49 protein-coding genes (1 of these 49 cut by a window edge) are annotated in these 57,450 nt (G+C 74.7%); 34 read left to right on the plus strand and 15 right to left on the minus strand.

Annotated features, from left to right (window positions below; translation table 11 throughout):
* Positions 1-290, minus strand: partial view of an ATP-binding protein gene (locus KZX45_RS00245; RefSeq protein WP_248255717.1) — the 5' portion only. Its footprint begins 1,141 nt before the window's first position; only the first 290 of its 1,431 coding nucleotides appear in the window; its start codon is at positions 288-290; its stop codon lies beyond the left edge, outside the window.
* A gap of 184 nt (positions 291-474) precedes the next feature.
* Here KZX45_RS00245 and KZX45_RS00250 point away from each other — a divergent pair, with 184 nt between their 5' ends.
* Complete coding sequence (locus KZX45_RS00250) at positions 475-1,818, plus strand: M20/M25/M40 family metallo-hydrolase (protein ID WP_248255718.1); 1,344 nt, start codon at positions 475-477, stop codon at positions 1,816-1,818.
* A gap of 2 nt (positions 1,819-1,820) precedes the next feature.
* Here KZX45_RS00250 and KZX45_RS00255 read toward each other — a convergent pair whose 3' ends face one another.
* Complete coding sequence (locus KZX45_RS00255) at positions 1,821-2,060, minus strand: DUF5703 family protein (protein ID WP_248255719.1); 240 nt, start codon at positions 2,058-2,060, stop codon at positions 1,821-1,823.
* Between the two features lie 104 nt (positions 2,061-2,164).
* On the opposite strand from KZX45_RS00255, the gene KZX45_RS00260 reads away from it, so the two are divergent.
* Complete coding sequence (locus KZX45_RS00260) at positions 2,165-2,431, plus strand: DNA primase (RefSeq protein ID WP_248255720.1); 267 nt, start codon at positions 2,165-2,167, stop codon at positions 2,429-2,431.
* On the opposite strand, the gene KZX45_RS00265 is transcribed toward KZX45_RS00260, so the two are convergent.
* Complete coding sequence (locus tag KZX45_RS00265; protein WP_248255721.1) at positions 2,356-3,873, minus strand: serine hydrolase; 1,518 nt, start codon at positions 3,871-3,873, stop codon at positions 2,356-2,358. The genes KZX45_RS00260 and KZX45_RS00265 overlap by 76 nt on opposite strands.
* On the minus strand, positions 3,851-5,335 hold the full coding sequence (locus tag KZX45_RS00270) for a serine hydrolase (protein ID WP_248255722.1): 1,485 nt from the start codon (positions 5,333-5,335) through the stop codon (positions 3,851-3,853). Before KZX45_RS00270 ends, KZX45_RS00265 begins: the two co-directional genes overlap by 23 nt.
* A 142-nt stretch (positions 5,336-5,477) precedes the next feature.
* On the opposite strand from KZX45_RS00270, the gene KZX45_RS00275 reads away from it, so the two are divergent.
* Both KZX45_RS00275 and KZX45_RS00280 read left to right on the plus strand, forming a co-directional pair.
* The gene (locus tag KZX45_RS00275; RefSeq protein WP_248255723.1) at positions 5,478-6,137 is read left to right on the plus strand and encodes a wax ester/triacylglycerol synthase domain-containing protein; all 660 of its coding nucleotides are present in this window, start codon (positions 5,478-5,480) and stop codon (positions 6,135-6,137) included.
* Positions 6,053-6,784 carry a WS/DGAT domain-containing protein gene (locus KZX45_RS00280; RefSeq protein WP_248255724.1) on the plus strand — a complete coding sequence of 244 codons (732 nt, stop codon included), beginning with the start codon at positions 6,053-6,055 and terminating at the stop codon, positions 6,782-6,784. The genes KZX45_RS00275 and KZX45_RS00280 overlap by 85 nt, the downstream gene beginning before the upstream one ends.
* Here the strand turns inward: KZX45_RS00280 and KZX45_RS00285 are convergent.
* Positions 6,747-7,724: an aldo/keto reductase gene (locus KZX45_RS00285; RefSeq protein ID WP_248255725.1), complete on the minus strand. Its 978-nt coding sequence runs from the start codon at positions 7,722-7,724 to the stop codon at positions 6,747-6,749. The genes KZX45_RS00280 and KZX45_RS00285 overlap by 38 nt on opposite strands.
* 161 nt (positions 7,725-7,885) lie before the next feature.
* On the opposite strand from KZX45_RS00285, the gene KZX45_RS00290 reads away from it, so the two are divergent.
* The 4 genes from KZX45_RS00290 (at position 7,886) to KZX45_RS00305 (ending at position 12,605) form a co-directional block, all read left to right on the plus strand.
* Positions 7,886-8,770: an undecaprenyl-diphosphate phosphatase gene (locus KZX45_RS00290; RefSeq protein WP_248255726.1), complete on the plus strand. Its 885-nt coding sequence runs from the start codon at positions 7,886-7,888 to the stop codon at positions 8,768-8,770.
* Positions 8,771-8,934: 164 nt separating this feature from the next.
* On the plus strand, positions 8,935-10,206 hold the full coding sequence (gene mshC / locus KZX45_RS00295) for a cysteine--1-D-myo-inosityl 2-amino-2-deoxy-alpha-D-glucopyranoside ligase (RefSeq protein WP_248255727.1): 1,272 nt from the start codon (positions 8,935-8,937) through the stop codon (positions 10,204-10,206).
* Positions 10,207-10,353: 147 nt separating this feature from the next.
* Positions 10,354-11,094, plus strand: a complete 741-nt coding sequence (locus tag KZX45_RS00300; protein WP_248256269.1) for an alpha/beta fold hydrolase — start codon at positions 10,354-10,356, stop codon at positions 11,092-11,094.
* Positions 11,091-12,605, plus strand: coding sequence for a SpoIIE family protein phosphatase (locus KZX45_RS00305; protein ID WP_248255728.1), 1,515 nt, complete (start codon positions 11,091-11,093; stop codon positions 12,603-12,605). The genes KZX45_RS00300 and KZX45_RS00305 overlap by 4 nt, the downstream gene beginning before the upstream one ends.
* 15 nt (positions 12,606-12,620) lie before the next feature.
* Here KZX45_RS00305 and KZX45_RS00310 read toward each other — a convergent pair whose 3' ends face one another.
* From KZX45_RS00310 to KZX45_RS20420, 3 genes are all read right to left on the minus strand, one after another.
* Entirely contained in the window at positions 12,621-12,851 is a 231-nt protein-coding gene (locus KZX45_RS00310; protein WP_248255729.1) for a sulfurtransferase TusA family protein, read from the minus strand.
* A gap of 47 nt (positions 12,852-12,898) precedes the next feature.
* Positions 12,899-13,957 carry a YeeE/YedE family protein gene (locus tag KZX45_RS00315; RefSeq protein ID WP_248255730.1) on the minus strand — a complete coding sequence of 353 codons (1,059 nt, stop codon included), beginning with the start codon at positions 13,955-13,957 and terminating at the stop codon, positions 12,899-12,901.
* A 129-nt stretch (positions 13,958-14,086) separates the two neighbouring features.
* On the minus strand, positions 14,087-14,176 hold the full coding sequence (locus KZX45_RS20420; RefSeq protein ID WP_374112503.1) for a putative leader peptide: 90 nt from the start codon (positions 14,174-14,176) through the stop codon (positions 14,087-14,089).
* A 372-nt stretch (positions 14,177-14,548) separates the two neighbouring features.
* Between KZX45_RS20420 and KZX45_RS00320 the strand changes: the two genes are divergently transcribed.
* Positions 14,549-15,538: a Gfo/Idh/MocA family protein gene (locus tag KZX45_RS00320; RefSeq protein WP_248255731.1), complete on the plus strand. Its 990-nt coding sequence runs from the start codon at positions 14,549-14,551 to the stop codon at positions 15,536-15,538.
* Positions 15,539-15,616: 78 nt separating this feature from the next.
* On the opposite strand, the gene KZX45_RS00325 is transcribed toward KZX45_RS00320, so the two are convergent.
* Complete coding sequence (locus KZX45_RS00325) at positions 15,617-16,555, minus strand: PAC2 family protein (RefSeq protein WP_248255732.1); 939 nt, start codon at positions 16,553-16,555, stop codon at positions 15,617-15,619.
* Positions 16,556-16,593: 38 nt separating this feature from the next.
* On the opposite strand from KZX45_RS00325, the gene KZX45_RS00330 reads away from it, so the two are divergent.
* Positions 16,594-17,295 carry an HAD family phosphatase gene (locus KZX45_RS00330; protein ID WP_248256270.1) on the plus strand — a complete coding sequence of 234 codons (702 nt, stop codon included), beginning with the start codon at positions 16,594-16,596 and terminating at the stop codon, positions 17,293-17,295.
* Positions 17,296-17,429: 134 nt separating this feature from the next.
* The gene (locus KZX45_RS00335) at positions 17,430-18,170 is read left to right on the plus strand and encodes a GAP family protein (RefSeq protein WP_248255733.1); all 741 of its coding nucleotides are present in this window, start codon (positions 17,430-17,432) and stop codon (positions 18,168-18,170) included.
* A gap of 9 nt (positions 18,171-18,179) precedes the next feature.
* Here the strand turns inward: KZX45_RS00335 and KZX45_RS00340 are convergent, their stop codons facing one another.
* Positions 18,180-19,253, minus strand: a complete 1,074-nt coding sequence (locus tag KZX45_RS00340; RefSeq protein WP_282453104.1) for a PD-(D/E)XK nuclease family protein — start codon at positions 19,251-19,253, stop codon at positions 18,180-18,182.
* A gap of 151 nt (positions 19,254-19,404) precedes the next feature.
* On the opposite strand from KZX45_RS00340, the gene KZX45_RS00345 reads away from it, so the two are divergent.
* The 8 genes from KZX45_RS00345 to KZX45_RS20140 all read left to right on the plus strand — a co-directional run bounded on the left by KZX45_RS00345 (position 19,405) and on the right by KZX45_RS20140 (position 28,781).
* Positions 19,405-20,547 (plus strand): site-2 protease family protein, encoded by a 1,143-nt coding sequence (locus KZX45_RS00345; RefSeq protein ID WP_248255734.1) that lies wholly within the window; start codon positions 19,405-19,407, stop codon positions 20,545-20,547.
* 116 nt (positions 20,548-20,663) lie between these two features.
* On the plus strand, positions 20,664-21,752 hold the full coding sequence (locus tag KZX45_RS00350; protein WP_374112523.1) for a tRNA (adenine-N1)-methyltransferase: 1,089 nt from the start codon (positions 20,664-20,666) through the stop codon (positions 21,750-21,752).
* A gap of 107 nt (positions 21,753-21,859) precedes the next feature.
* Positions 21,860-23,590 carry a proteasome ATPase gene (arc, locus tag KZX45_RS00355; protein WP_248255735.1) on the plus strand — a complete coding sequence of 577 codons (1,731 nt, stop codon included), beginning with the start codon at positions 21,860-21,862 and terminating at the stop codon, positions 23,588-23,590.
* A 16-nt stretch (positions 23,591-23,606) separates the two neighbouring features.
* A complete protein-coding gene (dop, locus tag KZX45_RS00360; protein ID WP_248255736.1) occupies positions 23,607-25,244 on the plus strand; it encodes a depupylase/deamidase Dop in 1,638 nt (545 codons plus the stop codon).
* A gap of 43 nt (positions 25,245-25,287) precedes the next feature.
* Complete coding sequence (locus KZX45_RS00365; RefSeq protein ID WP_248255737.1) at positions 25,288-25,968, plus strand: SDR family NAD(P)-dependent oxidoreductase; 681 nt, start codon at positions 25,288-25,290, stop codon at positions 25,966-25,968.
* 89 nt (positions 25,969-26,057) lie between these two features.
* Positions 26,058-26,249: a ubiquitin-like protein Pup gene (locus KZX45_RS00370; RefSeq protein WP_248255738.1), complete on the plus strand. Its 192-nt coding sequence runs from the start codon at positions 26,058-26,060 to the stop codon at positions 26,247-26,249.
* On the plus strand, positions 26,246-27,745 hold the full coding sequence (gene pafA / locus KZX45_RS00375) for a Pup--protein ligase (protein ID WP_248255739.1): 1,500 nt from the start codon (positions 26,246-26,248) through the stop codon (positions 27,743-27,745). The genes KZX45_RS00370 and pafA overlap by 4 nt, the downstream gene beginning before the upstream one ends.
* A 67-nt stretch (positions 27,746-27,812) precedes the next feature.
* Complete coding sequence (locus KZX45_RS20140) at positions 27,813-28,781, plus strand: FKBP-type peptidyl-prolyl cis-trans isomerase (protein ID WP_248255740.1); 969 nt, start codon at positions 27,813-27,815, stop codon at positions 28,779-28,781.
* Between the two features lie 82 nt (positions 28,782-28,863).
* On the opposite strand, the gene KZX45_RS00385 is transcribed toward KZX45_RS20140, so the two are convergent.
* Entirely contained in the window at positions 28,864-29,493 is a 630-nt protein-coding gene (locus tag KZX45_RS00385; RefSeq protein WP_248255741.1) for a hypothetical protein, read from the minus strand.
* 75 nt (positions 29,494-29,568) lie between these two features.
* Between KZX45_RS00385 and hisF the strand changes: the two genes are divergently transcribed.
* Both hisF and KZX45_RS00395 read left to right on the plus strand, forming a co-directional pair.
* Positions 29,569-30,339 (plus strand): imidazole glycerol phosphate synthase subunit HisF, encoded by a 771-nt coding sequence (gene hisF / locus KZX45_RS00390; RefSeq protein ID WP_248255742.1) that lies wholly within the window; start codon positions 29,569-29,571, stop codon positions 30,337-30,339.
* 81 nt (positions 30,340-30,420) lie between these two features.
* On the plus strand, positions 30,421-30,885 hold the full coding sequence (locus KZX45_RS00395) for a hypothetical protein (protein ID WP_248255743.1): 465 nt from the start codon (positions 30,421-30,423) through the stop codon (positions 30,883-30,885).
* A gap of 28 nt (positions 30,886-30,913) precedes the next feature.
* Here KZX45_RS00395 and KZX45_RS00400 read toward each other — a convergent pair whose 3' ends face one another.
* Positions 30,914-33,343 carry a UvrD-helicase domain-containing protein gene (locus KZX45_RS00400; RefSeq protein ID WP_248255744.1) on the minus strand — a complete coding sequence of 810 codons (2,430 nt, stop codon included), beginning with the start codon at positions 33,341-33,343 and terminating at the stop codon, positions 30,914-30,916.
* 151 nt (positions 33,344-33,494) lie between these two features.
* On the opposite strand from KZX45_RS00400, the gene KZX45_RS00405 reads away from it, so the two are divergent.
* Positions 33,495-35,435, plus strand: coding sequence for a hypothetical protein (locus KZX45_RS00405; RefSeq protein ID WP_248255745.1), 1,941 nt, complete (start codon positions 33,495-33,497; stop codon positions 35,433-35,435).
* Between the two features lie 28 nt (positions 35,436-35,463).
* Here KZX45_RS00405 and KZX45_RS00410 read toward each other — a convergent pair whose 3' ends face one another.
* Entirely contained in the window at positions 35,464-37,641 is a 2,178-nt protein-coding gene (locus tag KZX45_RS00410; RefSeq protein WP_248255746.1) for a S8 family serine peptidase, read from the minus strand.
* A 144-nt stretch (positions 37,642-37,785) separates the two neighbouring features.
* Entirely contained in the window at positions 37,786-38,418 is a 633-nt protein-coding gene (locus KZX45_RS00415; RefSeq protein ID WP_248255747.1) for a TIGR03085 family metal-binding protein, read from the minus strand.
* 161 nt (positions 38,419-38,579) lie between these two features.
* Here KZX45_RS00415 and KZX45_RS00420 point away from each other — a divergent pair, with 161 nt between their 5' ends.
* From KZX45_RS00420 to lgt, 10 genes are all read left to right on the plus strand, one after another.
* Positions 38,580-40,526, plus strand: a complete 1,947-nt coding sequence (locus tag KZX45_RS00420) for an ABC transporter ATP-binding protein (protein WP_248255748.1) — start codon at positions 38,580-38,582, stop codon at positions 40,524-40,526.
* On the plus strand, positions 40,523-42,346 hold the full coding sequence (locus KZX45_RS00425) for an ABC transporter ATP-binding protein (protein ID WP_248255749.1): 1,824 nt from the start codon (positions 40,523-40,525) through the stop codon (positions 42,344-42,346). Before KZX45_RS00420 ends, KZX45_RS00425 begins: the two co-directional genes overlap by 4 nt.
* Positions 42,347-42,523: 177 nt before the next feature.
* Positions 42,524-42,895 (plus strand): phosphoribosyl-AMP cyclohydrolase, encoded by a 372-nt coding sequence (hisI, locus tag KZX45_RS00430; protein ID WP_248255750.1) that lies wholly within the window; start codon positions 42,524-42,526, stop codon positions 42,893-42,895.
* Positions 42,896-43,029: 134 nt separating this feature from the next.
* On the plus strand, positions 43,030-44,637 hold the full coding sequence (locus tag KZX45_RS00435; RefSeq protein ID WP_248256273.1) for an anthranilate synthase component I: 1,608 nt from the start codon (positions 43,030-43,032) through the stop codon (positions 44,635-44,637).
* Positions 44,634-45,260, plus strand: a complete 627-nt coding sequence (locus KZX45_RS00440) for a Trp biosynthesis-associated membrane protein (RefSeq protein WP_248255751.1) — start codon at positions 44,634-44,636, stop codon at positions 45,258-45,260. Before KZX45_RS00435 ends, KZX45_RS00440 begins: the two co-directional genes overlap by 4 nt.
* A 64-nt stretch (positions 45,261-45,324) precedes the next feature.
* Positions 45,325-45,609, plus strand: a complete 285-nt coding sequence (locus KZX45_RS00445) for an HGxxPAAW family protein (RefSeq protein WP_248255752.1) — start codon at positions 45,325-45,327, stop codon at positions 45,607-45,609.
* Between the two features lie 132 nt (positions 45,610-45,741).
* A complete protein-coding gene (gene trpC / locus KZX45_RS00450; protein ID WP_248255753.1) occupies positions 45,742-46,557 on the plus strand; it encodes an indole-3-glycerol phosphate synthase TrpC in 816 nt (271 codons plus the stop codon).
* Positions 46,554-47,897, plus strand: a complete 1,344-nt coding sequence (gene trpB, locus KZX45_RS00455; RefSeq protein WP_248255754.1) for a tryptophan synthase subunit beta — start codon at positions 46,554-46,556, stop codon at positions 47,895-47,897. Before trpC ends, trpB begins: the two co-directional genes overlap by 4 nt.
* Entirely contained in the window at positions 47,894-48,742 is an 849-nt protein-coding gene (gene trpA / locus KZX45_RS00460) for a tryptophan synthase subunit alpha (RefSeq protein WP_248255755.1), read from the plus strand. The genes trpB and trpA overlap by 4 nt, the downstream gene beginning before the upstream one ends.
* A gap of 66 nt (positions 48,743-48,808) precedes the next feature.
* Positions 48,809-49,840 carry a prolipoprotein diacylglyceryl transferase gene (gene lgt, locus KZX45_RS00465; protein WP_374112504.1) on the plus strand — a complete coding sequence of 344 codons (1,032 nt, stop codon included), beginning with the start codon at positions 48,809-48,811 and terminating at the stop codon, positions 49,838-49,840.
* A 12-nt stretch (positions 49,841-49,852) separates the two neighbouring features.
* Here the strand turns inward: lgt and KZX45_RS00470 are convergent, their stop codons facing one another.
* Positions 49,853-50,932, minus strand: a complete 1,080-nt coding sequence (locus KZX45_RS00470) for a hypothetical protein (RefSeq protein ID WP_248255756.1) — start codon at positions 50,930-50,932, stop codon at positions 49,853-49,855.
* A 390-nt stretch (positions 50,933-51,322) separates the two neighbouring features.
* Here KZX45_RS00470 and gltB point away from each other — a divergent pair, with 390 nt between their 5' ends.
* Positions 51,323-55,900: a glutamate synthase large subunit gene (gene gltB / locus KZX45_RS00475; RefSeq protein WP_248255757.1), complete on the plus strand. Its 4,578-nt coding sequence runs from the start codon at positions 51,323-51,325 to the stop codon at positions 55,898-55,900.
* Positions 55,893-57,377 carry a glutamate synthase subunit beta gene (locus KZX45_RS00480; protein WP_248255758.1) on the plus strand — a complete coding sequence of 495 codons (1,485 nt, stop codon included), beginning with the start codon at positions 55,893-55,895 and terminating at the stop codon, positions 57,375-57,377. Before gltB ends, KZX45_RS00480 begins: the two co-directional genes overlap by 8 nt.
* The last annotated feature ends 73 nt before the right edge of the window (positions 57,378-57,450 follow it).

The raw sequence follows: 57,450 nt of genomic DNA on the forward strand, positions 1-57,450 counted from the left end.
GCGAGGGCGAGAAGGAACAGCCCCTGTGCGAGCAGGAGGTCCTGCAGCCTGTTCGTGCGGACGAATCGCCCGTGCAGCAGGTACGCCAGCAGTAGGGCCACGCAGCCGTCGACCGTGTCCAGCACAAGGTGGAGGGACGGGCTGTGGTAGCCGAACACCAGGTATGGCGTGCCGAGGATGAAGGCGGTGACGACCAGGCCGACGCCCCAGCCGCCGGCTGTGAGCACACCACTGGGCAGCGCCTGGAAGACATGCCCTCGGCGGCGTCGGGCGGTCCCCGCTGACCCCATGCCCTGGAGTGTAGGGGGCAGAGGGGTCCGTATCCGGTGGTTGGCGACGGCGGTCGGCGCGAACCGTTCTTACCCCGTTCGGCGACCGGATCGAGTGTGCCCGCGGACGGCGTGTCAGGGACTTGAACGCACCTCGTCAGCAGGGGAACGACGGCGGCGCCGACCACCTGGGTAGCCTGCGCCTATGACCACCCAGCCCGCCGCGTCCGCCGACACCTCCGCCGTGCGCCCCGAGGACGAGGTGGTGCGCCTCTGCCGCGACCTCATCCGCATCGACACGTCCAACTACGGGGACGGCTCCGGGCCGGGGGAGCGGGCCGCCGCCGAGCTGGTCATGGAGCTGCTCACCGAGGTCGGCTGGGACCCCGAGCTTATCGAGTCTGCCCCCGGGCGGGCCAGCGTGGTCCTGCGCATCCCGGGCACCGACCCCACCCGCCCGGCCCTCGTGCTGCACGGCCACACCGACGTCGTCCCCGCCGCGGCGGACGACTGGTCCGTGGACCCGTTCGGCGCCGAGGAGCGCGACGGCATGATCTGGGGCCGCGGCGCCGTCGACATGAAGGACATGGACGCCATGATGCTGGCGGTCGTGCGGGACATGGGCCGCACCGGCTGGCGCCCGCCGCGCGACGTCGTCGTCGCGTTCACCGCGGACGAGGAGGCCGGCTCCAAGATGGGCGCGCACTGGCTCGTCACGCACCGGCCCGACCTGTTCGAGGGCGCGACCGAGGCCGTCAGCGAGGTGGGCGGCTACTCGGTCGAGATCGACGGCCGCCGTGTCTACCTCCTCCAGACGGCGGAGAAGGGCCTGGCGTGGCTCCGCCTGCTCGCCGACGGCACCGCCGGGCACGGCTCGCAGGTCAACCACGACAACGCCGTCACCCGCCTGGCCGGCGCGGTGCACCGCATCGGCGAGCACGCCTGGCCGCTCCACCTGACCGGCACGGTGCGTCAGCTGCTCTCCGGCGTCGCCGACCTCACCGGCACCACCTTCGACCCCGAGGACCCCGAGGGCATCGACCGCCTCGTCGAGAAGCTCGGCCCGGCGAGGAAGTTCGTCGGCGCCACCCTGCGCACCGGCGCCAACCCCACCCAGCTGAACGCCGGGTACAAGGCCAACGTCATCCCCGGCTCCGCGACGGCCGCCGTCGACGTGCGGTTCCTGCCGGGGGAGGAGCAGGAGGTCATGGACACCCTCGCTCGCCTCGCCGGCCCGGGCGTCCGGTTCGAGGACATCCACCGCGACACCGCGCTCGAGGTGCCCTTCGAGGGCGACCTGGTCGACGCGATGATCGGCGCGATCGACGCAGAGGACCCCGGCGCCACGGTCCTGCCGTACATGCTCTCCGGAGGCACCGACAACAAGGCGCTGTCCCGGCTCGGGATCACCGGCTACGGCTTCGCGCCGCTTCGCCTGCCCGCCGACCTCGACTTCGCCGGCATGTTCCACGGCGTCGACGAGCGCGTGCCCACGGACGCGCTCCGGTTCGGCTGCCGTGTGCTGGAGCGGATGCTCCGCACCTGCTGAGCTCAGAGGGTGCTGTCCACCCGCATCGCCCGGCGGCGCAGCCACACCTTTCGGGTGCCGCCGATGTACAGCCGCGTGCGGGCGAGCTCCCAGCGACCGTACTCGGCCTCGTCGGTCAGCAGCTTGCGCACGTCGCCGCGGCTGATCGTGCGCGGCAGCGTGACGGTCCGGTACTCGTAGTACGCGGCGCTGGCACCGGCTCGGCGCTTCGCGACGGCGGTCTCGTGGTTCTTACCGGGCATCCCGTTATGCTCCCTCGCCTCGTCCGTCAAACACAAAATCGGGCGTATCGCCGCAGGTCAGGACCGGCGGTGTGCCACCCCGACGGGACCGCTAGGCTCATGCCATGGCTAACGACCCGCGGGCTGCGCTCGACCGACTCATCGCTGCGTTCGAAGCACATTACGACGCCGTCTCGGCAGCGCGGGACAGCGACGCACCGGCGGTCGTGGCGGCGGCGAACACGCTCATGGATGCATTCGACACCTACGACGACGCGCTGTTCACCGGTTTCGGGGTCGACACTCCGTTCGACATCTACACGGACGACGAGGACGAGGACGACGATCTCGAGTTCGAGGACGAGGACGACGAGGAGTACGAGGAGGCCTGAGACCCGCGCCGCGGCCTGTCGGGGACCCGCGGGTACGACGTCCCGAGCAGGCCGGTGTGCATGGCCGTCACCCGGCCGTCGGGACCGCGGCTGAAGGCGACGGGGACCACGCCCGGCCCGACGGCCGTCAGGTCGACGTGGAACAGATCCGGGTCGTCGGCGTCGGGATGGAGCGGTAGGCCCCGGCGCACGGCGGGGATCGGCCGGCGTCCGCGGGCCGTGAGCCGGCCGCGTCGCACGCGGACCTCGATCGCGGACCCGAGCACCATCCGGGGCTGCGGGTCCAGCAGCGGGCCCGGGCCGAGCGTGTACCGGCCGCACAGGTCGCCCCAGGTGGCGGGGCGCTGCGGGACGTCCGTCCGGAAGGTCTCGGCCGGGACGCCGAGGAGCTGGCGGAGCAGCGCGTCCGCTGCCGGCGTCGGCGCGCCCCGCGGGTCGAACGAGCCGGTGTTCCCGAGCGCCACGACGCCCACGCCGTCGTCCGGGGCCAGCAGGAGGTCGGCGAGGAAGCCCTTCCAGATCCCGTCGTGCGCCACGGTGCGGTGGCCGCCGACGTCGCCGGGGTAGAAGCCGAGCCCGACGCCGGGCACGCGGGGGTCGGGCCGGTGGTGGGGCTGGAACATCAGGGCGAGCGTCTCCGGGCGGAGGATCCGGCCGTGCTCGTTCGCGCCGCCGCCCAGGAGCGCGACGGCGTAGCGGGCCATGTCGCGGGCGGTCGAGTACAGCCCGCCGCCGGCGGAGGTGACGATCTCGAGATCCTCCACCGCACGCAGGCCGTCGGGGCGCACCTCGTAGCCGGTCGCGAGGCGGGGTCGCACCCGGTCCGTCCGGAGCAGGTCGGAGTCCTCCATGCCCAGGGGGCCGAGCACGTGGTCGCGCAGGTACGTCGCGAGCGGCAGGCCGGTGACGTCGGCGACGATCTGGCCGAGGGCGGTGAACCCGTGGTTCGTGTACGCCCACTTGGTGCCGGGCTCGACGTCGATGCGCAGCCCGCCGCGGTAGTACTCGGCCAGCAAGGGCACGCGGCCCACCGGGGCGCCCCAGCCGAGCGCCGGCCGGAGCAGGTCGGCGTGGCTGCGGACAGCGCGGACCCCGGCCGTGTGGGTGAGCAGGTGCCTCAGCGTGGCCGGCCGGAACGAGGACCGGGCGGGCACCAGCGAGAACGCGCGGAGGTACCGGGCGGCGGGGGCGTCGAGGTCGACGAGCCCACGCTCCCACAGCTGCATCACCGCGACCGCGGTGAGCGTCTTCGTCACCGACCCGACCCGGAACACCGTGTCCTCGTCGACGGGCGTTCCCCTGGCGACGTCCGCGAGGCCGTGGTGGTGGGTCCACGCGAGCTCGCCGTCCCGGACGACGGCGACGGCCAGCCCTGCGGTTGGCCAGCGGCTCAGCGCAGCGTCCACCGCGGCGGTCAGCTCACGCGTGTCGAGTCGGTCCATCGCTTCCTCCCTGGCGACGACGCAGCCGCACCCCGGGCGACCGCCGGTGGGCTGTGAGCGGCATGCCGTCGAGGTGGAGGGTCGCCGGCGCCGTGGGGGACGCGGGGGAGAACACCACCCGCAGGCTCCCGGACCCGCCGGGCAGCTCGACGCGGAACGCGAAGGGGTCGGCGTCGTCGTCGGGGTGCAGGACGAAGCCGCGGTACAGCGCCGGGACCGGTGACAGGGACCGCAGCACGAGCCGCCCGCGGCGCACCCGCACCTCGAAGCCTGCGCCGACGACGCCCCGCACGCGCACGTCCGTGAGCGTGGCCGGTCCCGGCAGGACGTACCGCCCGCACAGCTCGGCCCAGACCTCCGGACGCTGGGGCACGTCGGTGCGGACGGTCGGCTCGGGCACCCCGAGGAGCGCGTCGAGCACCGCGCCCGTCTCGGCGGCGAGCCAGGTCGACCCGCCCCGGGTGCCGTTGGTGAACGCCACCAGGCCCACGCCGTCGTCCGGCGCGGCGAAGATCTGTGCGAAGTAGGGCGGGATGACGCCCTGGTGCTCGACCACCGGGTGGCCGCCGTCGTCGAGGCGCCAGAACGCGAGACCCAGCCCGGGCAGGCGCGGGTCGGACCGGTACTGCGGGGAGAACATCTCTACGAGGGACTCCGGGCGCAGCACCGAGCCGTGCTCGTTGGTTCCGCCGCCGAGGAGGGCGACGACGTAACGCGCCATGTCTGGTGCGGTGGAGAACGCCGCGCCGGCGCCCGCCGGGACGTAGTCGAAGGCCGGCACCTCGAGCGGGCCGTGGCGGCCGAGCCGGTAGCCGGTGGCGAGGCGCGACCGGTCCACCTCCGAGCGCAGCATCGTCGTGTCCGTCATCCCGAGCGGGTCGAACACGCTCTCGCGCAGGTACCGGTCCAGGGGCAGCCCGCTCACGTCCGAGACCAGCTGCCCGAGCGTCGCGGGCCCGTGGTCGGTGTACCGGAACCGGGTGCCCGGCTCGGCCGCCAGGCGAAGCGCGCCGCGGTAGTACTCGGCGAGGCTGGGGAGCGGCTCCCCGGCCGCGACCGTCTCGCCGAAGTTGGGCCGCAGGAGGCCCGAGCGCGGGACCTGCTCGCTGATCCCGCCCGTGTGGGTCAGCAGGTGGCGCACCGTCGCGGGCCGGTGGGCCGCGTCGGCGGGGACGAGCCGGTACGCGCGCAGGTAGTCGTTCACGGGGGCGTCGAGCTCGACCAGGTCCTGCTCGCGCAGCTGCATCACCGCGATGGCCGTGAACGTCTTCGTGATCGAGCCGACCCGGAACACGGTGTCCGCCGTGACCGGCCGGCCCGAGGCGATGTCGGCGACCCCGTGGGCGGTGAACGACTCGAGCCTTCCGTCGCGGACCACCCCGAGCGCGAACCCCACCGCGGGCCTGCGGTTGAGGATCTCGCCCACCCGCGTGCGGACGTCGGTCTCCTCGGTGGTGGGCATGGTTCCTCCTCGATCCAGCCCTGGCTCCCATGGTGCGCCGATCGTCGCGGCCGCGGAAGGGTCCGAGGTCCTCAGGGCCGAAGGGCCCTTGCCGAGCGGTCGCGCCGGTGCGCAACCTGAGGGGAGAAGCGGGGTGGGACCCATGAGGCGGCGCGGCACGGTCGAGCGGGTGACGGGACGGGCTCACCCGATCGAGCGGCTGAGCGCGGAGGACCAGCTCCTGCTGTGGCCCGACGAGGCGTGGCCGCAGGACCTCGGTGCCATCGCCCTGCTCGACGGCGCGACCCTGGTGGACCCGGACGGCCGGTTCCGCATCGAGACGGTCCGGGCGGTCGTGGAGAGCCAGTTGCACCTCGTGCCGCGGTTCCGGCAGATGCTCGTGACGCCGCGGCGTGGGCTCGGCCCGCCGCTGTGGGAGGACGCGACGGCGTTCGACGTCGCGGAGCACGTGCGGGTCCTCCCGCTGCCGGCGCCCGGTGACGAGGCGCAGCTCCTGGCGGCGGTCGAGCGGCTCCGCCGCCGCCGGCTCGACCGGACGCGCCCGCTCTGGGAGATGTGGTTCCTCACCGGGCTCGCCGGCAACCGGGTCTTCTCGACGCCGACCCCGCGACTTCGCCGCCGCCCCCGCCTCCGCGGCCGTGGCGCCCGGCGCGCCCGCGGACGGCCCGGGAGCTCCTCGCCGACGCCCGGCCACCGGTGCCCGGGCTGGACCGGCGGGTGGGGTCGGGCCGCGGCCTCGCCCTGGTCCGCGCGGACCTCGGCGCCGTCCGGGCCGCCGCGCACGCCCACGGCGCGACGGTGAACGACGTCGTCCTCTCGGCGCTCGCGGGCGGTCTGCGGCGTCTGCTCGTCCACCGCGGCGTGCCCGTCGACGGTCTGGTGGCCGCCGTGTACGTCCCCGTCACGCTGCGCCGCGGACGCGGGGGAGCGGAAGTGCCGCCGCCCGGCGGGGGAACGGTGGCGCCACGGCGCGGCGGGACATCGGACGCACCTCCCGGCCCGGCCAGCGGGAACCTCATCACCCAGATGGTGGTGCCGCTCCCGGTCGGGGAGGCGGACCCCGCACGCCGGCTCCGTCAGATCACCACCGTCACGACGGAGCGGAAGGCTCGCGCCCGCCCACCCCTGGGCGCACTCTTCGGCAGCCGGCTCCTCCTGCCCGTGCTGCTCAGGCTGATCGACCGGCAGTCGGTGAACGTGACCACCGCGGACCTCCGCGGCCCGCCCGGTCCGGTCCACCTCGCCGGCGCGCGGGTGCTCGAGGTGTTCCCGGTGCTGCCGCTGATCGGCAAGGTGGCGCTCGGCGTCGGCGCGCTCTCCTACGACGGCCGGCTCGGCATCACCGTCGTCGCGGACGGCGACGCCTACCCCGACCTGCCCGTCCTCGTCGCCGGCCTGGAGGAGGAGCTGCTCAGAACCGCTCGGGGTAGCCGATCTCCGGCGCGGTGACCTCGTCCAGCACCGACCGGATCGGGTCCGGCAGCTCCAGGTCCGCCGCGCCCAGCACCCCGCGCAGCTGCCCCACGGTCCGCGCCCCGGCGACGGCGCAGCTCACCCCGGGGGCGTCGCGCACCCAGGCGAGAGCGACCTCGAGGGCCGTCCGCCCGAGCCCGGCGGCCGCCGTCGTCACCGCCTCGACCACGCCGTGGGCTCGGTCGTTGAGGTACGGCTCGACGAACCCGCGCAGGTGCGGCGACGCCGCCCGGGAGCTCGCGGGGACGGTCGCGCGGTACTTGCCGGTCAGCACGCCGCGGCCGAGCGGCGACCACGCCAGCACCCCGGCGCCCAGCGCGTCCGCGGCGGGCAGCAGCTCGCGCTCGACCCCGCGTTGCAGCAGCGAGTACTCGATCTCCACCGCGGCCAGCCCCGGCCCCGACGGGGGCGCGAGCATCGTGGCGGCCTGCGCCGTCGTCCAGGCGGGGTAGTTCGACAGGCCCACGTACCGGGTGCGTCCCGTGGCGACGGCGTGCTCGAGCGCGCCGAGCGTCTCCTCGAGCGGGGTCGCGGGGTCGGGCGTCTGGACCAGCCACAGGTCCAGGTGGTCGGTGCCGAGCCGGTCGAGGGAGTCGTCCAGGGTGTCCAGGAGCGAGCCGCGGGAGGCGTCGACGACGCCTCCGCCGTCGGGCGTGCGACGCGAGCGGACCCCGGCCTTGGAGACGAGGACGACGTCGTGGCGGTCCACGGACTCCCCGAGCAGGCGGCCGATGAGGGCCTCGGAGGCGCCGTCGCCGTAGGTGGCGGCGGTGTCGAGCAGGTTTCCGCCGGCCTCCAGGAAGACCTCGAGCTGCTCGGCGGCGTCGTGCTCGTCGGTGTCCCGGCCCCACGTCATGGTGCCCAGCCCGATGCTGGAGACCGTCAGGCCCGTCCGGCCGACCCTGCGCTGCTGCATGGCATCACGGTAGTGGGCGGGTGCCGTCCGTCCTTACCAGCGTCCACCCCCGCACCCGCGCCGGACCGCCTCGGCGTCCCGCTTCGGTCGTACGTGAACCTCCCCACGGTCGGCCCGTCGGGGGACGGCCCGGCCTGGTCGGTGCCCTATCGTTGCCGACCGTGACTTGGTGGGAAGCAATCGTCCTGGGCCTCGTGCAGGGCCTGACAGAGTTCCTCCCGATCTCCTCGAGCGCGCACCTGAGGATCGTCGGCGAGCTGCTCCCGAGCGGCGCCGACCCCGGCGCCGCCTTCACCGCCATCACCCAGATCGGCACCGAGACCGCCGTCGTCATCTACTTCCGCAAGGACATCTGGCGGATCGTCAAGGCCTGGTTCGGGGCCCTGCCGGTCGGGCCGTGGAAGAACACGGTGCCCCGCACCGACCCGGACGCCCGCATGGGCTGGTTCGTCATCCTCGGCTCGATCCCTATCGGCCTGCTCGGCCTCCTCTTCGAGGACGCCATCGACGACACCCTGCGCCACCTGTACATCACCGCGGCGATGCTGGCGATCTTCGGCCTCCTGCTCGGCTGGGCGGACCGCGTCGGCCGGCGCACCAAGACGCTCGACCACATGACGCTCAAGGACGCGGTGATCTTCGGCCTGGCCCAGGCGCTCGCCCTCGTCCCCGGCGTCTCCCGGTCCGGCGGCACCATCACCGCCGGCCTGCTGCTGGGCTACACCCGCGAGGCCGCCGCCCGGTACGCGTTCCTGCTCGCCATCCCGGCCGTGATGATCTCCGGCTTCTACAAGCTGTTCTCCGACGTCATCTTCGGCGAGCCCGCGCCCGGCACCGCGCAGGTGCCCGGGGCGCTGATCGCCCTGGCCACCGTGGTCGCCTTCGTCGTCGGCTACGCCGTCATCGTCTGGTTCCTGCGGTACGTCTCCACGAACAGCTACAGGCCGTTCGTGATCTACCGGCTGGTACTCGCGGTCCTGGTCGTCGCGCTGGTGGTTGCCGGCGTCATCGACGCTGTGCCCGCCGGGTCACCCTCGGCCGGCTGACCTTCCCGACGGCGGAGCCCGGCCCGACGGCGGGACCTGGCCCGACGACGGAGCCTCGCCCGACGGCGGAGCCTGGGCTGCGTCGTCGGGCGGGATCCCGCGGCGGTGGCGCCGTGCGTGGACGCCCGGACAGCCGGACGCTGCCCGCCGGATAGCATCACCTGGTGCATTCCTGGTCCGCGCCCGACGTCCCCTCCCTGCCTGGTCAGGGCCTTCCCGTGCACCTGCACGACACCGCCGCCGGGGCGCTGATCCCCACGCGCGGCGCCGAGGAGCCCGCCACCCTGTACGTCTGCGGCATCACCCCGTACGACGCCACGCACCTGGGCCACGCCAACACCTACGTCGGCTTCGACCTGCTGGTGCGCGCCTGGCGCGACTCCGGCCGTGCGGTGACGTACGTGCAGAACGTCACCGACGTCGACGACCCGCTGCTGGAGCGCGCCGACGAGACCGACGTCCACTGGCGCGAGCTCGCCCAGTCCCAGACGGACCTGTTCCGCTCGGACATGGAGACCCTGCGGGTCGTCCCCCCGGAGCACTACGTCGGCGTCGTGGAGGCGATGGACCTCGTGGTGGCGGCCGTCGAGCGGATGCTCGCCGACGGCACCGCCTACCGCGTGCCGGTTCCCGAGGGGGCCGGCGGGGGCGACCCGGAGCTCGGCGACGTCTACGCCGACCTCAGTGCCGACCCGCTCTTCGGCACCGGCGCCGGCCTCGACCCCGACGAGATGCTCAAGGTCTTCGCCGAGAACGGCGGCGACCCCGACCGGCCCGGCAAGCGCCACGCGCTGGACCCGCTGCTGTGGCGGCGCACCCGCGACGGCGAGCCCGACTGGGACGGGCGGAGCCTCGGCCGCGGCCGGGCGGGCTGGCACATCGAGTGCTCCTGCATCGCCGGGAAGTTCCTCGGCCAGCTCATCGAGGTCCAGGGCGGCGGGCGCGACCTCGTCTTCCCGCACCACGAGATGAGCGAGTCGCACCTGCGCGTGCTCCGCAACGTCCCCGCCCCGGTGATGGTGCACAGCCACGGCGGCATGGTCGGCTACGACGGCGAGAAGATGAGCAAGTCGCTCGGCAACCTCGTGCTGGTCTCCCGGCTCGTCGACGGCGGGGCCGACCCCATGGCGGTCCGGCTCGTCCTCCTCGGTCACCACTACCGCTCCGACTGGGAGTACACCGACGCCGACCTCGCCGCGGCCGCCGAGCGGCTGGCCACCTGGCGCCGCGCGGCCTCCGCGCCGGCCGGGCCCACGGCCGAGCCGGTCCTCCAGCAGGTTCGCGAGGCTCTCGCCCAGGACCTCGACGCGCCGGCCGCGCTGGCCGCCGTCGACGCCTGGGCCGCGGCCGCCCTCGCCGGCGGGACCGAGCAGGTCGCCGGCGCACCCGAGCTGGTCCGGCGCACCGTGGACGCGCTGCTCGGCGTGGCGCTCTGACGGCCGGCCCGCGCTGGCCCGCCGGTCGCGCGGCGAGCCGTGCCGGACGTCACGGGGCCGAGCGTCGTGATCGTCCCGTAATGTCGCACCGTGGATGTGCTGCGGCGGAACAACGTGCGGGTCAGCGGGCGGGCTGACGCGCCCACGATGGTGCTCGCCCACGGCTTCGGCTGCGACCAGCAGATGTGGCGGCTCGTCGCCCCCACCTTCGAGGCGACCCACCGGGTGGTGCTGTTCGACCACGTCGGCGCCGGCGGGTCCGACCCGGCCGCTTTCGACAGCGCACGCCACGCCCGCCTCGAGGGATACGCCCAGGACGTCGTCGAGATCGTCGACGCGCTGGGCACGGGCCCGGTCATCTTCGTCGGCCACTCGGTCAGCGCCATGATCGGCGTCCTGGCCGCGCGCGAGCGCCCGGAGCTGTTCGACCGGCTCGTGCTCGTCGGCCCCTCTCCCCGCTACATCGACGACGGCGACTACCGCGGCGGGTTCACCCAGGAGGAGATCGACGAGCTCCTGGAGACCATGGACGACAACTACCTCGGCTGGTCGGCCCACATCGCCCCGGCGATCATGGGCGTCCCCGACCGGCCGGAGCTCGGCGCCGAGCTCACCGCCAGCTTCTGCCGGACGGACCCGACGCTCGCCCGCCAGTTCGCCCGCACCACGTTCCTCTCCGACAACCGGGCCGACCTGCGCGAGGTGCGCACCCCCGCCCTGGTGGTGCAGTGCCGCGACGACGTCATCGCCCCGCTCGAGGTGGGGGAGTACGTCCGCGACAACCTCCCGAACAGCGACTTCGCCGTGCTCGACGCGATCGGGCACTGCCCGAACCTCAGCGCGCCGGACCAGCTCGTCTCCGCGATGAAGGCGTACCTCCGCGCGTGACCGACCGTGCGGCCGCGTGGGACGAGGCGCCGTCCGGCCTGCTCACGCTGGCGGCGGACGGCACGGTGCTCGACGCCAACCGCACGTTCCTGCAGTGGGTGGGCCGCCCGGCCGAGGAGGTGCTCGGGCGCCTGCGGCTGAGCCAGCTGCTCTCGGTCGGTGGCCGGATCTACTGGGAGACGCACCTGTCCCCGCTGCTGCACGTCGAGGGCCGGTTCGACGAGGTCGCCCTCGAGCTGCGCGGCCCCGACGGCCGGCTCCCCGTGCTGATGACCGCCGTCGTGGCCCCGGGCGACGCCGGTGCGATCCGGGTGTCGATCTCCAGCGCCCGCGACCGCTCCCGCTACGAGCGCGAGCTGGTGGCCGCGCGGAAGGATGCCGACACCGCAGCCCGGCGCACCCGGGTGCTGCAGGAGGTCACCGCGGCGCTGTCGGCCGGGGTGGGGCGCGACGGCGTGGCGGCAGCCCTCCTCGGCGCCACCCGCTCGCTGGGTGCCCGGGCGGCGACCTGCTGGCTGCGTGACCCACACGGACTGCTGACGCCCCACTCCGCCACGGGCGAGGAGATCGCCGCCACCCAGCCGCTGCCCGCCGGGACCTGGCCACGTGCCGCGGTCCATCACGAGGGGCGCGTCCTCGTCCCCCTGCACGGCCAGTCAGCGCTGCTCGGGGTGCTCTCCCTGCTCCCCGACGACGCCCCCGGGGCGGAGCCGCCCGACCTGGCCGTGCTCACCGCCGTCGGCCAGCAGGCGGGGATCGCGCTGGACCGCGCCGCCTTCTTCGACCGCAGCGCGTCCATCGCCCACCAGCTCCAGCAGGCTCTCCTCACGGCCCCTCTGCCGCAGGACGACCGTTTCGTGGTGACGACGGCGTACCGGCCGGGGGTGGAGCCCCTCGAGGTCGGGGGCGACTGGCACGACGCCTTCCTCCTGGACGACCACGTCCTCGCCGTCGTCGTCGGCGACATCGTGGGCCGCGGCCTGGGGGCGGCCATCGCCATGGGGCAGCTGCGCAGCGCCGTCCGGGCGGTCGCCGGCCCCGACGTCGGCCCCGCCCAGGTGCTGGGCGCGCTCGACCCGTTCGTCCAACGAGTCCCGGACGCCGCCTCCGCGACCCTCGTCTACGGCGAGCTGGACCTCACGACGGGCCGGTTCCGCTTCGCCTGCGCGGGCCACCCGCCGCCGCTGCACCTCGGGGCGGACGGTGCCGCGCGCCTGATGTGGGACGGCCGCTCCACGCCGCTCGGCCTCAGCGTCCCGGGGCGCGTGCGGGCGGAGGCCGAGCTCGACCTGGCACCCGGCGACAGGGTGCTGCTCTACACCGACGGCCTGGTGGAGCGACGGGACCAGCCCCTGCCGGCGAGGCTCGGGCAGCTCGTCGAGATCGGCGCCGAGGCCGGCTCCCTCGACGCGGACGACGCCGTGCGCACCCTCACCGAGCACCTGCTCCCGCCCGGTGAGGGGCACGACGACGTCTGCCTGCTGCTGCTGTCCTGGCTGGCGCCGGCCTAGGCCGGCGCCCGGAGCTCAGGCCTTCTGCACGGTGATCGACCAGCTCGCGTCGCCGCGCCGGTCGAACTCGGTGACCGGGTAGCCGTTCTCGGCCGCCCAGCGCGGGATGGAGTCGGTGGCCTGCGTGCAGTCGAAGTTGATGACGAGCTCGTCGCCCACCTCGAGGGCGGCGATGGCCTCCTTGGCCTCGACGAGCGGGAACGGGCAGACCTGGCCGTCGGTCTCGAGCACGGTCTTGATGGGCATGGTGGTCCTTCTCTCTGGTCGGGTCGAGCTGTGCGTGCGGTCGGAGGTCAGACGCCGGCGGTCGCCGGGACGCGGGAGCGGGCGGCCGTGCGGGGGCCGCGCAGGACGAAGATCTTGGTGGCGACCCCCGTGCCGAGGAGCATGAAGGCGAACGAGAGCCAGCCCTGGTAGGAGAACTGGGCGGTCGCGACCATGGCGTTGCCGATGGTGCAGCCGCCGGCCAGGGCCGCACCGACGCCCATGCCGACGCCGCCGACGATCGAGCGGACGGTGGTGGTGGCGTCGGGGACGCGGACGCGGAACTCGCCCGCGCCCTTGGCGGCGATGAACGAGCCGATCAGGATGCCGACCACGAGCAGCACGCCCCAGTCGACGAGCTCGGCGTCGCCGGTGACGAGGAAGGTCGCGGCGTTGGCGGAGGGCGTCGTGATGCCGAGCCCGGCCTCGCGGCCGGTCGCGGTGCTGAGCGGCCAGGCGAGGATCGCGATGACGCCGATGACGACCGCCGTCGAGAACGCGCCCCAGGGCCTCTCGAAGAGCAGGTGCGCGAGCCCGGTGCGGCGGGGCGGCAGCGTGGCCACCTTCAGCGTGCGCACGGACAGGTGGCGGTGGACCAGGTACAGCACGCCGCCGCCGAGGGCGGCCACCAGGAACCAGGAGCTGACGCCCAGGGTCTCGTGGATGGTGGTCGCCGGCACGGTGATGCCGCGCGCCCAGCTGGTGAAGTCGCCCAGGACGCCGTACTTCATCACCGCGGCCGAGAGCGCGTAGAAGATGAGTGCGAACCACGAGCCGACGAGTCCCTCGCCGGAGCGGTAGTACGTGCCGGTGGCACAGCCTCCGGCGAGCACGATGGCGAAGCCGAAGATCAGCGCGCCGATCACGGTGGCGGGCAGGGCGAGCGGCTTGTATGCGGCGCCGATGACCCCCATGCCCTGCATGGCGGCGATCCCGACCGCCTGGATGGCGATGACGATGAGGAACGCGGTGAGCCACCGCGTGCTGCGTGCGACGAAGACGTCGCGGAACGCGCCGGTGACGCAGAAGCGTCCGCGCTGCATGGCGAAGCCGAGTGCTGCGCCGAGGAGAAGCCCGGTGAGGAGCATGGATGATCCTGTCTGCCTGGCACGCCGGGTGGGCGCGCGTCGATCCGCGCGCCGCCGGCGCGCGTGAGAGGTGGAGCGGAGGTGGGGAACCCGCCCGGAGGGACGGGCGGACCGGTCAGAGCCGAGGGGTCAGGGCCGACACGTGGCCGAGGAGACCCGCATCAGGTCGACGTGACGACGGGAGCGCAGCATCAGCGCCGCGGCGCACACAGAGCGCACCAGGATCCCCCTCTCGTCGTCCGTGGCCGTGCCACGGATCCGGCGCGTCCGCCGAGCGGCCGACGCGTGGCGCAGACGTTACGGACGGCGGGGGCGGCGGTCGAGACCTCGTCCCGGAAGCCCCGCCGTCGTCCCGGCTGGCGGACAGGACCCACTGCCGGTCTCGCGATTCGGACGGTGGTTGCGCTGGCTGTGCCGAGCCGGGCGTTGCGGCACCGCGCGCGCAGCGCACCGCACCGCACGTCCCGGTCCGCGCGCCGCGCACCGCACGACCCGCACCGCGGACCGCGGACCGCTTCTCCGGCGCGGGGAGGACGAGCACCACTCTGTCGGTCGATAGCCTGGGGCCCGGTCCACGACTGGGAGGCTGCTGTGTCTGACATCCGCTGGGGCGTGCTCGGTGCGGCGCGGATCGCCCGGAAGCAGGTGATTCCCGCGATGCGGCGGGTGGGTGCGGGCGAGGTGGTCGCCGTCGCCTCGGCCAGCGGCAACGCGGAGCCCTTCGCCGCGGAGCTGGGCATCGCGCGGGCGTACGCGAGCTACGACGAGCTGCTCGCCGACCCGCAGGTCGACGCCGTCTACATCGCCCTGCCCAACGTCCACCACGCGAGGTGGATCCTCGCCGCGGCCCGGGCCGGCAAGCACGTGCTGTGCGAGAAGCCGGTCGTGCTCGGCACGGCCGAGCTCGAGGCCGTCACCGCCGCCTGCGCGGACGCCGGCGTGCAGCTGGCCGAGGCCTTCATGTACCGCCACCACCCCCAGCTGCGCCGCCTGCGCGAGCTGCTCGACGCCGGGACGATCGGTGAGCTCGTGAGCGTCGAGTCGTCCTTCCACTTCACGCTGCCGCGGTCCGAACCGCCCGACATCCGCCTGCGCCCCGACCTCGGTGGCGGGAGCCTGCGGGACATCGGGTGCTACCCGGTGGACCTGCTCGGCTGGCTGACGGGCGCCGAGCCCGACGACCTCGGCGTCGTGGCCCACCGGGACACGCCCGACGGCGCGGACACGAGGATGGCCGTCGCCGCCCGGTACGGCGCGGTCACCGCCAACCTGCACTTCTCCTTCGACGCGCCCTTCCGCGCCGAGGCCCGGCTGATCGGCACCGCCGGCTCGATCGAGCTGCCCGACGTCTTCCGCGCCGACAACCGCGGCGGCACCGCCCGGATCCGGATCGATCGGGACGGCGAGACCTCCGTCGTCGAGGTCGAGGGCGACCAGTACGGCGAGCAGGCGGCCGCCTTCGCCCGACGCGTCACGGACGGCGCCGAGGACGCCGACGGCGCGGCGCTCACCGCACGCACGGCCGCCACGCTGGAGCGCATCGCCGCGGCTGCAGGCCTGACGGTCCCGGCGTCGCTGTAGCGGCGGGGGCGCCGGGGATCGAGCCCCGGCGGACCGGGCGCCGGGGGCTGCATCCCGGTGGGGCCGTCCCGTCGGGGGCTACAGCCCCGTCGGCCCGGGCCCGCCCTTGTCGCCCCGGCTGTCCCGACGGCGCAGGTAGCGCTCGAACTCGCGCGCGATCGCCTCGCCGGAGGCCTCGGGCAGGTCGGCGGTGTCCTTGACCTCCTCGAGCTGCTGGATGTACTCGGCGACGTCGGGGTCCTGACCGGCGAGCTCGTCGACCCCCGCCTGCCACGCCCGGGCGTCCTCCGGCAGGTCGCCCACCGGCAGGGGCTCGCCGACGAGCTCCTCCAGGCGCAGGAGGATGGCCAGGGTCGCCTTCGGCGAGGGCGGCTGGGCGACGTAGTGCGGCACCGCCGCCCACACGCTGAGCGTGTGCAGGTTCTGCTCGGCGGCGAAGTGGGTGAGCACGCCGACGATCCCGGACGGTCCCTCGTACTCCGAGCCCTCGACGCCGAGCAGCGCCTGGACCTGCGGGTCGTTGGAGCTGGTCTGCACCGGGATGGGCCGGGAGTGCGGCACGTCGGCGAGCAGCGCGCCGACGCCGACGACGGTGCCGACGCCGAGCCCGCGGGCGACCTCGAGGATCTCCTCGCAGTAGTCGCGCCAGTGGAACGAGGGCTCGACGCCCTGGACCAGCACCACCTGCCGGCCCGAGATCGGCGCCCGTGCCACCGACACGGTGGTCGAGGGCCACGTCAGCTCGCGGGTGCCGTCCGGGCCCATGCTCACGTGCGGGCGGTTGACCTGGAAGTCGTGGTAGTCCTGCGGGTCGAGCTCGTGGACGACGTGCGCGTCCCACGCCTCGGCGACGATGTCGAGCGCCTGCGTCGCGGCCCCGCCGGCGTCGTTCCAGCCCTCGAACGAGGCGAGCAGGATGGCGGGCGGGAGCTCCTTGTCCGCGGCCTTCCCCCGGGGGGCCACGTCCGGTCGATCCTCGCCGGCGGGCCCCTGCTTGCTCGAATCCGTGCTGGTCATGGAGCAACCCTAGGCGCCGCTATGGTCCTCGGGTGAGCATGAGGCAGCTACCGGACGCCGTGTTGTGGGACATGGACGGCACGTTGGTGGACACCGAGCCCTACTGGATGGCGGCGGAGACGGCGGTCGTGTCCCGGCACGGCGGCACGTGGACGCAGGAGCAGGGGCTGCAGCTGGTCGGCAACGACCTGATCACCTCCGCCCGGATCATCCAGGAGCAGACCGGAATCGGCGGCGCGCCCGAGGACCTGGTCGAGGAGATCCTCGCCGGGGTCGTGGCGCGGGTGCGCGAGAACGGGGCGCCGTGGCGGCCCGGAGCCCTCGAGCTGCTGGGCGAGCTGCGCTCGGCGGGCGTGCCGTGCGCGCTGGTGACGATGTCCTACGAGAGCTTCGCCGGCGCCGTCGTCGAGGCCGCCCCGGCCGGCACGTTCCAGGCGGTCGTGACGGGCGACCAGGTGCGGCACGGCAAGCCGCACCCCGAGGCGTACCTGACGGCGGCCGAGCGGCTCGGCGTGGACGTCACCCGGTGCGTGGCGATCGAGGACTCCACCGTCGGCGTCACCGCGGCGCTGGCGTCGGGGGCCCGCACCATCGCGGTGCCGCTCATGGTCGAGGTGGCCGCGCAGGACACCCTGAGCCGGCTGCGCTCGCTCGAGGGCGCGGACGTGGACCTGCTCGCGCGGATCCTCGACGGCGAGCGCGTGGACGAGCTGGCGACGGCGGGACGCTCGGGGCGCTGACCAGGGGCCGCGCTCCGTCGACCCTCCGACCTGAGGTCCTCGAACCGGTACTTCAGGGGGATGTCTCGGGCGCCCGGACTCGCGAAACTACGGCGCGTGACTGATCTGCGTACGTGGTGCAGGCGTGGTCGCCGATGAGCGCTGAGCTGGTCGCTCCGCTGGTGGTCCTGGCGCTGATCGACAGCACCAGCTTCGGCACCCTCCTGATCCCCCTGTGGCTCCTGCTGACCCCCGGCCGCCTTCGGCCCGGCCGCATCCTGGTGTTCCTGGCCACCGTCGCCGTCTTCTACCTCGTGGTCGGCGTCGCCCTGCTGGGCGGGGCGCTCGCGTTCCTCGACCAGGTCGGTGAGGGCCTCGACAGCCCGGCCGCCAGGATGGTCCAGCTCGTCGTCGGCGTGGTTCTCCTCGTGCTCGGGCTCACGATCGAGCCGCTCACGAAGGCCGGCAAGGAGAAGCGGGCAGCGCGGCGCGCGGCTCGGCAGGCGGAGCGGGGGCCGGGACGGGTGGAGCGATGGCGCGCACGGGCCGGATCGGGGGAGGGGCCCGTCCGCGGCCTGGTCGGCCTCGCCCTCACCGCGACCACGGTCGAGCTCGGGTCGATGCTGCCGTACCTCGGGGCGATCGGGCTGCTCTCCACGTCGGGGGTGTCCGTGGGCGCGGGCGTGGTGGTGCTGGCGGGCTACTGCCTCGTCATGATCGCGCCGGCCCTGGTGCTGCTCGCCCTCCGCGTCGTGCTGCACGAGCGGGTCTCCCCGTCCCTGGCCAGGCTCGAGGACTGGCTCAGCCGGAACTCGCGGGAGGCGCTGGCCTGGGTGCTGTTCTTCCTCGGTCTGTACCTCACGGGCGGGGCGGTCCAGGCGCTGGGGATCGGCTGAGCAGCCCGGTCACACGCCCTGGACGGTGAGGAGGTGCTCCACACCCTCCGGGGGCAGCGGCGGCACCTCGCCGCCGAAGGCCGGGCACAGCGACTGGAACGAGCACCACGAGCAGAGCTTGGACGTGCGGTAGCTGAAGTCCCGGGCGCGGGCGGCGCTCGAGATCGACTCCCACAGGCCCTCGAGGTCCCGCTCCAGCGCGACGAGCTCCTCCTCGACCGGGTCGTGCGTCAGCGTGCGGCCGTCGCCCAGGTAGACCAGCTGGAGCCGCGCGGGCACCCGCCCGTGCAACCGCCACAGCATGAGGGCGTAGAAGCGCATCTGGAACAGCGCCTCGTCCTGGAAGCGTGGGTTCGGCGAGCGGCCCGTCTTGTAGTCGACCACGCGCACCATGCCGTTCGGCGCGACGTCCAGCCGGTCCACGTAGCCACGCAGCAGGATGCCCGAGGCGAGCTCGGTCTCCACGAGCATCTCGCGCTCGGCCGGCTCGAGCCGCGTCGGGTTCTCCATCCGGAAGTACTGGGTCAGCAGGCTGCGTGCCTCGGCCAGCCACGCGCCGAGGTCCTCGGGACCGGCGAACATGCCCACCACGTCGGGCCGCGACGCCTGGAGCTCCTGCCACTGCGGGTCCAGGAGCTCCTGGGCCGCCTGCTCCGTGCGCCCCGCCGCCGGCAGGTCGAAGAGGTGCTCGAGCACGGCGTGGACCAGCGAGCCCTTGACCGCGGCCTGGCTGGGCGGCTCGGGCAGCCGGTCGACCGCGCGGTAGCGGAACAGCAGCGGGCACTGGCGGAAGTCCTTCGCCCGCGAGGGCGAGATCGCCGCGCGTCGACGGACGGGCGCGGCGGCCTCCTCCGGCGTCGGGGCGTCGGGGGTGGGCGCGTCCGGCGTGAGGACATCTGGGGAGACGCCCGGTGCGATGCCGTCCGGCGACACCCCGGGGAGGACGGCACCGGCGGGGGAGGCGTGGTCGGGCACGACGGCGCCGGCGAGGGCCACCCGGGGCGCCGGCTCCGCCGTCGTCCCGGCGTCCCGGTCCGTCAGGCCGGGCACCGGCGGGGCCTGGTGCTGCGTCGTCTGCGTCATGCCGGCCACGTTAACCCCGGCCACCGACACGGCCGGTCAAGGCACCGCCGGCTGTGGACGGCGTGGCGCGGCGGACGCACCGGGCGCCGTGGCCGCCCCGGTCCGACGGCGCGCGCACGGGCGGCGTCGTCGTCACGCATAGGCTGGGGAGATGAGCCGTTCCAGCACGCCCGTCGGCAGGCGCACACGGTCGGGCTGGGTGATCGGCCGGGTGAGCGGCATCCCCGTGGTGCTGGCGCCCTCGTGGGTGCTCATCGCCGCGATCCTGGTGATGCTTTACCTCCCGCTCGTGGGTCGGCTCGTGCCGACCCTGGGCACGGGCACCGTGGTGCTGACGACGCTGGCGTTCGTGGTCATGCTCTTCGTCTCGGTGCTGGTCCACGAGCTGGCCCACGGCCTGACGGGGCAACGGCTCGGCGCCCGCCCCCGTGAGTACGTCCTGACGTTCTGGGGCGGGCACACCTCCTTCGAGACCGACCTGCCCGGCCCGGGCTCCTCCGCCGTCGTCTCCGCCGCCGGTCCGCTCGCCAACGCCGCGCTGGCGCTCGCCGCCTGGGGCGCGCAGGTGGCGCTCGAGCCCGGCGGGCCGGGGGCGGTGATCCTGTGGGGCGCGATGGTCTCCAACGCGCTCGTCGCCGGGTTCAACCTCCTGCCCGGCCTGCCGCTCGACGGCGGGCAGATCCTCGAGGCCCTGGTCTGGGCCGTCACGGGGGACCGCTCGCGCGGGACCGTCGTGGCCGCGTGGGCGGGGCGCGTCGTCGTGATAGCGGTCCTGTTCTGGTTCCTCGGCCGGCCGCTCCTCGAGGGGCGGCAGCCGGACCTCAGCACGGGCATCTGGATGCTCCTGCTCGGCATGTTCCTGTGGTCAGGCACGGGCCAGGCGCTGCGCAACGTCGAGGTGCGCCGCGCGGCCGACGGCCTCGACCTGCGCGAGCTCGCCGTTCCGACGCTCGTGCTCGAGGACACCGCCACGGTGGCCCAGCTCGACGCGGGGCTCGGCGGGCGCTCGGCCGCCGTCGTCCTGGTCCGGGCCGGCCGGCCGGTCGCCCTGCTGGACCCCGACGCCGTGCGCGAGGTGCCCTACGAGGCCCGCGCCGTGACGCCGGTGAGCGCCGTCGCCCGCCACCTCGCGCCCCAGCAGGTGGTCACTGCCACGACGGGCGCGGCCGCCCTCGCCGCGGTGAGCGCGGCCCAGCAGCACGGGCCGGTCGTCGTCCTGTACGACGGCATCACCGTCCTCGGTGTGGTCGAGGTCGCCGCGGTGGCGCGGGCCGTGCGGGCGCGCCGACCGTAGACTCGCCCGTCGTGACCAGCGAGCCCGACACCCAGCCGACCACCGCCCCGGACGCCACGGCGGCCGCCCCCTCCCCGCACGGCGCCGAGGTGGACCTGCCGGGCGCCGATACGGCTCTGCCGGGCGCCGAGGCGGACCTGCCCGGCGGCGCCGAGGCGGACCTGCCCGGCGGCCCCGCGCGGCGCCGCGGCCCGCTGCGGGCGGGCGAACGCGTGCAGCTGACCGACACCAAGGGCCGGCTCCACACGATCCTGCTCACCGTCGACGGGTACTTCCAGTCCCAGCGCGGCTCGTTCCGGCACACCGAGCTCATCGGCCGGCCCGAGGGCACGGTGCTGACCACCGCCACCGGCCACCAGCTGCTCGCGCTGCGGCCGCTGCTGAGCGACTACGTCCTGTCCATGCCGCGCGGCGCCGCCGTGGTCTACCCCAAGGACGCCGCGCAGATCGTCCAGATGGGCGACATCTTCCCCGGCGCCACCGTGGTCGAGGCCGGCGTGGGCTCCGGCGCGCTGTCGATGAGCCTGCTCTCCGCGGTCGGCGAGCGGGGGCACCTGATCTCGGTCGAGCGTCGCGAGGACTTCGCCGACATCGCGATCGGCAACGTCGAGTCGTGGTTCGGCGGCCCGCACCCCGCCTGGGAGGTGCGCACCGGCGACCTCGCCGACGTTCTGCCCGACGCCGTCGAGCCCGGCTCCGTGGACCGGATGGTGCTGGACATGCTGGCGCCCTGGGAGAACCTCGCCGTCGCCGCGGACGCGCTCGCGCCGGGCGGGGTCCTCACCGCGTACGTCGCGACCACCACCCAGCTGAGCCGGTTCGCCGAGTACGTCCGCGCCACCGAGGCGTTCACCGAGCCCCAGGCGTGGGAGACCATGGTGCGCACCTGGCACCTCGAGGGGCTGTCGGTGCGCCCGGACCACCGGATGATCGGGCACACCGGGTTCCTCGTCACCACCCGCCGGCTCGCGCCCGGGAACACCCCGCAGCAGCGCACGCGCCGCCCCGCGAAGGGCGCCTACCCGACCGAGGGGGACTGGACGCCGGAGGACGTGGGGGAGCGGGCGATCTCGGAGAAGAAGATCCGCCGCGTGCGCCGCGACATCCACCGCCGGGCGGAGATCGAGCAGACCGGGATGGCGTCCCGCCCGGGGCCGCGGCCGGGCGAGGCACCGGTCGACCCGCTCAGCCACCCGGAGGAGTAGGCCGGAGCGCCGGCCGCACCCGCCGAGACCGGCGTCACCCCGACGGCGTGATCGCGGTGTCGGTGCCAGCGCATAGGCTGGTCGGCGTCGATCGAGGAGGGACCGTCATGGCAGAGGCCGACCGCTTCAGCGAGGGTCGTGCGCGCGAGCTCGAGCAGCAGGCCATCTCGCTCGCGAGCAAGAACGAGCGGCTCGCGCAGGCGCTCGACACCGCGCGCCAGCGGCTCGTCCAGCTCCAGGAGCAGCTCGACTCGATCTCCAAGCCCCCGGGCTCCTACGGCACCTTCCTCGCCGCTCATCTCGACGAGCGCGAGGCCGACGTCTTCGTCGGCGGCCGCAAGATGCGCCTCGCCGTCTCCGCCGCCGTCCCGCTCGGCGCCCTTCACCCGGGCCAGGAGGTGCGCCTGAACGAGCAGCTCCTCGTCATCGGCGCCGGCTCGTACGAGAGCACCGGCGAGATCGTCACCGTCAAGGAGGTCCTCGACGGCGACCGTGTGCTGGTCCTGGCCCGCGCCGACGACGAGCGCGTCATGCGCCTGGCCGGCCCGCTGCTGACGTCGGGCGTGCGCGTGGGCGACGCCCTGACCGCGGACTTCCGCACCGGCTTCGTCTCCGAGCGCGTGGTGCGCTCCGAGGTCGAGGAGCTCCTCCTGGAGGAGGTCCCGGACACCGACTACTCCGACATCGGCGGCCTCGGCCCGCAGATCGAGCAGATCCGGGACACCGTCGAGCTGCCCTTCCTCCACCCCGACCTCTACCGCGAGCACGGCCTGAAGCCGCCGAAGGGCGTGCTGCTCTACGGCCCGCCCGGGTGCGGCAAGACGCTCATCGCCAAGGCGGTGGCCACCTCCCTGGCGACGACGGCGGAGGCCCGCCGCACCGAGCGCGGCGAGGCGCCCGCCGGGCGGGCGGACGGCCCGCGCAGCTACTTCCTCAACATCAAGGGCCCGGAGCTGCTCAACAAGTACGTGGGCGAGACCGAGCGGCAGATCCGGGTGATCTTCGCCCGCGCCCGCGAGAAGGCCAGCCGCGGCATCCCCGTGGTGATCTTCTTCGACGAGATGGAGTCCCTGTTCCGCACCCGCGGCACGGGCGTGAGCTCCGACGTCGAGACCACGGTGGTCCCGCAGCTGCTCAGCGAGATCGACGGCGTGGAGAAGCTCGAGAACGTCATCGTCATCGGCGCCTCCAACCGCGAGGACATGATCGACCCGGCGATCCTGCGACCGGGCCGCCTGGACGTGAAGATCAAGATCGAGCGGCCCGACGCCGAGGGCGCGCGGGAGATCTTCGCCAAGTACCTCACCACGAACCTCCCGCTGCACGAGGACGAGCTGGCCCGGCACGACGGCGACCCGGCCGCGACCGTGGAGGCGATGATCGACACGGTCGTGGAGGCCCTGTACGCCACGAGCGCCGAGACCGAGTTCCTCGAGGTCACCTACGCCAGCGGCGACAAGGAGGTCCTGCACTTCAAGGACTTCGCCTCCGGCGCCATGATCGCCAACGTCGTCGACCGCGCGAAGAAGCGGGCCATCAAGGACCTGCTCGCCTCGGGCGGGCGGGGGCTGCGCACCGAGCACCTGCTCGCCGCGCTGTCCGCGGAGATGCGCGAGAACGAGGACCTGCCCAACACCACCAACCCCGACGACTGGGCCCGGGTGAGCGGGAAGAAGGGCGAGCGCATCACCTACCTGCGCACGCTCGGCCGCGACGCTGGCGCCCCGGCCGCGGCGTCGCCCGCCCCCGGGCACGGCCGCACCGGCGTCGTCGCGCTCGGTGGCGAGATGTCCGAGGACGGCATCGAGACGATCACCCCGGTCCCCGGGTACCTGTAGAGCGCGAGGGAAACACGTGAGCGTGCACCGCCCGATGGGCATCGAGACCGAGTACGGCCTCATCGAGCCCGGCAACCCGGACGCGAACCCGATGGTGCTCTCCGCGCACGTCGTCGCCGCGTACGCCTCCCACCCCGGCAGCGCCGGCCGCGGCGGCCACGTGCGGTGGGACTACGCCGGGGAGGACCCGCTGGCCGACGCCCGCGGGTTCCGCCTCGACCGCGCGGCCGCCCACCCGTCCCAGCTCACCGACGACCCCGACGCCCCGGCCCCCGCGGCCGACGACGGCGCCGCCTCCTCGCCCGGCGTGCGGACCACCCACGTGCGCCGCCCGAGCGAGGCGGAGGCGGCGCTGCCCACCGCCCACAACGCCGTCCTCAGCAACGGCGCCCGGCTCTACGTCGACCACGCGCACCCCGAGTACTCCAGCCCCGAGGTCACCAATCCGCTCGACGCGGTGCGGTGGGACCGCGCCGGCGAGCTCGTCATGCGCGGCGCCATGGACGCCCTGCGCGAGGTGCCCACGCTGCCCGACGTGGTGCTGTACAAGAACAACGTCGACGGCAAGGGGGCCGCGTACGGCACCCACGAGAACTACCTCGTCGACCGGTCGGTGAACTTCGGCGACATCATCCGCTACCTCACCCCGTTCTTCGTCACCCGGCCGATCTTCTGCGGCGCGGGCCGGGTGGGCATCGGGCAGCGCAGCCAGACCCCGGGCTTCCAGATGTCCCAGCGCGCGGACTACGTGGAGAACGACGTCGGCCTGGAGACCACCTTCAACCGGCCGATCATCAACACCCGCGACGAGCCGCACGCGGACGCCGACCGGTTCCGGCGCCTGCACGTCATCGGCGGGGACGCGAACCTCTTCGACGTGTCCACCTACCTGAAGATGGGCACCACCTCGCTGGTGCTGTGGCTGCTCGAGTCCGGCGCCGTGCCGATGGCGCTCGACGCGCTGATGATCGCCAACCCGGTGGGGGAGACCTGGGACGTCAGCCACGACACGACGCTGACGCACCGGCTCACCCTCTCCGACGGGCGGGAGATGACGGCGCTGGAGATCCAGCGCGAGTACCTCGCCGTCGTCGCCGACGCGGTCCGGCAGGCCGCCCCCGCCGCCGGGGTGGACCCGGCGACGGCGGACGTCGTCGAGCGCTGGGGCGGGGTGCTGGACCGCCTGGCCACCGACCCGGCCAGCGCGGCCGCCGAGGTCGAGTGGGTGGCCAAGAAGCAGCTGCTCGAGGGCATGCGCCGCCGCGAGTCCCTGCCCTGGGACCACCCCAAGCTGCAGGCGTTCGACCTGCAGTGGGCCGACCTGCGCCCGGAGCGCTCCATCGTCGGTCGCCTCGCCGCGGCCGGCCGGGTGGAGCGGCTGTTGCCCGACGCCGACGTCGCGGCCGCCGAGCACACCCCGCCGGCGGACACCCGGGCCTGGTTCCGCGGGCAGGTCGTCGCCCGTTACCCCGGGCAGGTGGCCGGGGCGAGCTGGGAGTCGGTGGTGCTCGACGTGCCGGAGAACGAGCACCTCGTCCGGGTGCCGATGAACGATCCGTTGCGCGGGACCCGCGCGCACGTCGGGGCGCTCCTGGAACGGTCCGCCACCGCTGCCGAGCTGCTCGAGAACCTCACGGCGCCCCCGGTCTCCTAGCGCGTCGGCGAGCACCCGGCGGGGTGCGGGCTAGCGTGGCGGCATGGATCTGCAGCTGGCGGGACGTGTGGTGCTCGTCGTGGGAGGGACCGGGCTGATCGGCGGCGCGGTCGTCGAACGCCTCCGCGCGGAGGGGGCCGTCGCGGTAGCCGCGTCGCGCGGCGGGAGCGGCGGCGTCGTCCTTGACGCCCGGGACGACGCGTCCGTCTCCGCGGGGATCTCGACGGTCCTCGCCGAGCACGGCCGGCTGGACGGCGTCGTCGTCGCGGCGGCGCCGAGCGCGCAGACCCTCGACCCCGCGCGCAGCTCCGACCCGCGGCAGGTGCTCGAGGCCGTGGACGCCAAGGCGCTGGGCTTCCTCCGGGTCGCGAACGCCGCGCTGCCGGTCATGACCGACGCCGGCTACGGCCGGATCGTCGGGGTCGCCGGGCAGAACGCCTTCGTCACGGGGAACGTCACGGGGTCGGTGCGCAACGCGGCGCTCATCATCACCGCGAAGAACCTCGCCGACTCCGTCGCCGGCACGGGTGTCACGGTCAACACCGTCAGTCCCGGCACCGTCCGTGAGGATCCCACCCCGCAGGTGGGAAGTGCCCAGGCGGGCGAGGCCCGCCCCTCCGAGGTGGCGGCCCTGATCGCGTTCCTCGTCTCACCGACCGCCGGGGCCATCTCCGGCGAGTCGATCGCCGTCGGCCACCGCGTCCGCGGGGTCACCTCCATGTGACCGCCCGCACCGGGGCCGGCGACCCACGACTTCCCGACGAGTCGGGAGAGACGCTCTAGGATCGGTAGCACCTAGGAGGGGAGCACGACATGGCAGAGCAGGAGCAGCGCCGCACGACCCGTCGCGACGACCCGGGCGTCGAGCCCATCGACCCGCCCGTCGCCGCCGCCGGGCAGGTTCGCACCCAGGAGGTCGACGACCTCCTCGACGAGATCGACTCCGTCCTGGAGGCCAACGCCGAGACCTTCGTGCAGGGTTTCGTGCAGAAGGGCGGGCAGTGACGGCGAGGCGGATCTTCGGCGTCGAGACCGAGTACGGCATCACCTGCGCCCCGCCCGCCGGGCGGGGCGCAGGTGCGCGCGGTGCCGGTCCGGCGCCCGGCGGCAGCGATAACGGGGGCAGCGGCAGCGGTAACGGGGGCAGCCGCAACGGCACCGGCGGCGACGACGCCGTCCCGCCCGCCGTCGTCACCGCCGACGACGCCGCCCGCTACCTCTTCCGCAAGGTGGTCCAGTGGGGCCGCTCCTCCAACGTCTTCCTGCGCAACGGCGCCCGGCTCTACCTCGACGTCGGGTCCCACCCGGAGTACGCCACCGCCGAGTGCGACGACGTCCGCCAGCTCGTGGCCAACGACCGCGCCGGCGAGGCGATCCTCGACGAGATGACGGAGGACGCCAACGCCCTCCTCGCCGAGGAGGGCGTGCCCGGAACCATCCACCTGTTCAAGAACAACGTCGACTCGGCCGGCAACTCCTTCGGCTGCCACGAGAACTACCTCGTGCGCCGTCGTCGCGACTTCCAGGCCATGGGCGAGGCGCTGGTCCCGTTCTTCATCACCCGGCAGATCCTCACCGGCGCCGGCCACATCCGGGCGCGGGCGGGCGGCGGCGCGTCCTACGCGTTCTCCCAGCGCGCCGACCAGATGTGGGACGCCATGAGCTCGGCGACCACCCGCTCCCGGCCGATCATCAACACCCGCGACGAGCCGCACGCCGACGCCGACCTGTACCGGCGCATGCACGTGATCGTCGGCGACTCCTCGGTGGCGGAGACCACGACGATGCTCAAGGTCGGGATGACCGACCTGCTGCTCGGCATGCTCGAGGACGGGGTGCGGGTGCGCGACCTCGCGCTGGCGGAGCCGATGCGCGCCATCCGCGAGATCTCCCACGACATGACGGCGACCAGCCCCGTCGAGCTGGCCAGCGGCCGGCGCATGAGCGCCCTGCAGCTGCAGGAGGAGTTCCTCGCCCGCGTCACCGCCTACCTCGACTCCACCGGGCAGACGGCGGACCTCACCGACGTCCAGCGGCGGGTGCTGGAGCTGTGGGAGCGGGGCCTGCGCGCCCTCCGCGAGCAGGACCCGAGCCTGGTCGACACCGAGCTCGACTGGGCGATCAAGGCCCGGCTCCTGGACCGCTACCGGGCCAAGCACACCCTGGGCCTCGACGACCCGCGCGTGGCACGGCTGTCGCTGGCCTACCACGACATCTCCCCGCAGCGGGGCCTGGCCACCACGCTGGCCCGGCGCGGGCTCATGGCGCGCCTGACCACCGACGAGGAGGTCGCCGACGCCGTGGCGAACCCGCCCGCGAGCACCCGCGCCCGCCTGCGCGGGGAGTTCGTGGCCGCCGCGCAGGAGAAGCGCCGGGACATCACCGTGGACTGGGTGCACCTGAAGATCAACGACGCCGCCCAGCGCACCGTGGTGCTCAAGGACCCGTTCTCCCCGGTCGACGAGCGCGTCGACGCCCTGCTGGCCGCGCTGCGGGTCTGAGAGCGGCGCGCCGCCGGACGGGCGGGGGAGTTCGGGGAGCCGGTCGGCCGGGACGTAGGCTGCTGGGGTGAAGTTTGACCTGACGAACCGCCGGCGCGGAGCCTGGAGCCGGATCGCGGCGCTCGTGGCGATGCTGCTGACGTCGGTGCTCCTGGTCGCGTGCACCGAGGACCCGGTCAAGAACGAGGAGGAGGTCGCCGGGGTGACCGTCTCCGGCGCGTTCGGCTCGGTGCCGGTGGTGACCTTCGACCCGCCGCTCCCGCTCGAGGGCGCGACGGTCGAGACGCTGATCGAGGGCGACGGGCGTGAGCTGGCCGAGGGAGCACCCATCCTTCTGAGCCTGACCGCGTACGACGGCGACGACGGCGGCCTGGTCGAGGGCCGCGACGTCGGCATCGCCCGGACCCTCATGCTCACCCCGGAGGACGTCGGCGAGGACCTGTTCCCGGTGCTCTCCGGCGCGCGGGAGGGCAGCCGGATCCTCGTGCAGCAGCCGATCGAGGAGGACGGCGAGCAGCGCATGCTCGTCCTCGTCCTCGACGCGCTGTACACGCAGGCCCGCGGGGAGGCACTCGCGCCGCGCGACGGGCTGCCCACCGTCACCCTCGGCGACGACGGCGCCCCCTCCATCGCAGTGCCCGACGCGGAGCCGCCGGCCGCGCTCGTCGTGGCCCCGCTGATCCGGGGCGAGGGGCAGCAGGTCCGCCCGGGGCAGGACGTGACGGTGCAGTACACCGGCGTCGAGTGGGAGTCGGGCGAGCCGTACGACTCCACGTGGGAGGGCGGCAAGGTGCCGCAGACCGTCCGGCTGGACGAGACCATCGACGGCCTGCGCGACGGCCTGGTCGACCAGCCCGTCGGGTCCCAGGTGCTGCTCGTGATCCCGCCCGGCCAGGCGCACGGCACGGACACGCTCGTGCTCGTCGTGGACATCCTCGCCGCCTCGGGCGGGGACGAGGGGTCCGTGGTCGGCGGGGCGGAGGGGACCGCGCCGCCGACGGAGGCGCCGACGGCCGGGGAGACGCCCGCCGGCTGACCCTGAGCGTGAGGCCCGCGGCGGTCTTGCTGCTGGGGCCGGGCAGGGAGCGCGCCAGATCGCCCCCGGGGGTGTGGGGTCTTCAGCCCGTGCGGAGCATGAGGTCGGCCGCCGACCGGGCGTCCCGCGCCTCGAGCAGGGCCCGCTCCTGCGCTGCCCACTCCTCCCACAGCGCGCCCCAGGTGCCGCCGTCGCGCGCCATGGCCCGGGCCCGGCGCACGTCCTCCGGCGCCTCCAGCCACACCAGCACGTCCACGAACGGCGCGCAGATCGCCGAGCCCGCGCCGCAGCCCTCCACGACGAGCACGCGCGGCAGCGGCCGGCCCGGAGCGGGCACCGTGACCGCCCCGTCCACGCGCCCGGCGTGCCAGTCGTAGCGCCGAACCCGCCCGGCCCGGCCGCGCGAGAGCGGCTCGAGGACCCCCGCGGCCACGGCGCCCAGCCCGACGGCGAGGCCGTGCCAGCCCCGGTAGGCCTCCTCCAGCGCCAGGACGACGACGGCGCCGGGCTCGCCCAGCCCCGGCTCGGCGGCGAGCCGGCCGGCCAGGTCGGCCGCCAGGTCGGACTTCCCCGAGCCGGAGCGGCCGTCGACGCCGACCACGAGCGGGCGGTCCGCCGTCGGGCCGGGGCGTGCCGCGAGCGCCGCACGCACCAGCGGGACGACGGCGGCGCCGTCGGGACGTGGCGTTCGTCGCGGTTCCTGGTCCGTCATGACGGTCGACGCTACCGGCCGGATAGCCTCTACCGTGCGGCGCGTGAGGGTCAGGTGGCCGCGGAGGAGGAACTGATGAGTGTCGCGGTCCGCGTCATCCCGTGCCTGGACGTGGCCGACGGGCGCGTGGTCAAGGGCGTGAACTTCCGAGGGCTGCGCGACGCCGGCGATCCCGTCGAGCTCGCGCGCCGCTACGACGCCGAGGGCGCGGACGAGATCACGTTCCTCGACGTCTCCGCCTCCGCCGAGGCGCGCGCCACCACGATGGAGGTGGTCTCCCGCACCGCCGAGCAGGTCTTCGTGCCGCTGACCGTGGGCGGCGGCGTGCGCTCCGTCGAGGACGTCTCCCGCCTCCTCAAGGCCGGCGCCGACAAGGTGGGCGTCAACACCGCCGCGATCGCCCGGCCCGAGCTCATCAGCGAGATCGCCGAGCGCTTCGGCCGCCAGGTGCTCGTGCTCTCCGTCGACGCCCGCCGCTGCCAGGGCGAGACCGTGACTCCCTCGGGCTACGAGGTCACCACGCACGGCGGCCGCACCGGCACCGGCATCGACGCCGTCGAGTGGGCGGCGCGCGGCGCGGAGCTCGGCGCCGGCGAGATCCTGCTGAACTCCATGGACGCCGACGGCACCACCGGCGGGTTCGACCTGCAGATGCTCGACGACGTCCGCTCGCGCGTGAACGTCCCGCTGATCGCCTCCGGCGGCGCCGGCACCGCCGCGCACTTCACCCAGGCCGCGCAGCACGGCGCCGACGCGGTGCTGGCCGCGTCGGTGTTCCACTTCGGCACCCTGACGGTCGGCCAGGTCAAGGACGAGATGCGGGCCGCGGGCCTCGAGATCCGCTGAAGGGGTGACCTTCGGCCCTCGCGGGGGCCGGTCGCCCGTGCCTAGCGTGGGTGGCAGGTGGACGACCCGAGGGAGGTCCACATGTCACAGCAGGTGCGCGAGCGCCCCGCCGTCGGCGCGCGGCGGCTCGGCTACACGATCGCCGTGGTGGTCAACGCGGCGATGCTCTACGCGGTCAACGTCGTGCCCGGCTGGGAGGTGCTGCCGTTCCTGACGGCGGACACCGCCGCCGTCATCCCCGCGGTGAACGCGTCGATGGCGGTGGGGCTCGTGGCGAACGCCCTCTACGCCGTCCACGACCCGCCCTGGTTCAAGGCGTTCGGCGACGCCGTCACCACCGTCGTCGGCCTGGTCGCCGTGGTGCGGCTGTGGCAGGTCTTCCCGTTCGACTTCGGTGCCGCCACCTTCGACTGGGAGCTGCTGGTGCGCTGGGTCCTGGTGGTGGGGATCGTCGGCAGCGTCATCGCCATCGTGGTCGCGCTGGTCTCGCTGGTGCGGGCGGCGGCAGGCTCGGCCGCCGGCGGCCCCGCGCCGAGAACGTCCTAGGTGCCGGTCCGGAGGCACGGACGAGCAGTCAGGGCCTGCTCGCCGGGGACTGGCGCGCGGGCGGGGGCGGCGAGTGCGGCGGGGACTGGGGCGCGGGCGGGGGCGGCGTGGACTGGCGCGCGGGCGCGGCCGGCAGGTGCGCCAGGACCTCCGGGGGCGAGCCGGTGTGGACCACGGTGAGGGCGGACGTCGGCCGCGTCAGCGCGACGTAGAGGTCGTTGAGCCCGCGCTCCGCCGCGAGGATCCCGGCGGGCTCGGCCACGACCACCGCGTCGAACTCGAGCCCCTTGGCCTCGGCCGGGGAGAGGACGACGACGTCGGCGCGCAGGTCCACCGCCCCAGGCCGGGTGCCCAGCGCCGCGGCGAGCTCGGCGACGCGGTCGGCCGGGGCGATCACCCCGGCCCGGTCCCCGCCCCGCCGCGCCCGCTGGACGACGGCCGCGACGGCGTCGGCCAGCCCGCCGGCGGAGGCGACCACCCGGGTGGGCACGGCGCCGGTCGACCGTGCGCACAGCGGGGCCCGGGCGGCGGGGTCGAGCGCACGGAGCACCGGCACCGCGGCGTCCATGATCTCCCGCGGCGTGCGGTAGCTGACGGTCAGCTCGGCCCGCCGCACCCGGGCGGAGGTGTGCGGCGCCAGCGCCGCCTCCCAGTGCTCCACCGCAGTCGGGCCGGAGGCCTGGTGCACGTCGCCCACCACGGTCATCGACCCGGACGGGCAGCGCCGGAACAGGGCGCGCCACGTCATCGCGGAGAGCTCCTGCGCCTCGTCGACGATCACGTGCCCGTACACCCAGGTCCGGTCCTCGGCCGCCCGCTCGGCGAAGCTGCGCCGGTCCGTCTCGGCGTGCCGACGGGCGAGCTCGTCGTCGCTGAGAAGCGCTGCGGCGCTGACGGCGTCGCCGTCGCCCTCCTCGACCAGCAGGTCGTTCGCGCGCAGCACCTGGCGGGCGAACCGGGCGTTCTCCCGGCGCCGCGCCTCCTCCCGTGCGCGGGCGGCGGAGTCGTCCACGCCGAGCAGCTCGGCCGCCTCGTCGAGGAGCGGGACGTCGGCGACGCACCACGCCTTGCCCACGTCGCGGCGCAGCAGCGCTCGCTCGTCACCCGTGAGCAGGCCCCCCGCGGCGGACGCCAGCAGCCCGGGGTCGGTGTAGAGGTCCCACAGCAGGCCCTCGGGGGTCAGCTGCGGCCAGAGGCCCTCGAGCACGGCCGCCACGCGCGGGTCCGCGAGCAGGTCGCGCTCGACGAGCGGCAGCTCGTGCGCCGCGGCGAGCCCGTCGATCTCGCTGCCGGCGGCGTCCACCCGGCTCAGGACGGCGTCCGGGTTCCGCGCCAGCGCGGCGTCGACGGCGGCGAGCTCGTCCTCGAGCCCCTCCTCGACGTCCTGCAGCAGCCGGTACCCCGCCCCGATGACCTCCAGCGCCAGCGCGGTGAGCACCTCGGCGCGGAAGTGGCGGCGGGCCTCGTTGTGCGCCCGCCCGGAGCGGCGGGCCCGGTCAGCCGCGGCCTGCAGCAGGTGGGCCGGCAGGTCGTACTCGTCGCCCTCGAAGGTGACGACCACGTCGCGGTCGGACCCCTGCCGGGCGCGCACCGCCCGGGCGAGGACGTCCGCCATCACGGCGTCGCCCTTGAGTCGCTCGACCGCCGGGTCCTCCCGCCGGGTCGCGACGACCCCGGGGACCAGCGCCTCGGGCGTGGTGAGCACCACCTGCGTCTCCCCGAGGGAGGGGAGCACCTGCTCGATGTAGTCCAGGAAGGTCGGTGTCGGGCCGACGACGAGCACGCCCCGCGGGCCGATCGAGGGCTGGGCGTACAGGAGGTAGGCCGCGCGGTGCAGCGCCACGGCCGTCTTGCCGGTGCCGGGCCCGCCCTGCACCACGAGCACCCCGTCCGCGCTCGCGCGCACGATCTCGTCCTGCTCCACCTGCAGGGTGGTGACGATGTCCTTCATCCTGCCGGTGCGGTGCTCGGCGAGGGCGGCCATGAGCGCTCCCTCGCCCTGCAGCCGGACGGTGCCGCGGGCGGCGTCGAGGTCGAGCAGCTCGTCCTCGAGCGCCTCCACCCGGCGGCCGGCGGTGCGCAGGTGCCGGCGCCGCAGGACGCCGTGGTTGTCCGCGGGGGTGGCCACGTAGAACGGCCGCGCGCCGGGGGCGCGCCAGTCCAGCAGCAGCGGGGTGCGCTCGGGGGCGGGGCCGCGCAGCCCCGTCCTGCCCACGTAGCGCACCTGCCCGTCGGTCAGGTCGAGGCGGCCGAAGCACAGCCCGTTCTCCGCGTGGTCCAGGGCGACGGCGCGCTCCGTGAGGCGGTCGACCCGCGCCTCGCGGTCGACGAGGTCGCGGGCCGAGGCGCCGCGCTCGCGCAGGGCGGCGGTCAGCTCGGCGGCGACCTCCGCGCGCAGCTCGTCCACCCGGGCGTACAGGCGGTCCAGGTGCTCCTGCTCGTGCTCGAGCTCGGTCACGGGCCCCCTCTCGTGGGTCTGGTGGGCAAGGTGCGGTCGGGACGCGGAGTGCCGGGCCGGTCGACCGGGCCTGCCCGGACTCCGTAGACGCTCGCCGCCGGCGGCGCGCCGTCGAGGGTACCGGTTCGCCGCCTGGCAGCATCTTGCGCTCGTGAGCACACCCTCCGTCCCGCTGACCGCGGCGCTCGGCGGACGGCTGCTGCGAGCCGCGGCCGACCCGTGGCACCGCACGCTCGGCCCGGTGATCGCGGCCTTCGTCCTCATGGCGGCGGTCGGCATCGCCTCCGACACCGCCGCCTGCACGGCGGCCGCGCCGTGCGGCCCGGACCACGTGGGGGCGTCCGGGTTCGGGCTGCTCCTGGCGTCGGCGCTCGTCGTGCGGGTGTCGGGGCTCGTCGGCGTCGCGGCCGGAGTCGGGGCCATGACGATCGGTCTCGCGACGGGCGGCCTCAACTCGACCGGTTCACCCGCGGTGGTCGGCACCCTGGTGGTGTACGTCGCCGCTCTGGTCTGGGCGGCGCGGCGTCGCGGCCGTCTGCACCGGGCGCCGCTGACCCTCCTCCTCGCGGCGGGGGCACCGACGCTCGTCCCGTCCGCGCTCGGCGTCCGGCGCGGCCGCGCTCGGCTGTCGCGCCTGCCGCTGGCGGCGGCCGCCGCCCTCGCCGTCGCCGCGGCCGCCCTCGTCTGGTACGGCGTCGGGCTCGGGCAGCGGGCCGCCGCCGAGGAGGCGGCCGCCCCCGCCGTCGTGGGCACGGTCGCCGCCCACGTGGACGAGTTCGTCATCGCCGTCTCGGCCCCCGGCCGTCCGGGCACCACCGAGATCGACACCCTCGACGCGGCCCAGTACCCGGTCGGCTCCCGGCAGCCCGTGTGGCTGCTCCCAGACGACGACATGCGCCTGCTCGCCGAGCCGTACGACGGGACCGCGCTGGACGTGCCGGCCGCGCTCGCCGCCGCCCTGGCCACCGCCCTGGTGGCGAGGGCCGCACGGCAGCGCCGCGAGCGGGCCGCCTTCGACGCTCAGCCGCAGCCGGTGACCACGGCGCTGGCCCGGCGCTCCGCCGTCGACGGCGCACTCCTCTACCCGTCGGCGAGCAGCTCCGGCACGGCGGCCCTGGTCGATCTGCCCCCACCGGGACCCCTCCCGGGTCCGCGCCTCCCGGGCACGCCCGACGCGGGCGACCACGAGGCGCCCGGCCCGACGGAGGACGAGGAGCACGAGCTGGACGAGGAGCTCCCGCCGCTCGAGCCGGTGACCGTCATCGGGGTGCCCGCCCCGGGCCACTGGGTGGCGACGCGGTGGTCCGACGGCACGGTGGACGGACCCGTGCGCGCCGGGCGTGACGAGTCCCAGCTGCCGGCGGGCACGGAGGACGAGATGGACGAGCTGGTGCTGCGCGGGTTCTCCCCGGGCGATCTCGCCCCGCGGGACCGGTCGGGGCCGGTCATGCAGGGGCAGCACCGGGTGCCGGTCTGGGCCCAGCTGGTGCGCGTCGCCCTGGCCCTGCTCGTGACCGCCGTCGGAGACCCGCTGCTCGACCTGGTCCTGGGCTGGACCGGGCTCGGTGCCCGCGTCGCCGGCGCGGTCGCCGGCCTCCTCGCGCTCGAGCTCACCTGGCGGTTCGCCGTCCGCCCGCGGCTGAGCTGGGACGGCGCCGGCATCCGGGCGGTCGGCCCGTTCGGCCCGCTGCTCGTCGTGCCGTGGCCGGCGCTGCACGGGGCGATCGCGGACGGGAGCGAGATCCGTCTCCTGCTGGCGCCCGATCCCGCGGAACGGCTCGACCCCCAGGAGGCCCACGGGCTGGGTGACGACGAGAAGGACGACTTCTCCGGGGACGACGACGGCGAGTTCTACGACGAGTTCTACGACGTGATCGAGCTCTCCACCGCCAGCCCCCGGTCCGGGCCGCTGCACACCGGCTGGCGCACCGCGGCCCAGCTCCGTGCCGTGCTGCTCTCCGCCCGCCGGCACGCGACCGGCGGCGCGGTGGACGCCGAGGCCGAGATCGCCGCCGAGCCCCCGCCGCGGCGCCCCTGGGGCGTGCTCGCGCTCTGGGCCCTCGTCGTCGTGGTCGCGTACCTCTACGGCTGACCCGGACGCGGTCCTCGGTGCCGCCGGATCAGCGCGTGCGGCGCACGCCCAGGGTCGCGGTCCCGTCGCCGTTCCAGTCGCCGACCAGGACCGTGTCGCTCGCCCGCCCGTAGGCGAGCTCGAGGTCGGCCGACCCGCCCGCGATCGTGTTCTTCACGTGGTAGACGTTCCCGCGGCGCACGGCGAGCGAGCTGCCGCCCCGCCCGTCCCAGTCCCCGGAGAGGACGACGTCGTCGGGCCGGCCGTAGTTCACGACCGTGTCGGCGGGCCCGGCGGAGACGGAGTTCTTGAGGTGGTACTCCCGGCCGCGGCGCACGGCGAACGTGTGGTCGCCGTCGCCGTCCCAGTCGCCGACGAGCACCTCGTCACCGGCCCGGCCGTAGACGACGACCCGGTCGGCCGGCCCCCCGGAGACGGAGTTCTTGACGTGGTAGACGTTCCCGCGGCGCACGGTGAGGGTGTCCACGCCGTCGCCGTCCCAGTCGCCGACCAGGACGACGTCGTCCGGGCGGCCGTAGGCGAAGACCTGGTCGGCGGTCCCGCGCTGGCTGTCGGCGACGTAGAAGACGTTCCCGCGCCGCACCGCCAGGGTGTCCCTGCCGTCGCCGTCCCAGTCGCCCACGTAGGCACCGTCGCCGGCCCTGCCGTAGGTGAAGACGTGGTTCGCGGACGCGCTCCAGGCGTCGTTGAGGTAGAAGGTGACCGACCCGTCGGTGCCGGGCTGCGGGACCGGCGCGGTGGGCACCGGCGCGGAGGCGAGGGCCCCGACGGCGAGCGCGCCCGAGGTCGCGCCGGCGAACTGCCCGACGCGGGCGCTGACGCGCACGTCGAACGGCCCGGACCCGGGCACGGTGACCGTGGCGCGCGGGCTGGGCGAGACCGCGTCCGCGGCGACGCCCCACGACCCGCCGGCGGGGCGGACCTCGACGACGTAGTCCGTCGGGGCCACCAGCGCCCCGGCCGGGGCCGCCCACGCGAACGTCGCCGAGGTCCCGCTGCGGGACGTCAGGGCCACGCCGGTCGGCGCACCGGCGGTGAGCGATGCGCCCACCGTCAGGACGCGGTTGACCACGGACCGGGAGTCGGCGACCGCCCCGGCGGCGGCGCCGTCCAGCGCGGCCGCCACCTGCGCCGGGGTGGCGCGGGGGTGCTGACCGAGGTAGACGGCGGCGGCCCCGGCCACGTGCGGGCTCGCCATCGAGGTGCCGTCCATGACGGTGTAGTAGTCGGCCTGCAGGTCCAGGGAAGCGATCTCCTGGCCGGGGGCGAAGATGTCCAGGCACCCGCCCCAGTTGGAGAAGGGCGCCCGGGCGTCACCCGGGGTGCTCGCGCCGACCGTGTAGGAGCCCGGGGCGCGGGCCGGCGAGCTGCTGCACGCGTCGCGGTCCTCGTTCCCGGCGGCCACGACGACGAAGAGGCCCGCCCGGGTGACCGACGCGACGGCGGCGTCGAGGGTGGAGTCGGGCACGTCCGTCCCGAAGCTGAGGTTGAGCACGCCCGGCGTACCGGCGGGATGGGTGGCCAGGACCCAGTCGATGCCGGCGAGCACCGTGGAGGTGCTGCCGTAGCCGGTGCAGTCGAGGACCCGCACCGGCACGACGGTGGCGCCCTCCGCCACCCCGAAGGTCCGGCTCGCGACCGTGCCGGCGACGTGGGTGCCGTGGCCGTTGCAGTCGGCGGAGCTGCCGCCGAGCGCGGAGTAGCCGGGCGCCAGGCGCGTGAGGTCGGACTGGGTGGTGACCACGCCGGTGTCCAGGATGTACGTGCGCACGCCGAGGCCCGCGGACGGCGACTCCAGGTACCGGCCGTCGAGCGGGAGGGTGCGCTGGTCGATGCGGTCCAGGCCCCACGACGTCGCCACCCCGGTCGCGCCGACCCGGCCGGCGGCCGCCACCCGCTCGACCGGCTCGCTGATCCTGACCGGGTTGTCCGGGTGGACGACGGCGACGCCGGGCAGGTCCGACACGCGCCGCGCGTCGTCCTGGTCCAGCGTCACCGCGAACCCGTCGACCGCCTCGGCGAACTCGGCGTCGGGCTCGACCCCCATCTCGTCCAGGGCCGCCCGGATCTCGTCCTGCTCGCCGGCGTCGACGCGGACCACCCAGCTCTCCGGCTCGGCCGGTTGGGCGGACGTCGGTGGGGCGAGGAGCACGGGTCCGACCAGGGCGGCCGCGGCGGCCGCGAGGACGGGCTTCACGAGGCGCACTGCGATGTCCTTTCGCGACGACCGCGCATCGCCGGCGGCCCAGGTAGGCCTCGAGTCTCCCGGTGATCGCGGGAGAGCAGGTCCGTTTCGGGCGCCGAGATGCCGGCCGGCGCCGGCCCGTCGGACCTCGTGACGCCGCGGGCGTCAGCGGGCGGCGAGGTACCGGTCGACGACCTCGTCCCGGCCCAGCACGTCGACCTCCGCGACCTCGTCGCGCCCGAGGGCGTGCAGCGCCAGCTCGACGGGGTCACCCAGGACGACGACGGCGTCGGGACCGCGGTGCACGACGCGCCGGGGCCCGCCGGGCACCGCCAGCACCACCCCGACCGGGCTGGCGCGGTACGCCATGCGCGCCAGCGGGCCCAGGCGCTCCCACACGGCGAGCACCAGGTCGGTCGGCAGGATCCGCGGCTCCGCAGGCTCGGCGCCGGCGCGGCGGACGTCCTCGTGGTGGACGACGTACTCCAGGAGGTGGGCGGCGTCGCCGGCCCAGCCCATCGGGGACCAGGCCGGGATGCCGGCGGCGAACCGGTCGACCAGGGCGCGGTAGCCCTCGGGCGTGCGGGCGGCGTCGGCGAGGCGGCCCTGGAACCGCTCCCTCCCGGGCGCCCGCCGCTCGAGCGCGTCGAGCCCGCGGCGCAGCGGCATGTGCTCGCGCTCCACCAGGTGCGCGACCAGGTCACGCACCGTCCAGCCCTCGCACAGCGTCGGCGCGTCGGGGTCCGCGGACCGCAGGGTCTCCACGAGCGCGGCGCGCTCGTCCTCCATCCAGGCCATTCGGCGTCCTTCCTTGCGTGAGCGGCGCACCCGCGGGAGAGCGACCGACGTCCTGCGGGGTGGGGCCGGGGGCGTCCGGGTCCCACGGTGCCACGACGGCGGGACCGCCGCGTTCTGTGCGAGGATCGACGCCCGCCCAGAGCTCACCGGAAGGACCAGCTGTGCCCGTCCCCGCGCAGGAGGACGCGTCCTCGCGCCGACACGACGGGCCCCGCCCCTACGCCCTGCCGGGCGGCACCCTGCGCCGGAGCGTCGCGCTGATCGCGCGCGGCATCGCCGACTCCCGGCGCGCGTCCACGATCGCCGTCCTGGCCGCCGCCGTCCACGGCGTGGGCACCGTCGCGTCCGGCTGGCTGCTCGGCCGCATCACGGACGAGGTCATCGCCCCCGCGCTGACCGACCGTGTGCTCGACCCCGCCCGCATGTGGGGCGCCGGCGTCGTGCTCCTGCTCGTCGGGCTGGTCACCGCGGCCAGCGTGGCGCTCCGGCGGATCTACGGCGGCCGGGCGTCGTTCGAGGTCCAGGCGGCCCACCGGCTGCGCGTCACCCGCCAGTACCTGCGGCTGCCGGTCAGCTGGCACCGCCGCCACCCCACCGGGCAGCTGCTGTCCAACGCGAACGCCGACGCCGAGGCCGCCGCCGGCGTCTTCTTCCCGCTGCCGTTCGCCCTCGGGGTCGTCGTGATGATGGTCGTCGCGTCCGTCGCGATGTTCCTGGCCGACCCGCTCCTCGGCCTCATCGGCGTGGCCGTGCTGCCGCTCGTGGTCGCCGCCAACGCGATCTTCCGCCGGCGCATGACCCCCGCGGCCACCCACTCCCAGCGCCTGCGCGCGATGGTCTCCGACGTCGCGCACGAGAGCTTCGAGGCGGCGCTCCTGGTCAAGAGTCTCGGGACGGCCGACGTCGAGCAGGCCCGGTTCGCCGCCGCCACGGACGAGCTGCGCGACGCCAACGTCACCATGGGCCGCATCCGCTCCGTCTTCGACCCGGTCATCGAGCTGCTGCCGTCCGCGGCCACCCTGGCGGTCATCGCCGTCGGGACGGTGCAGGTGCGGGCGGGCGCCGTGCAGACCGGCGACGTCATCACCGTCGCGTACCTGCTCACCGTGATGACGATGCCCATCCGCTCGATCGGCTTCGTGCTCGGGGAGCTGCCGCGTTCGCTCGTGGGCCACGAGCGCATCGCCCGCGTCGTCGACGCCACCGGAGCCCTCCCCGCCGGGACCGCGCGCCTGAGGGAGGACGGCGGCCTCGACGTCCGCGTCGAGCACGTCACCGTCACCGTCCCCACCCGGCTGGCCGAGGGCGGCGACGGCGCGCCCGCCGGCCACCCCGGCGACGTGCCCGGCACCACGGATCTGCTGCACGACGTCTCGCTGAGCGTCCCGGGGGGACGGACGGTCGCGCTGGTCGGGTCCACCGGGGCCGGGAAGTCCACCCTGACCGCCGTCGTCGCCCGCCTCATGGACCCCACGCGCGGGCGGGTGCTCCTCGACGGGACGGACGTCCGGGACCTCGACCCGGCGTCGCGGACCGCCTCCGTCGCCCTGGTGAGCCAGTCCACGTTCGTCTTCGACGACACGGTCCGCGGCAACGTCACCCTCGACGACGGCGGCCGCTTCACCGACGAGCAGGTCTGGACCGCCCTGCGCACCGCCCGCGCTGACGGGTTCGTCCGCGCCCTGCCCCAGGGCCTCGACACCCTCGTCGGCGAGCGCGGTGCCACGCTCTCCGGCGGCCAGCGGCAGCGCCTCGCGATCGCCCGCGCCCTCGTCCGCCGGCCGCGGCTGCTGATCCTCGACGACGCCACCTCCGCCGTCGACCCCGTGGTGGAGCAGGAGATCCTCGCCGGGCTCGGCGCGACGACGCGCGGCGCCGGGCCGTCCGTGCTCCTGGTCGCCTACCGCACCTCGACCATCGCGCTGGCGGACGTGATCGTCCACCTCGAGGGCGGGTCCGTCGTCGACACCGGCACCCACGACGATCTCCTCGCGCGGGACCCCGGGTACCGCGAGCTCGTCACCGCCTACGCCACCCGCACCGCCGAGCGCGAGGCGGAGCGGGCCGAGCGGGCGCAGAGCGCCGGCCGGGCGGGGGAGGGCCGATGAGCTCGCAGATCTCCTCCGCGTCCGCGCTGGGCGTCCTCGCGACCGTCCGCCGCGGCCTGCAGCTGTCCCCGGCGATGGTCGAGGGCCTGCGCGTCACCCTGCTGCTCTCCGTCGTCGCGACGGTCGGCCGCGTCGTCGTCCCCGTCGTCGTCCAGCAGGCCACCGACTTCGGCATCCTCGCCCCCGGCGGCCCGGACGTCGCCCGGGTGGCGTGGCTCTGCCTCGCGGGCCTGCTGGTGCTCCTGGTGACCGGGCGGGTCAGCGCCCTGGTCAACGTCCGCCTGTACCGGGCCAGCGAGACCGGCCTCGCCCAGCTGCGGGTGCAGACCTTCCGCCACGTCCACGACCTCTCGACGCTGACGCAGTCGGCCGAGAAGCGCGGCTCGCTCGTCTCGCGCGTGACCTCCGACGTCGACACCATCTCGATGTTCGTCCAGCGCGGCGGGCTCATGCTCATCCTCAACGCGGGGCAGCTGCTGCTGGCCAGCGTGGCGATGTTCGTCTACTCGTGGCGTCTCGCCCTGCTGGTGTGGCTCTGCTACCTGCCCATGGTGCTGCTCGCGCCCCGCGCGCAGCGGGCGGTCTCCGACGCGTACGGCGGGGTGCGGGTCAAGGTCGGCGGGATGCTGTCGGCGATCTCGGAGTCCGTGGTGGGCGCCGAGACGATCCGGGCCTTCGGCGCCGCCGACCGCACGCAGGAGCGCATCGACCGCTCCGTGCGCGACCACCTGCGCCAGGCGGTGCGCGCGCAGACCTTCGTCGCGCTGGCGTTCTCCACCGGCGTCGTGCTCTCCGCCGTGGCGCTCGCGGCCGTCGTCGTCGCCGGGACCCACCTCGGCGTCCGGGGCGAGATCTCCGTCGGGACGCTCCTCGCGTTCCTCTTCCTCGTGCAGATGTTCACCGGCCCGGTGCAGAACGCCACCGAGGTGCTCAACGAGCTGCAGAACGCGGTGGCCGGGTGGCGGCGCGTCATCGCCGTGCTGGAGACGCCCGTGGACGTCACCGACCCGGCGGCGCGGGTGCCCGGGACCGACGGCGCAGCCGCGCCCGGTCCCGACGGCGCAGCCGCACCTCGTCCCGACCGCGCCGCCCGCGTGGAGTTCCGGGGCGTGCGCTACGCGTACCCGGGCGGGCCGGAGGTGCTGCACGGCGTGGACCTGGTGATCGAGCCGGGCACGCAGGTTGCGGTGGTGGGGCAGACCGGGTCGGGCAAGACCACCCTCGCCAAGCTGCTCGCCCGGCTGATGGACCCCACGGCCGGCGCCGTCCTTCTCGACGGCACGGACCTGCGGGGGATGCCGCTGACCGACCTTCGCGACCGGGTGGTCCTCGTCGCGCAGGAGGGCTTCCTCTTCGACACTACGATCGGGGCGAACCTGGCCTACGGGCCGGTCGCCCGCTCCCCGGAGGAGGTGCGCGCCGCCGTCGCCGAGCTCGGGCTGGACGGCTGGGTCGCGAGCCTGCCGGCCGGGCTGGACACCCCGGTGGGCCAGCGCGGGGAGTCGCTCTCCGCGGGCGAGCGCCAGCTCGTCGCCCTGGGACGGGCGTACCTGGCCGACGCGGACCTGCTGATCCTCGACGAGGCGACCTCCGCCGTCGACCCGGCCACCGAGACCCGGATCAACCGGGCCCTGGACCGGCTCACCCGCGGGCGCACCTCCGTGACGATCGCGCACCGGCTCTCCACCGCGGAGGCGGCAGATCTGGTGGTGGTCGTGGACGAGGGGCGCGTGGTCGAGGTCGGCGGCCACCACGACCTGCTCGACGCGGGCGGCACCTACGCCCGCATGCACCGCTCGTGGGTGGCGCAGACCCGCTGACCCCCGCGGACCCAAAGGCGGCTCGCGCCGCGTCCCTAGATCGAGGTTCTGGCGCGAATCGGCGCAACTCCTGACCAGAACCTCGATCTGGTTGCGCGCGGGCCTCGGCGCGCCGTTCTCGGCGCGCGGCTGCGGAGCGCCGGACGTCCGCCCCTCGCGTCGTGGCAAGATCGTCCGGTGCCCGCGAACACCTCCCTCGACCCCGACATCGCCGCCCGCCTCAAGCGGGACGAGCACGGCCTCGTCTGCGCCGTCGTCCAGCAGCACGACACCGGTGAGGTGCTCATGGTCGGCTGGATGGACGACGAGGCGCTGCACCGGACGCTGACCACCGGCCGCGCCACCTACTGGTCCCGCTCGCGCGGGGAGTACTGGCGCAAGGGCGACACCTCCGGGCACACCCAGCACGTGAGGTCCGTCGCCCTCGACTGCGACGGCGACGCCCTCCTGGTCCGCGTGCACCAGGTCGGCGCGGCCTGCCACACCGGCACCCGCACCTGCTTCGAGGCCGGCGGAGACCTCGGCGCCGTCGTCGGGGAGCAGCCGTGAGCGGGGCGACGCCGGCCGGCGTCGCTGCGTCCGGGCCCGCGCCCTCGTCCGGGCCCGCGCCCTCGTCCGGGGCGGCCACCCCCGTCTCGGTCGCCTGGGGCCAGACCTGGCCGGAGCTGCCGGCGTTCCGGGAGATGGCCGCCGACCGGCGCGTCATCCCGGTGGTGCGGCGCCTCCTCGCCGACGACGTCACGCCCGTGGGCCTGTACCGCCAGCTGGGGGGCGGGCGACCGGGCACCTTCATCCTCGAGTCGGCCGAGCACGACGGCGCCTGGTCGCGCTGGTCCTTCGTCGGCGCCGCGTCCCGGGCCACGCTCACGAGCCGGGACGGGCGCGCCCGGTGGACCGGCGACGTCCCGGTCGGCATCCCCGCCGAGGGCCCGGTGCTCGAGGTGCTCGCCGCCACCCTGGAGGAGCTGCGCACCCCGGCCGTGCCCGGCCTGCCCCCGCTGACCGGCGGGCTCGTGGGCTCGCTCGGCTGGGACGTCCTGCGCCAGTGGGAGCCGACGCTGCGTGCGATCGCCCCGGTCGAGCACGACACCCCCGAGGTCACGCTGTGCCTGGCCACGGACATGGCGGCCGTCGACCACCACGACGGGTCCGTCTGGCTCATCGCGAACGCGGTGAACTTCGACGACACCCCGGAGCGGGTGGACGAGGCGCACGCCGACGCCGTCGCCCGCCTGGACGCCATGGAGGCCGCGCTGACCGCGCCGGTCGCCAGCGCCGCCGCGGTGCACGAGTCCACCACGGAGCCGGAGCTGCGGTTCCGCACGCCCCGCGCCGACTTCGAGAACGCGGTCCTCGCGGCGAAGCAGGCCATCGTCGACGGCGAGGTCTTCCAGGTCGTCCTCTCCCAGCGCCTCGACATCGACTGCGCGGCCGACCCGCTCGACGTCTACCGGGTGCTGCGCACCATCAACCCGAGCCCGTACATGTACTACCTCCAGCTCGACGACGGCGCGGGCGACGGCGAGGGCTTCGCCGTCGTCGGCTCCAGCCCCGAGACGCTCGTGCGGGTCCAGGACGGGCAGGTCACCACGTTCCCGATCGCCGGCTCTCGCCCCCGCGGGGCGACGCCGGCCGAGGACAAGGCGCTGGCGGAGGAGCTGCTCGCCGACCCGAAGGAGCTCTCCGAGCACGTCATGCTCGTCGACCTCGCCCGCAACGACCTCGCGAAGGTCTGCCGGCCGGAGACGGTCGAGGTGGTCGAGCTCATGGAGATCAAGCGCTTCAGCCACATCATGCACATCTCCTCCACCGTGGTCGGGCGGCAGCGGCCGGGCGTCACCGCCCTGGACTGCCTGACCGCCACGTTCCCGGCCGGCACGCTGTCCGGGGCGCCGAAGCCGCGGGCGATCGAGCTCATCGACGCCCTGGAGCCCGCCCGCCGGGGCGTGTACGGAGGGGTGATCGGCTACCTCGACCTCGCCGGCAACGCAGACCTCGCGATCGCCATCCGCACCGCGGTCATCCACCGCGGGACCGCCTCCGTGCAGGCGGGAGCCGGGATCGTCGCGGACTCGGATCCCGCCACCGAGTACGAGGAGACCCGCAACAAGGCCGCGGCGGCGGTGCGCGCGGTGCAGGTCGCGGCCGGGCTGCGCCCGGCCCTCGGGTCGCGGTCCGGCAGCTCGTCCTCCGCCGGGGCGTCGTCCACGGGGGCGTGGCCCGACGTCGGTGCGCGCCCGACGGGGGCGACCCCGACCGTGGGGGCGGGCGCCCCCGGGGCCGGGGCATGACGGCGCCGCGGCGCAGCCACGTGGTCGTCGCGCTGCTCGCCCTCGGCGCGCTGCTGCTCGCCGCGGGCTCGGCGGGCTGGGCGCACGGCGAGGTCTCGACCGTGCTCGGGGCCCGTGAGGTCTCCGTCTCCGGTGCCTCCGCGGCGCCCGGCGTCGGGGCGGCGGCACTCGTCGTCGGGGCCGCGGCCCTGGCGGCCGCCGTCGGTCGGCGCGCCGGTGCGGTGGTCGCGGGCGTGGCGCTCGTCGGCGCCGCCGTGCTGGTGGCGGCGTCCGTGGTGGGCTTCCTGGGCGACCCCGCGGCGCCGCTCGAGGCGGCGGCGGGCGAGATCAGCGGCGTGCCGGAGCTGACCGGCGAGGCACGAACGGCACTGTGGCCCTACGTCACCCTCGTCCTCGCGGCGGCGGTGGCCGCGGCGGGCGTCGTGACGCTGGTCGCCGGCCGCTCGTGGCAGAGCGCCGGCCGACGGTTCGAGCGGCCGGCGACGGCGGAGCGCAGGTCCGCGGCCAGCGCGGCGACCGACGAGCGGGACCGCGCCATGGACGACTGGGACGCGCTCGGACGGGGCGAGGACCCGAGCGCGGGGGCCGACGGCGCCGGGACCGGTACCGGCCCGCGAGCCTGAGACGTTTCCGGGCGCGCCGAGCCGATAGGCTGTCCGTCGATCCGCACAACCGAGGAGCACAGCCATGGTCCAGACCCCTGAGCCGCACACCTACTCGCTGCCGCCGGCCGCACCGTACGCCAACCACGGCCGGACCAAGGCCGCGTGGGTGCTGATGCTGGGTGTCTGCCTCGGGTTCCTCCTGGCCGGGGTGGGGCTCATCATCAGCAACGACGTCATCGTGATCGCCAGCGTGGTGATCACCCTCGGCTCGATCGTCATCTCCGTCATCATGCGCGGCATGGGCCTCGGCCAGCCGGTTCCCCGCGCCGGGGACGAGGCGGAGAAGAAGGACTGGTACAGCGCCTGAGCCGCTGGGACCGACGAGGCCGGTCCAGCCAGTACCGCACCGCGCCCGGTGCGCCAGTCCTCGGACGGCGCACCGGGCAGGTCTGTGGCCCGGCCTACCATGGGGGAAGTCCGACCTGAAGGGAAGTGCGCCGTGACCGTGCTCGAAGACATCGTCGCCGGGGTCCGCGAGGACCTGGCCGAGCGGGAGGCGCAGCGACCGCTTGACGTCCTCAAGGAGCTGGCGCAGCGCCGGCCGAGCGCCAAGGACGGCGTCGCCGCCCTGCGTGGCGGCAGCGGCGCGGTCACGATCATCTCCGAGGTGAAGCGCTCGAGCCCGTCCAAGGGCGCGCTGGCGACCATCGCGGACCCGGCCGGGCTCGCCGCCGAGTACGAGGCCGGCGGGGCCGCCGTCGTCTCGGTCCTGACCGAGCAGCGCAGGTTCGGCGGCTCGCTCGCCGACCTGGACGCCGTGCGCGCCGCCGTCGACATCCCGGTCCTGCGCAAGGACTTCATCGTCACGCCGTACCAGGTGTGGGAGGCCCGTGCCCACGGGGCCGACCTCGTCCTGCTCATCGTCGCCTCGCTCGAGCAGACCGTGCTGACGTCGCTGGTCGAGCGGGTCCACTCGCTCGGCATGACCGCGCTCGTCGAGGCGCACGACCGCGAGGAGGCCCGCCGGGCGGTCGACGCCGGCGCGCGCGTGGTGGGCATCAACGCCCGCAACCTCCACGACCTGCAGGTCGACCGGTCGGTGTTCGCCAAGGTCGTCGACGTCGTGCCCGACTCCGTCGTGCGCGTGGCCGAGTCCGGGGTGCGCGGGCCGCACGACGTCCTCGACTACGCCCGCTCCGGCGCCGACGCGGTGCTCGTCGGGGAGGCGCTGGTGACCGGCGGCAACCCGCGTGCCGCCGTCGCCGACATGGTGGCCGCCGGCTCGCATCCCTCCCTGCGGGCGGTGCGCAAGTGACGACCACCCCCAGCCGGGAGCGGCCCGACCACCTCGCCGACGCCGAAGGGCCGTACTTCGGCGAGTTCGGCGGCCGGTTCGTGGCCGAGGCGCTCGTCGCCGCGCTCGACGACCTCACCGCCGCCTGGGAGGAGCTCAAGGTCGACCCGGCTTTCCTCACCGAGATGGACCACCTGCACCGCACGTACACCGGGCGCCCGAGCATCATCACCGAGGTGCCGCGGTTCGCCCGGCACGCGGGCGGGGCGCGGATCATCCTCAAGCGCGAGGACCTCAACCACACCGGCTCGCACAAGATCAACAACGTGCTCGGCCAGGCGCTGCTGACCCGCAAGGTCGGCAAGAAGCGGGTCATCGCCGAGACCGGCGCCGGCCAGCACGGCGTCGCCACCGCCACGGCCGCCGCGCTCCTGGGCCTCGAGTGCACCGTGTACATGGGTGAGGAGGACGTGCGGCGCCAGGCCCTCAACGTCGCCCGGATGCGCCTGCTCGGCACCGAGGTCGTCTCCGTCACCACCGGCTCGCGCACCCTGAAGGACGCGATCAACGAGGCGTTCCGCGACTGGGTCACCAACGTCGAGACGACCAACTACATCTTCGGCACCGCCGCCGGCCCGCACCCCTTCCCGGCCATGGTCCGCGACCTCCAGAAGATCATCGGCGAGGAGGCCCGCCAGCAGGTGCTCGACCTGACCGGTGCACTGCCCGACGTCGTCTGCGCGTGCGTGGGCGGGGGGTCCAACGCCATCGGCATCTTCAACGCCTTCCTCGACGACGAGGGCGTGCGCCTGGTCGGGCTGGAGGCCGCCGGCGACGGCGTCGAGACGGGTCGGCACGCCTCCTCCATCACCGGCGGGGAGCCCGGCGTCCTGCACGGCGCGCGCACCTTCATCCTCCAGGACGAGGACGGCCAGACCAAGGAGTCCCACTCGATCTCCGCCGGCCTGGACTACCCCGGCGTCGGGCCTGAGCACTCCTGGCTCGCCAGCATCCACCGCGCCGAGTACCAGCCCGTCACGGACGCCGAGGCCATGGAGGCCTTCCGCCTGCTGTGCCGCACCGAGGGCATCATCCCCGCCATCGAGAGCGCGCACGCCCTGGCCGGCGCCATCCGGATCGGGACCGAGGCCGCGGCCGCCGGCCTGCCGGCGCCCACCATCCTCGTGAACCTCTCCGGGCGCGGGGACAAGGACGTCGAGACCGCGGCGGCCTGGTTCCACCTCCTCGACGACGCCCAGCACGACGCCGACGTCCCCGAGGCCGCGGGCCCGCAGGACGCCGCCAAGACGGGCGCCGTGGACGGCGCGCCCTACACCGCCACCGGGAGTGTCGAGAAGTGAGCGAGACGACCACCAGCCCCACCCTCGCCTCGAGGAGCGCGGCCGCCATCGACGCCGCGAAGGCACGCGGGGGAGCGGCGCTCGTCGGCTACCTGCCGGTCGGCTTCCCGGACGTGGCCACCTCGGTGCGCGCCGCGAGGACCCTCGTCTCCGCCGGCGCCGAGGTGATCGAGCTCGGCTTCCCGTACTCCGACCCGGGCATGGACGGGGAGGTCATCCAGCGCGCGACCCAGGCCGCGCTCGACGGCGGCACCCGCACCGCGGACGTGCTGCGCGCGGTCGAGCAGGTCGCCCAGACCGGTGCCGCCGTGCTGGTGATGACCTACTGGAACCCCGTCTACCACTACGGCGTCGACCGCTTCGCCCGCGACCTCGCCTCCGCGGGCGGCGCCGGGCTGATCACGCCGGACCTGATCCCGGACGAGGCCGCCGAGTGGATCGCCGCCTCCGACGCGCACGACCTGGACCGGGTCTTCCTCGTGGCGCCGAGCTCGACGGATGCCCGGCTGCGCATGACGTCCGAGGCGTGCCGGGGCTTCGTCTACGCCGCCTCCACCATGGGCGTGACCGGTGCCCGGGCGAGCGTGGACACCCACGCCCGTGGCCTGGTGGAGCGCACCCGGGCCGCCGGGGCCGAGCGGGTCTGCGTCGGCCTGGGCGTCTCCACCGGCCAGCAGGCGGCGGAGATCGCCGAGTACGCCGACGGCGTCATCGTCGGGTCCGCGTTCGTCCGCACCCTCGCGCGCGAGGACGGCGACGTCGAGGCCGGGCTCCGCGACCTCGCCGCGCTGGGCGAGCAGCTGGCCGCCGGCGCGCACGGCGCGCTGACCGACCGCTCCGCCTGACCGCGTCCCCTCGACGGGCCGTGGTCGCCCGTCCGGCCCACGGTCCGCGGCAAGTACCCTTCGAGGGTGTTCCTGAGCCCGCTCGCCTCCATCCCCAGCCCGTCGCAGGCCGAGTGGTATCTCGGCCCCCTCCCGATCCGCGCCTACGCCCTGGCCATCCTGCTGGGCATCTTCGCGGCCTGGTGGATCCTCGACCGCCGTTACACCGCCAAGGGCGGGCCGCAGGACGCCGCGCTCGACGTCGCGTTCTGGATGGTGCCGTTCGGGATCGTCGGAGCCCGGATCTACCACGTCCTCTCCTCGCCCGACGCCTACTTCGGCCCGGACGGCGACCCCGTCCGGGCCCTCTACATCTGGCAGGGCGGCCTCGGCATCTGGGGGGCCGTCGCGCTCGGCGCCGTCGGCGCCTGGATCGGGCTGCGCCGCAAGGGCCTGCGCATGGCGCCGTTCGCCGACGCGCTCGCGCCCGGCCTGCTCGTCGCCCAGGCGATCGGACGGCTCGGCAACTACTTCAACCAGGAGCTCTACGGCGCGCCCACCACGCTGCCCTGGGGCCTGGAGATCGACGACGCCCACCTCGTCGGCGGGTACGAGTCGGGGACGCTGTTCCACCCCACGTTCCTGTACGAGATGCTCTGGAACCTCGGCGCGGCGGCGGTGCTCGTCTGGGCCCAGCGCCGGTTCAGGCTGCGGCACGGGCGGGTGTTCTGGCTCTACGTCATGCTCTACACCGCGGGTCGGGTCTGGATCGAGTACCTGCGCATCGACGACGCCGAGCTCGTCCTCGGCCTCCGGCTGAACGTGTGGACGTCCGTCCTGATCTTCCTGGTGGCGCTCGTCGCCTTCGTCGTCGTCGGGCGCCGCACCCGGGACGTGCCCGAGAGCATCTGGCTGCCCGGCCAGGAGCCGGCGGTGCTCGAGGCGGCCGAGGCCGACGGCGGCACCCGGGACGACGTCGTGACCGACGGCGGCACCGGGGACGACGCCGGCACGACGGCGGCCGGGCCCGGGGAGTCCGCGCACCGCGACGGGCCGCCGGACCCTGGCGCCGACGAGACGTCGCCGGCGGACTCGCAGGGCCGGGACCGCATCTCCTGAGCCGCGCCCCGGTCACGACCTTCCGACGTGGAGGGTGACCTGGTCGATCGCGACCCCACCGGCGGAGTCCCGGGCGGTGGCGGTGATCGTGTGCATGCCCTCGCTGAGGTGGTCGGCTCGCCGGAGGAGCTCGGCCGCCGTGCCGAGGTGCCCGTCCACGTCCGACGACCACTCGACCGGGGTGCCGTCCCTGCTGCCGTCCTCCGGGTCGACCACGGTCGCGCGGAGGACCACCGTCTGATCCCCGGTGGCGCGTTGCCCGTCCGCCGGCGCGGAGATCGCCACCGTCGGGGGATTGTTCGGCAACGCGGACAGTGGTGACGTCGCGAACGCGCTGCGAAGACCGTCGCTGACCACCACCCGGACCAGGAGCTCCGTCCCGCCGGGGAGGGTCGACCGGGACACCGAGACGGACCTGCCGGTCAGGTCCGCCGCGACCGACTCCCACGAGGCTCCGCCGTCGGCGCTGACGAGGACCCAGTGGGTCAACGGGTCCCGATCGGGGTCCGACGACGTCCACGTCACGCCCAACGACCCGGCGTCGCCCTCCGACAGAGCCGGCGCCCCGACCGCGGGCGGCGAGGAGGAGATCCTCCGCGTCGCCAGGACCTTCCCCGCCGCCTCGAGCCGTACCTCGGCCACCGAGCTGAGGTCGGGCGGGACGACGACGAGGAAAGGCGACCCGGAGGTCGCGGGACCGGTCGTCCCCTCGGCCGGCTCGGCCGACGAGCGCACGGGGGTGAACGCGGTGGAGCGGACTACGGCTCCCGTGCCGTCCACGAGGACGATCGCGTGCGTCCCGTCGGGGTCGTCGGCGTGCGGGGCGAGGTCGACCGCGAGTGCCGGCGCGAGCTCCACCGCGGTCCCGTCGGGGCCGCCGATGATGCCGCGAACGGCCAGCCCGCGTGGTTGCGTCGTGCTGCCTCCCCGCGCTGTCGGCGAGCCGGACGCGGTCGTCGCAGGCGTCTGCGTCGGGTCCGTGCCCGCCCGCTTCGTCCCTCCCGGCGGCGGTTCCGGTCGCGCTCCCGTGCCGGCGGGCCCGCACGCGGCCAGGGCGATGCCGGCGACGATCAGGCCGACCGCCGTCCTCACCGGCCGTCGAAGCTCTCCGCTTCTCATCCCGCCCCAGTCCGTGCGCCGTCCGAGCCCGTCGACCGCAACGTAGCGAGCATCGGAGGTCTGCGGGCCGTATCGGGGCGGCCCACTACGAGGGACCCGAGCGGGACGCGCCCGGCCGCGTGGCGCTCCAGGCGCGATTTTCCTGGGCGCCCGAGACCTTGACACGGGCCGTTCTGCCGCCGTTTTCTTGGGGTATTCACCATGGGCTCGTCAGTCGAGTGTCAAGAATGTGGACACTTCGTGTCACCAGGTCGTCATCTGCGAGTAATATCGCGCCGCCAACGGGACGACGACGACCCACCACATCAGCACGACGATGCGGAGCCCGTCCCCGGAGCGCTCCGCAGTGAGGACAGCACGCGGATGGAGTCACCCCAGGTCTCAGGACCCTTCCCCGCGCGCCCACGCGCGGGTCTCTACGCACCCGACCGTGAGCACGACGCCTGCGGTGTCGCCTTCGTCGCGACCCTGCGCGGCACCCCCGGGCGCGACATCGTGGACGCCGGCCTCACAGCCCTGCTCAACCTCGACCACCGCGGCGCCGTCGGCGCCGAGGAGAACACCGGCGACGGCGCCGGCCTGCTCACCCAGGTCCCCGACGCGTTCCTGCGCGAGGTCGCCGGGTTCGAGCTGCCGCCGGCCGGCCGCTACGCCGTCGGCCTGGTGTTCCTGCCCGGGCCGGAGGAGGAGGACGCCGGCCGGGACGCCGCCGTCGCACGCATCGAGGAGCTCGCCGCCGAGGAGCAGCTGACCGTCCTGGGCTGGCGGGACGTCCCGACCGACCCGTCGATGATCGGACCCAGCGCGCTGGAGTCGATGCCGACGTTCCGCCAGCTGTTCGTCTCGGCCTCCGACGGCGAGGCCGCCGGGCTGGCGCTGGACCGGCTCACCTACCGGCTGCGCAAGCGGGCCGAGCACGACACGGGCATCTACATCGCGTCGCTCTCCTCGCGCACGCTGGTCTACAAGGGCATGCTCACGACGACGCAGCTGCGGCCGTTCTTCCCGGACCTGTCCGACCCGCGGTTCGCCTCCGAGATCGCGCTCGTGCACTCACGCTTCTCGACGAACACCTTCCCGTCGTGGCCGCTGGCCCAGCCGTTCCGGCTGGTGGCCCACAACGGCGAGATCAACACGGTGCGCGGCAACCGCAACTGGATGTCCGCGCGGGAGGGCATGCTCGCCTCCGAGGTGCTGGGCGACCTCGAGGAGCTGCTGCCGGTGTGCACGCCGGGCGGCTCGGACTCGGCGACCTTCGACGAGGTCCTCGAGCTGCTCCACCTCGCGGGCCGGTCGCTGCCCCACGCGGTGCTCATGATGATCCCGGAGGCGTGGGAGAACCACACCTCCATGAACCCCGGGCTGCGGGCGTTCTACGAGTTCGCCTCGACGATCATGGAGCCCTGGGACGGGCCCGCCGCCATGACCTTCACCGACGGCCGCCTCATCGGCGCCGTCATGGACCGCAACGGCCTGCGGCCCGGACGCTTCTGGGTCACCGACGACGGCCTCGTCGTCCTCGCCTCCGAGTCCGGGGTGCTGGACCTCGACCCGGCGCGCGTCGTGCGCAAGGGCCGCCTGGAGCCGGGCCGGATGTTCCTCGTCGACACCCACACTGGCCGCATCGTCGAGGACGAGGAGATCAAGCGCGGGCTCGCCGAGGCCAACCCGTACCAGCAGTGGCTCGACGAGGGCCTCGTGCACCTCGAGGACCTGCCCGACCGCGACCACGTGGACCACTCGCACCTGTCCGTGGTGCGCCGCCAGCAGACGTTCGGCTACACCGAGGAGGAGCTGCGCCTGCTGCTCGCCCCGATGGCGGCGAGCGGGGCCGAGGCGATCGGCTCGATGGGCACGGACACCCCGCTGGCCGTGCTGTCCGCGCGCCCGCGGCTGCTGTTCGACTACTTCACCCAGCTCTTCGCCCAGGTGACCAACCCGCCGCTGGACTCCATCCGCGAGGAGCTCGTCACCTCGCTGGCCGGCGCCATCGGACCGGAGCCGAACCTGCTCGCCGACTCCGCGAGCCACGCCCGCAAGGTGGTCGTGCCGTTCCCGACGATCGACAACGACCAGCTCGTCAAGATCAAGAAGATCGGGCGCACCCCGCGGCAGGGCAAGGGCTTCTCGGCGGTCACGGTCGAGGGCCTGTACCGGGTCTCGGGCGGGGGAGCGGCCCTGCAGGCCCGCCTCGAGGAGATCTTCGACGAGGTGGACAACGCCATCGACGCGGGCGCCAGCTTCATCGTGCTCTCCGACCGCGAGTCGACGGCGGAGCTCGCCCCGATCCCGTCGCTGCTGCTCACCTCGGCCGTCCACCACCACACGCTGCGCCGGCGCACCCGCACGAAGATCTCCCTGATCGTCGAGGCCGGCGACGTGCGCGAGGTGCACCACGTGGCGCTGCTGGTCGGCTACGGCGCGGCCTGCGTGAACCCCTACCTCGCGATGGAGTCCGTCGAGCACCTGGTCCGCGACGGCATCGTCACCGGCGTCACGCCCGAGCAGGCCGTGAAGAACGTCATCAAGGCGCTCGGCAAGGGTGTGCTGAAGGTGATGTCCAAGATGGGCATCTCCACGGTCATGTCCTACCGGGGCGCGCAGGTCTTCGAGGCCATCGGCCTGTCCGAGGACCTGGTCGAGGAGTACTTCACCGGCACGCCCACCCCGCTCGGCGGGGTCGGGCTGGACGTCATCGCCGCCGAGGTCGCCGCCCGGCACGCCACCGCCTACCCGCCGTCGGGCATCTCGCCCGCCCACCGCACCCTGCGCATGGGCGGCGAGTACCAGTGGCGTCGCGAGGGCGAGCCGCACCTGTTCGACCCGGAGACGATCTTCCGCCTCCAGCACTCCACCCGGACCCGCCGCTACGACATCTTCCGCAAGTACACCCACGGGGTGGACGAGCAGTCGCGGCGGCTCATGACCCTGCGCGGGCTCATGAAGCTGCGGACCGGGGCGCGGGAGCCGATCAGCGTCGACGAGGTCGAGCCCGTCAGCGAGATCGTCAAGCGGTTCTCCACCGGCGCGATGAGCTACGGCTCCATCTCCGCCGAGGCGCACGAGACCCTCGCGATCGCGATGAACATGCTCGGCGCCAAGTCCAACACCGGCGAGGGCGGGGAGGACACCGACCGCCTCCACGACCCGCGCCGCCGCTCGGCCATCAAGCAGGTCGCCTCGGGGCGGTTCGGCGTCACCGCCGACTACCTCACCAACGCCGAGGACATCCAGATCAAGGTGGCCCAGGGCGCCAAGCCCGGCGAGGGCGGCCAGCTGCCCGCGCACAAGGTCTACCCGTGGGTGGCCAAGACCCGGCACTCCACGCCCGGCGTCGGGCTCATCTCCCCGCCGCCGCACCACGACATCTACTCCATCGAGGACCTCGCCCAGCTCATCCACGACCTGAAGAACGCCAACCCCGCGGCGCGCATCCACGTCAAGCTGGTCTCGGAGATCGGGGTCGGCACCGTGGCGGCCGGGGTGGCCAAGGCGCACGCCGACGTCGTCCTCGTCTCCGGGCACGACGGCGGGACCGGCGCGTCCCCGCTGACGTCCCTCAAGCACGCCGGCGGCCCGTGGGAGATCGGCGTGGCCGAGACCCAGCAGACCCTCGTGCTCAACGATCTGCGCGACCGGATCGTCGTCCAGACGGACGGGCAGCTGAAGACCGGCCGCGACGTGGTCGTGGCCGCCCTGCTGGGCGCGGAGGAGTTCGGCTTCTCCACCGCCCCGCTGGTGGTCGAGGGCTGCATCATGATGCGGGTGTGCCACCTGGACACCTGCCCGGTGGGCGTGGCCACGCAGAACCCGGAGCTGCGCGCCCGCTTCACCGGCAAGGCGGAGCACGTGGTCAACTTCTTCGAGTTCATCGCCCAGGAGGTGCGCGAGTACCTCGCCTCCCTCGGGCTGCGCTCGCTGGAGGAGGCGGTCGGGCAGGTCGACCTGCTCGACGCCACCGAGGCGGTCGACCACTGGAAGGCCTCCGGCCTGGACCTTGCTCCGCTGCTGGTCAAGGTCGAGCCCAAGGACGGCTCCGCGCTGCGGCACGCGCGCAGCCAGGACCACGGCCTCGAGAAGGCCCTGGACAACGAGCTCATCGCCCGGTGCGCCCCCGCCCTGGAGCGCGGCGAGCCCGTGCGCCTGGAGCTGGGCGTGCGCAACGTCAACCGCACGGTCGGCACCATGCTCGGCCACGAGGTGACCAAGCGCCACGGCGGCGACGGGCTGCCCGACGGGACGATCGACATCACCCTGACCGGCTCCGCCGGGCAGTCCTTCGGTGCGGTCCTGCCCCGCGGGATCACCCTGCGCCTGGTCGGGGACGCCAACGACTACGTGGGCAAGTCGCTCTCCGGCGGACGCGTCGTCGTCCGCCCGGACGAGCGCTCGGTCTTCGCCGCGGAGCGGAACGTCATCGCGGGCAACGTCGTCGGCTACGGCGCCACCTCCGGGGAGATCTTCCTGCGGGGCCGGGCCGGCGAGCGGTTCGCGGTCCGCAACTCCGGCGCGACCCTCGTGGTCGAGGGCGTGGGCGACCACGCCGCGGAGTACATGACCGGGGGGACGCTCCTCGTCCTCGGCGGCACCGGGCGGAACCTCGGCGCCGGCATGTCCGGCGGCACCGCCTACGTGCTCGACCTGGACACCGCCAAGGTCAACGCGCCCGCGCTGGCCGACGGCGACCTCATCCTGGGCGACCTCGACCCCGAGGACGTCTCGATCGTCGCGGACCTGCTCCGGCGCCATGCCGAGCTGACCGGCTCCCCGGTGGCCGCAGAGCTGCTGTCCGACCCCGACGCCCTCACCGCGCGGATCACCAAGGTGCTCCCGCGCCAGTACGCCGCCGTCTCCGCCGCCCTCGTCAAGGCGGCCGAGGACGGCCTCGACCCGGCCTCGCCCGACGTGTGGGCCACGATCATGGAGGCCACCCGTGGCTGACCCGAACGGCTTTCTCAAGGTCCGGGAGCGCGAGCTCCCGAGGCGCCGGCCCGTGCCGGTGCGCATCCTCGACAACCGCGAGGTCTACACCCGCCGCGTCGAGGACTCCCCGGCCCTGGTCCGGCAGGCCGGCCGCTGCATGGACTGCGGCGTGCCGTTCTGCCACAACGGCTGCCCGCTCGGGAACCTGATCCCGGAGTGGAACGAGCTGACCCGCCGGGAGGACTTCGCCGGCGCGATCGAGCGGCTGCACGCGACCAACAACTTCCCGGAGTGGACGGGGCGGCTCTGCCCGGCACCGTGCGAGACCGCGTGCGTGCTCGGCATCAACCAGCCGGCGGTGACGATCAAGCACATCGAGCAGTCCATCGCCGACAACGCCTGGGACCTCAACCTCGTCGAGCCGCAGATCCCCGAGCGGCTGACGGGCTCGCTGGTGGCCGTCATCGGCTCCGGCCCCGCCGGCCTCGCGGCGGCCCAGCAGCTCACCCGCGCCGGGCACACCGTGGCCGTGTACGAGAAGGACGACCGCATCGGCGGCCTGCTCACCTACGGCATCCCCGACTTCAAGATGGAGAAGGGGCAGGTCGACCGCCGTATCGAGCAGATGGAGCAGGAGGGGACCCGGTTCCGCCCCGGCGTCGACGTCGGCGGCACCGGCGAGAACGCCCTCACCGGTCAGGACCTCCTCGAGCGTTACGACGCCGTCGTCCTCGCCATGGGGTCCACGGTCCCGCGCGAGCTGCCCGTGCCCGGACGCGAGCTCGCGGGCATCCACCCCGCCATGGACTTCCTCGTCCAGCACAACCGGGTCGTCGCCGGCCAGGAGGTGCCGGACCAGATCCTCGCCACCGGGAAGGACGTCGTGATCATCGGCGGCGGGGACACCGGCTCGGACTGCCTCGGCACCTCCCTGCGGCAGGGCGCCAGGTCGGTGACGCAGATCGACATCAACCCGCTGCCCGGCACGGAGCGGCCCGCCGACCAGCCGTGGCCGACGTATCCCAAGGTCTACCGGGTCTCGACCTCCCACGAGGAGGGCGGTGAGCGGGTCTACTCCACCTCCACCGTCGAGTTCCTCTCCGACGGGTCCGCGGGGGAGGGGCGGGTCACCCACCTGCGGCTGGAGAACGTCGACCGCTCCTCGGGCCGCGCGGTCCCGATCGAGGGCACCGAACGGGTCGTGCCGGCCCAGCTGGTGCTCCTCGCCCTGGGATTCACCGGGGTGCCGCGGACCGGGCTCGTCGAGCAGCTCGGCCTCGACCTCGACGAGCGCGGACGGGTCACCCGCGACGAGACCTTCGCCACGTCGGTGCCCGGGGTGTTCGTGGCCGGCGACGCCGGGCGGGGCCAGTCGCTGATCGTCTGGGCCATCGCGGAAGGCCGGTCCGCGGCCTCGGCGGTCGACGCCTTCCTGCGGGGCGACACCGACCTTCCGGCGCCGATCCTGCCCTCCACGGTGTCCGTCTCGGCCTGACCCGGCGGGTCCCTGCGGCGGCCCGGAGCTCCCCGGCGGGGGAGCTCCGGGCCGCCGCGCGTGCGGCCCGAGG

The sequence above is a fragment of the Georgenia sp. EYE_87 genome (assembly GCF_023148685.1).
GTDB lineage: Bacteria > Actinomycetota > Actinomycetes > Actinomycetales > Actinomycetaceae > Georgenia.

Excerpts from the sequence above, each read along its gene's own strand:
- KZX45_RS00250 (WP_248255718.1), top strand. The coding sequence starts at position 475 with ATGACCACCCAGCCCGCCGCGTCCGCCGACACCTCCGCCGTGCGCCCC.
- KZX45_RS00255 (WP_248255719.1), bottom strand. The coding sequence starts at position 2,060 with ATGCCCGGTAAGAACCACGAGACCGCCGTCGCGAAGCGCCGAGCCGGT.
- KZX45_RS00260 (WP_248255720.1), top strand. The coding sequence starts at position 2,165 with ATGGCTAACGACCCGCGGGCTGCGCTCGACCGACTCATCGCTGCGTTC.
- KZX45_RS00265 (WP_248255721.1), bottom strand. The coding sequence starts at position 3,873 with ATGGACCGACTCGACACGCGTGAGCTGACCGCCGCGGTGGACGCTGCG.
- KZX45_RS00270 (WP_248255722.1), bottom strand. The coding sequence starts at position 5,335 with ATGCCCACCACCGAGGAGACCGACGTCCGCACGCGGGTGGGCGAGATC.
- KZX45_RS00275 (WP_248255723.1), top strand. The coding sequence starts at position 5,478 with ATGAGGCGGCGCGGCACGGTCGAGCGGGTGACGGGACGGGCTCACCCG.
- KZX45_RS00285 (WP_248255725.1), bottom strand. The coding sequence starts at position 7,724 with ATGCAGCAGCGCAGGGTCGGCCGGACGGGCCTGACGGTCTCCAGCATC.
- KZX45_RS00300 (WP_248256269.1), top strand. The coding sequence starts at position 10,354 with ATGGTGCTCGCCCACGGCTTCGGCTGCGACCAGCAGATGTGGCGGCTC.
- KZX45_RS00310 (WP_248255729.1), bottom strand. The coding sequence starts at position 12,851 with ATGCCCATCAAGACCGTGCTCGAGACCGACGGCCAGGTCTGCCCGTTC.
- KZX45_RS00315 (WP_248255730.1), bottom strand. The coding sequence starts at position 13,957 with ATGCTCCTCACCGGGCTTCTCCTCGGCGCAGCACTCGGCTTCGCCATG.
- KZX45_RS00325 (WP_248255732.1), bottom strand. The coding sequence starts at position 16,555 with ATGACCAGCACGGATTCGAGCAAGCAGGGGCCCGCCGGCGAGGATCGA.
- KZX45_RS00330 (WP_248256270.1), top strand. The coding sequence starts at position 16,594 with ATGAGGCAGCTACCGGACGCCGTGTTGTGGGACATGGACGGCACGTTG.
- KZX45_RS00335 (WP_248255733.1), top strand. The coding sequence starts at position 17,430 with ATGAGCGCTGAGCTGGTCGCTCCGCTGGTGGTCCTGGCGCTGATCGAC.
- KZX45_RS00340 (WP_282453104.1), bottom strand. The coding sequence starts at position 19,253 with ATGACGCAGACGACGCAGCACCAGGCCCCGCCGGTGCCCGGCCTGACG.
- KZX45_RS00345 (WP_248255734.1), top strand. The coding sequence starts at position 19,405 with ATGAGCCGTTCCAGCACGCCCGTCGGCAGGCGCACACGGTCGGGCTGG.
- arc (WP_248255735.1), top strand. The coding sequence starts at position 21,860 with ATGGCAGAGGCCGACCGCTTCAGCGAGGGTCGTGCGCGCGAGCTCGAG.
- KZX45_RS00365 (WP_248255737.1), top strand. The coding sequence starts at position 25,288 with ATGGATCTGCAGCTGGCGGGACGTGTGGTGCTCGTCGTGGGAGGGACC.
- KZX45_RS00370 (WP_248255738.1), top strand. The coding sequence starts at position 26,058 with ATGGCAGAGCAGGAGCAGCGCCGCACGACCCGTCGCGACGACCCGGGC.
- KZX45_RS00385 (WP_248255741.1), bottom strand. The coding sequence starts at position 29,493 with ATGACGGACCAGGAACCGCGACGAACGCCACGTCCCGACGGCGCCGCC.
- hisF (WP_248255742.1), top strand. The coding sequence starts at position 29,569 with ATGAGTGTCGCGGTCCGCGTCATCCCGTGCCTGGACGTGGCCGACGGG.
- KZX45_RS00395 (WP_248255743.1), top strand. The coding sequence starts at position 30,421 with ATGTCACAGCAGGTGCGCGAGCGCCCCGCCGTCGGCGCGCGGCGGCTC.
- KZX45_RS00415 (WP_248255747.1), bottom strand. The coding sequence starts at position 38,418 with ATGGCCTGGATGGAGGACGAGCGCGCCGCGCTCGTGGAGACCCTGCGG.
- KZX45_RS00425 (WP_248255749.1), top strand. The coding sequence starts at position 40,523 with ATGAGCTCGCAGATCTCCTCCGCGTCCGCGCTGGGCGTCCTCGCGACC.
- KZX45_RS00435 (WP_248256273.1), top strand. The coding sequence starts at position 43,030 with ATGGCCGCCGACCGGCGCGTCATCCCGGTGGTGCGGCGCCTCCTCGCC.
- KZX45_RS00440 (WP_248255751.1), top strand. The coding sequence starts at position 44,634 with ATGACGGCGCCGCGGCGCAGCCACGTGGTCGTCGCGCTGCTCGCCCTC.
- KZX45_RS00445 (WP_248255752.1), top strand. The coding sequence starts at position 45,325 with ATGGTCCAGACCCCTGAGCCGCACACCTACTCGCTGCCGCCGGCCGCA.
- gltB (WP_248255757.1), top strand. The coding sequence starts at position 51,323 with ATGGAGTCACCCCAGGTCTCAGGACCCTTCCCCGCGCGCCCACGCGCG.